This is a genomic window from Pseudomonas sp. P5_B3 (assembly GCF_056400405.1).
This window is the reverse complement of the sequence record NZ_JBFULI010000032.1, coordinates 1-57,671: the sequence shown is the minus strand read 5'-3', so window position 1 is coordinate 57,671 and position 57,671 is coordinate 1. Positions and strand designations below refer to the sequence as shown.

44 protein-coding genes and 4 tRNA genes (1 of these 48 running past the window's edge) are annotated in these 57,671 nt (G+C 60.6%); 32 read left to right on the top strand and 16 right to left on the bottom strand.

Annotated features, from left to right (window positions below; genetic code table 11):
* The 6 genes from ccoO (AC1DRN_RS19020) to ccoN (AC1DRN_RS18995) form a co-directional block, all read right to left on the bottom strand.
* Nucleotides 1-79, bottom strand: the beginning of a protein-coding gene (gene ccoO, locus AC1DRN_RS19020) for a cytochrome-c oxidase, cbb3-type subunit II (RefSeq protein WP_010456412.1). 530 nt of this gene lie to the left of the window's left edge; the window shows 79 of its 609 coding nt (coding positions 1-79); its start codon is at nt 77-79; its stop codon lies beyond the left edge, outside the window.
* Entirely contained in the window at nt 79-1,521 is a 1,443-nt protein-coding gene (gene ccoN / locus AC1DRN_RS19015) for a cytochrome-c oxidase, cbb3-type subunit I (protein ID WP_223462352.1), read from the bottom strand. The genes ccoO (AC1DRN_RS19020) and ccoN (AC1DRN_RS19015) overlap by 1 nt, the downstream gene beginning before the upstream one ends.
* 483 nt (nt 1,522-2,004) lie before the next feature.
* On the bottom strand, nt 2,005-2,958 hold the full coding sequence (gene ccoP / locus AC1DRN_RS19010) for a cytochrome-c oxidase, cbb3-type subunit III (RefSeq protein WP_223462351.1): 954 nt from the start codon (nt 2,956-2,958) through the stop codon (nt 2,005-2,007).
* Nucleotides 2,955-3,149, bottom strand: a complete 195-nt coding sequence (locus tag AC1DRN_RS19005) for a cbb3-type cytochrome oxidase subunit 3 (RefSeq protein ID WP_150671820.1) — start codon at nt 3,147-3,149, stop codon at nt 2,955-2,957. The genes ccoP and AC1DRN_RS19005 overlap by 4 nt, the downstream gene beginning before the upstream one ends.
* Before the next feature lie 3 nt (nt 3,150-3,152).
* A complete protein-coding gene (ccoO, locus tag AC1DRN_RS19000; protein WP_008020035.1) occupies nt 3,153-3,761 on the bottom strand; it encodes a cytochrome-c oxidase, cbb3-type subunit II in 609 nt (202 codons plus the stop codon).
* Nucleotides 3,762-3,771: 10 nt separating this feature from the next.
* On the bottom strand, nt 3,772-5,196 hold the full coding sequence (gene ccoN, locus AC1DRN_RS18995) for a cytochrome-c oxidase, cbb3-type subunit I (RefSeq protein WP_477786772.1): 1,425 nt from the start codon (nt 5,194-5,196) through the stop codon (nt 3,772-3,774).
* Between the two features lie 94 nt (nt 5,197-5,290).
* On the opposite strand from ccoN (AC1DRN_RS18995), the gene AC1DRN_RS18990 reads away from it, so the two are divergent.
* From AC1DRN_RS18990 to AC1DRN_RS18920, 15 genes are all read left to right on the top strand, one after another.
* Nucleotides 5,291-5,968 (top strand): alpha/beta family hydrolase, encoded by a 678-nt coding sequence (locus AC1DRN_RS18990; RefSeq protein ID WP_223462349.1) that lies wholly within the window; start codon nt 5,291-5,293, stop codon nt 5,966-5,968.
* Nucleotides 5,969-6,171: 203 nt separating this feature from the next.
* Nucleotides 6,172-7,356 (top strand): acyl-CoA dehydrogenase family protein, encoded by a 1,185-nt coding sequence (locus AC1DRN_RS18985; RefSeq protein ID WP_223462348.1) that lies wholly within the window; start codon nt 6,172-6,174, stop codon nt 7,354-7,356.
* Nucleotides 7,357-7,480: 124 nt separating this feature from the next.
* Complete coding sequence (locus AC1DRN_RS18980; RefSeq protein ID WP_223462347.1) at nt 7,481-8,602, top strand: LLM class flavin-dependent oxidoreductase; 1,122 nt, start codon at nt 7,481-7,483, stop codon at nt 8,600-8,602.
* Between the two features lie 717 nt (nt 8,603-9,319).
* A complete protein-coding gene (locus tag AC1DRN_RS18975) occupies nt 9,320-9,679 on the top strand; it encodes a DUF6124 family protein (protein WP_223462346.1) in 360 nt (119 codons plus the stop codon).
* A 259-nt stretch (nt 9,680-9,938) separates the two neighbouring features.
* Entirely contained in the window at nt 9,939-10,835 is an 897-nt protein-coding gene (locus AC1DRN_RS18970) for a VOC family protein (protein ID WP_223462345.1), read from the top strand.
* A gap of 11 nt (nt 10,836-10,846) precedes the next feature.
* Entirely contained in the window at nt 10,847-11,728 is an 882-nt protein-coding gene (locus tag AC1DRN_RS18965) for a CoA transferase subunit A (protein WP_223462344.1), read from the top strand.
* A gap of 11 nt (nt 11,729-11,739) precedes the next feature.
* Nucleotides 11,740-12,528 carry a CoA-transferase subunit beta gene (locus AC1DRN_RS18960; RefSeq protein WP_223462343.1) on the top strand — a complete coding sequence of 263 codons (789 nt, stop codon included), beginning with the start codon at nt 11,740-11,742 and terminating at the stop codon, nt 12,526-12,528.
* 23 nt (nt 12,529-12,551) lie between these two features.
* Entirely contained in the window at nt 12,552-13,424 is an 873-nt protein-coding gene (locus AC1DRN_RS18955) for an enoyl-CoA hydratase (RefSeq protein WP_223462342.1), read from the top strand.
* Nucleotides 13,425-13,426: 2 nt separating this feature from the next.
* Nucleotides 13,427-14,494 carry an NAD(P)H-dependent flavin oxidoreductase gene (locus AC1DRN_RS18950; protein WP_223462341.1) on the top strand — a complete coding sequence of 356 codons (1,068 nt, stop codon included), beginning with the start codon at nt 13,427-13,429 and terminating at the stop codon, nt 14,492-14,494.
* A gap of 29 nt (nt 14,495-14,523) precedes the next feature.
* Nucleotides 14,524-15,279 carry an enoyl-CoA hydratase family protein gene (locus tag AC1DRN_RS18945; RefSeq protein WP_477786771.1) on the top strand — a complete coding sequence of 252 codons (756 nt, stop codon included), beginning with the start codon at nt 14,524-14,526 and terminating at the stop codon, nt 15,277-15,279.
* Between the two features lie 10 nt (nt 15,280-15,289).
* Nucleotides 15,290-16,456, top strand: a complete 1,167-nt coding sequence (locus AC1DRN_RS18940; protein WP_223462365.1) for an acyl-CoA dehydrogenase family protein — start codon at nt 15,290-15,292, stop codon at nt 16,454-16,456.
* 10 nt (nt 16,457-16,466) lie between these two features.
* Nucleotides 16,467-17,522 (top strand): acyl-CoA dehydrogenase family protein, encoded by a 1,056-nt coding sequence (locus AC1DRN_RS18935; protein WP_223462339.1) that lies wholly within the window; start codon nt 16,467-16,469, stop codon nt 17,520-17,522.
* A 158-nt stretch (nt 17,523-17,680) separates the two neighbouring features.
* The gene (locus AC1DRN_RS18930) at nt 17,681-18,829 is read left to right on the top strand and encodes an acetyl-CoA C-acetyltransferase (RefSeq protein WP_223462338.1); all 1,149 of its coding nucleotides are present in this window, start codon (nt 17,681-17,683) and stop codon (nt 18,827-18,829) included.
* A gap of 150 nt (nt 18,830-18,979) precedes the next feature.
* Nucleotides 18,980-19,855, top strand: coding sequence for an SDR family oxidoreductase (locus tag AC1DRN_RS18925; RefSeq protein ID WP_223462337.1), 876 nt, complete (start codon nt 18,980-18,982; stop codon nt 19,853-19,855).
* A 198-nt stretch (nt 19,856-20,053) separates the two neighbouring features.
* Nucleotides 20,054-20,563 carry a DUF1993 domain-containing protein gene (locus AC1DRN_RS18920; protein ID WP_223462336.1) on the top strand — a complete coding sequence of 170 codons (510 nt, stop codon included), beginning with the start codon at nt 20,054-20,056 and terminating at the stop codon, nt 20,561-20,563.
* A 189-nt stretch (nt 20,564-20,752) separates the two neighbouring features.
* Here AC1DRN_RS18920 and sstT read toward each other — a convergent pair whose 3' ends face one another.
* Complete coding sequence (gene sstT, locus AC1DRN_RS18915; RefSeq protein ID WP_223462335.1) at nt 20,753-21,985, bottom strand: serine/threonine transporter SstT; 1,233 nt, start codon at nt 21,983-21,985, stop codon at nt 20,753-20,755.
* Between the two features lie 387 nt (nt 21,986-22,372).
* On the opposite strand from sstT, the gene AC1DRN_RS18910 reads away from it, so the two are divergent.
* Nucleotides 22,373-23,533, top strand: coding sequence for an MFS transporter (locus AC1DRN_RS18910; protein WP_223462334.1), 1,161 nt, complete (start codon nt 22,373-22,375; stop codon nt 23,531-23,533).
* Here the strand turns inward: AC1DRN_RS18910 and nhaR are convergent.
* The gene (nhaR, locus tag AC1DRN_RS18905; RefSeq protein ID WP_223462333.1) at nt 23,520-24,419 is read right to left on the bottom strand and encodes a transcriptional activator NhaR; all 900 of its coding nucleotides are present in this window, start codon (nt 24,417-24,419) and stop codon (nt 23,520-23,522) included. The genes AC1DRN_RS18910 and nhaR overlap by 14 nt on opposite strands.
* Before the next feature lie 135 nt (nt 24,420-24,554).
* On the opposite strand from nhaR, the gene AC1DRN_RS18900 reads away from it, so the two are divergent.
* The gene (locus AC1DRN_RS18900; protein WP_223462332.1) at nt 24,555-24,797 is read left to right on the top strand and encodes a hypothetical protein; all 243 of its coding nucleotides are present in this window, start codon (nt 24,555-24,557) and stop codon (nt 24,795-24,797) included.
* Nucleotides 24,798-24,826: 29 nt separating this feature from the next.
* Nucleotides 24,827-25,576, top strand: a complete 750-nt coding sequence (locus AC1DRN_RS18895; protein WP_223462331.1) for a TerC family protein — start codon at nt 24,827-24,829, stop codon at nt 25,574-25,576.
* Nucleotides 25,577-25,641: 65 nt separating this feature from the next.
* Here the strand turns inward: AC1DRN_RS18895 and AC1DRN_RS18890 are convergent, their stop codons facing one another.
* Nucleotides 25,642-25,809 carry a hypothetical protein gene (locus AC1DRN_RS18890; RefSeq protein WP_223462330.1) on the bottom strand — a complete coding sequence of 56 codons (168 nt, stop codon included), beginning with the start codon at nt 25,807-25,809 and terminating at the stop codon, nt 25,642-25,644.
* A gap of 179 nt (nt 25,810-25,988) precedes the next feature.
* Here AC1DRN_RS18890 and AC1DRN_RS18885 point away from each other — a divergent pair, with 179 nt between their 5' ends.
* Together AC1DRN_RS18885 and AC1DRN_RS18880 are read left to right on the top strand one after the other, a co-directional pair.
* Nucleotides 25,989-26,720 carry a peptidase C39 family protein gene (locus AC1DRN_RS18885; protein ID WP_223462329.1) on the top strand — a complete coding sequence of 244 codons (732 nt, stop codon included), beginning with the start codon at nt 25,989-25,991 and terminating at the stop codon, nt 26,718-26,720.
* 95 nt (nt 26,721-26,815) lie between these two features.
* Complete coding sequence (locus tag AC1DRN_RS18880; RefSeq protein ID WP_218430404.1) at nt 26,816-27,022, top strand: DUF6021 family protein; 207 nt, start codon at nt 26,816-26,818, stop codon at nt 27,020-27,022.
* 238 nt (nt 27,023-27,260) lie between these two features.
* Here AC1DRN_RS18880 and pbpG read toward each other — a convergent pair whose 3' ends face one another.
* A complete protein-coding gene (gene pbpG / locus AC1DRN_RS18875; protein ID WP_223462328.1) occupies nt 27,261-28,199 on the bottom strand; it encodes a D-alanyl-D-alanine endopeptidase in 939 nt (312 codons plus the stop codon).
* A 236-nt stretch (nt 28,200-28,435) separates the two neighbouring features.
* Entirely contained in the window at nt 28,436-29,290 is an 855-nt protein-coding gene (folD, locus tag AC1DRN_RS18870; protein WP_008001570.1) for a bifunctional methylenetetrahydrofolate dehydrogenase/methenyltetrahydrofolate cyclohydrolase FolD, read from the bottom strand.
* Between the two features lie 274 nt (nt 29,291-29,564).
* Here folD and AC1DRN_RS18865 point away from each other — a divergent pair.
* From AC1DRN_RS18865 to AC1DRN_RS18815, 11 genes are all read left to right on the top strand, one after another.
* Nucleotides 29,565-29,641: transfer RNA gene (locus tag AC1DRN_RS18865), tRNA-Arg, on the top strand.
* 32 nt (nt 29,642-29,673) lie between these two features.
* Nucleotides 29,674-29,749: transfer RNA gene (locus AC1DRN_RS18860), tRNA-His, on the top strand.
* A 57-nt stretch (nt 29,750-29,806) separates the two neighbouring features.
* Nucleotides 29,807-29,891, top strand: a tRNA-Leu gene (locus AC1DRN_RS18855).
* Nucleotides 29,892-29,969: 78 nt separating this feature from the next.
* Nucleotides 29,970-30,045: transfer RNA gene (locus tag AC1DRN_RS18850), tRNA-His, on the top strand.
* Nucleotides 30,046-30,431: 386 nt separating this feature from the next.
* Nucleotides 30,432-31,742, top strand: coding sequence for a trigger factor (gene tig / locus AC1DRN_RS18845; protein ID WP_223462327.1), 1,311 nt, complete (start codon nt 30,432-30,434; stop codon nt 31,740-31,742).
* A gap of 93 nt (nt 31,743-31,835) precedes the next feature.
* Nucleotides 31,836-32,471, top strand: coding sequence for an ATP-dependent Clp endopeptidase proteolytic subunit ClpP (clpP, locus tag AC1DRN_RS18840; protein ID WP_108219131.1), 636 nt, complete (start codon nt 31,836-31,838; stop codon nt 32,469-32,471).
* A 112-nt stretch (nt 32,472-32,583) separates the two neighbouring features.
* Nucleotides 32,584-33,867: an ATP-dependent Clp protease ATP-binding subunit ClpX gene (gene clpX / locus AC1DRN_RS18835; RefSeq protein WP_007982210.1), complete on the top strand. Its 1,284-nt coding sequence runs from the start codon at nt 32,584-32,586 to the stop codon at nt 33,865-33,867.
* A gap of 228 nt (nt 33,868-34,095) precedes the next feature.
* Complete coding sequence (gene lon, locus AC1DRN_RS18830) at nt 34,096-36,492, top strand: endopeptidase La (protein ID WP_104447853.1); 2,397 nt, start codon at nt 34,096-34,098, stop codon at nt 36,490-36,492.
* A gap of 149 nt (nt 36,493-36,641) precedes the next feature.
* Nucleotides 36,642-36,914 carry an HU family DNA-binding protein gene (locus tag AC1DRN_RS18825; RefSeq protein ID WP_002552737.1) on the top strand — a complete coding sequence of 91 codons (273 nt, stop codon included), beginning with the start codon at nt 36,642-36,644 and terminating at the stop codon, nt 36,912-36,914.
* A gap of 233 nt (nt 36,915-37,147) precedes the next feature.
* Nucleotides 37,148-39,019, top strand: coding sequence for a SurA N-terminal domain-containing protein (locus AC1DRN_RS18820; RefSeq protein ID WP_223462326.1), 1,872 nt, complete (start codon nt 37,148-37,150; stop codon nt 39,017-39,019).
* A gap of 203 nt (nt 39,020-39,222) precedes the next feature.
* Nucleotides 39,223-40,035: a DUF2242 domain-containing protein gene (locus tag AC1DRN_RS18815; protein WP_223462325.1), complete on the top strand. Its 813-nt coding sequence runs from the start codon at nt 39,223-39,225 to the stop codon at nt 40,033-40,035.
* A gap of 343 nt (nt 40,036-40,378) precedes the next feature.
* On the opposite strand, the gene AC1DRN_RS18810 is transcribed toward AC1DRN_RS18815, so the two are convergent.
* From AC1DRN_RS18810 to AC1DRN_RS18790, 5 genes are all read right to left on the bottom strand, one after another.
* A complete protein-coding gene (locus tag AC1DRN_RS18810) occupies nt 40,379-41,419 on the bottom strand; it encodes an AraC family transcriptional regulator (protein ID WP_223462324.1) in 1,041 nt (346 codons plus the stop codon).
* A 3-nt stretch (nt 41,420-41,422) separates the two neighbouring features.
* The gene (locus tag AC1DRN_RS18805; protein WP_223462323.1) at nt 41,423-42,553 is read right to left on the bottom strand and encodes a carbon-nitrogen hydrolase family protein; all 1,131 of its coding nucleotides are present in this window, start codon (nt 42,551-42,553) and stop codon (nt 41,423-41,425) included.
* Nucleotides 42,554-42,784: 231 nt separating this feature from the next.
* Nucleotides 42,785-44,113 (bottom strand): TolC family outer membrane protein, encoded by a 1,329-nt coding sequence (locus AC1DRN_RS18800; RefSeq protein WP_223462322.1) that lies wholly within the window; start codon nt 44,111-44,113, stop codon nt 42,785-42,787.
* A 1-nt stretch (nt 44,114) separates the two neighbouring features.
* On the bottom strand, nt 44,115-45,455 hold the full coding sequence (locus AC1DRN_RS18795; protein ID WP_223462321.1) for an HlyD family type I secretion periplasmic adaptor subunit: 1,341 nt from the start codon (nt 45,453-45,455) through the stop codon (nt 44,115-44,117).
* A 6-nt stretch (nt 45,456-45,461) separates the two neighbouring features.
* A complete protein-coding gene (locus AC1DRN_RS18790) occupies nt 45,462-47,198 on the bottom strand; it encodes a type I secretion system permease/ATPase (protein WP_223462320.1) in 1,737 nt (578 codons plus the stop codon).
* A gap of 671 nt (nt 47,199-47,869) precedes the next feature.
* Here AC1DRN_RS18790 and AC1DRN_RS18785 point away from each other — a divergent pair.
* Nucleotides 47,870-57,671 (top strand): peroxidase family protein (locus AC1DRN_RS18785; protein WP_477786770.1); only part of this gene is annotated, 9,802 nt, incomplete at its 3' end.

Sequence of the window (57,671 nt, the reverse complement as noted above, 5' to 3'; positions counted from 1 at the left end):
TCAGGCCGCCGACGCTGACGGCGATGACCATGAAGAAGGCCAGCAGGCCAATATTCTTCTCGACTGCTTCATGCTTCATCAGTGAGCTCCAACTACGGCAATCTTGGCGGCGGCTTCGGCTTCAGCCGGGTTCGAGGCGCGTACGGTGCGGAACACGTTGTAGGCCATGAACAGCATGCCGGTGGCGAAGAACGCACCGCCCAGGGCGCGAACGATGAAGCCAGGGTGGCTGGCTTGCAGCGCTTCGACGAACGAGTAGGTGAGGGTGCCGTCGTCGTTGATGGCACGCCACATCAGGCCCTGGGTGATGCCGTTGACCCACATCGAGGCGATGTACAGAACGGTACCGATGGTCGCGAGCCAGAAGTGGGTGTTGATCAGGGCGGTGCTGTGCATCTGCGCACGACCGAACAGTTTCGGGATCATGTGGTAGATGGCGCCGATCGAGATCATCGCAACCCAGCCCAAGGCGCCTGCGTGTACGTGGCCGATGGTCCAGTCGGTGTAGTGCGACAGCGAATTGACGGTCTTGATGGCCATCATCGGGCCTTCGAAGGTCGACATGCCGTAGAACGCCAGGGAGACGACCAGGAAGCGCAGGATCGGGTCGGTGCGCAGCTTATGCCAGGCGCCCGACAGGGTCATCATGCCGTTGATCATGCCGCCCCAGCTCGGCGCGAGCAGGATGATCGACATCGCCATGCCCAGGGACTGAGCCCAGTCCGGTAGCGCGGTGTAGTGCAAGTGGTGCGGACCTGCCCAGATGTACAGGGTGATCAGCGCCCAGAAGTGCACGATCGACAGGCGATAGGAGTAGATCGGACGCTCGGCCTGTTTCGGCACGAAGTAGTACATCATGCCCAGGAAGCCGGTGGTCAGGAAGAAGCCCACGGCGTTGTGGCCGTACCACCACTGGATCATCGCGTCCGTCGCGCCCGAGTAGGCCGAGTACGACTTGAACAGGCTGACCGGCAGCGACATGTGGTTGACGATGTGCAGCATCGCGGTCACGACGATGAACGCGCCGTAGAACCAGTTACCCACATAGATGTGCTTGGTCTTGCGCTTGACGATGGTGCCGAAGAACACCAGACCGTAGGTGACCCAGACAATGGCCAGCAGAATAGCCAGGGGCCATTCCAGTTCCGCGTATTCCTTGGTGGTGGTGAAACCCATCGGCAAGGTAATGATCGCGCCGACGATCACCGCTTGCCATCCCCAGAAGGTAAAGGCGGCGAGGCTGTCGGAAATCAGTCGCGTTTGGCAGGTTCGCTGCACGACGTAATAAGAAGTGGCAAACAGTGCACATCCACCGAAGGCAAAAATCACCAGGTTTGTGTGCAACGGGCGCAGGCGTCCAAAGCTCGTCCATGGCAGACCGAAGTTCAACTCCGGCCAGACCAGTTGCGAGGCAATGAAGACACCGAGCCCCATGCCAAGGATCCCCCAGACCACCGTCATGATGGCGAACTGRCGGACTACCTTATAGTTATAAGCAGTCGGACTGATTGCTGTGCTCATTCTAAGGTTCCACGGTTTGGGTGTTTTATTAGGATTAAAAATCGGCCGCAAGTATGGAGAAAGCAAGGGGTCATTGCAACGCGCCATGACCTGGGTCAATGCTTTCAAAAGCTGATTCTGCGGCCTTTCCATGCGCCGCGTAAGGACAAAATTGCCCGTGGGCAAAACGTCCCGGCGGACTGATCAGGCGAGGGGGTCAGGTCGGATGTAACGGGGTGTGTTCAAACGCAACGTTTGGCTGACCGAAGGCAATTGGCGCGACAGCCGGTATCTACCAGCCTTTGCGGCCTGTCATCGGGCAGATTCGTCGAACACATCGTTCAGGGTCGACCTGGAACCGGCAGCGGCCAGTCCGCATCGGGGGAAGCTTAGACCCGAATCCCGGGATCCGAAAGAAAGAGTCAAAGAGGGTGCGACAATGCGTCGCAAAGGGGGCAGGGAACCGCCGCATCCGGGAGAATGCGGCAGCAGAGCGGTCGGGATTTATTTGCGGTTGTCTACAGCCTGTAAGTGCTCGGTATTCAAGTCGTGGGACAGGCTGTACACATATGCGGCCAGCAGTTGCACCTTATCGTTGCCGAGCAGTTCGGCCTGCGCCGGCATATGGCCCTGGCGACCATGCCGAATCGTCTGTTCAAGCTGCGTCAGGCTGGTGCCGTAGATGAAACCGGCCGGGTGCGTGAGGTTCGGCGCGCCCATGGCTTCAGTGCCCTGGCCGTTCGTTCCGTGACAGGCGACGCAGGTGGTGCTGAACGCTTGTTGTCCGGCCTGCAGGTCGGCTTTGCTGCCTTCCGGCAACGGCAGGCCGGCCAGATCATGGCGCACATAAGCGGCGACGTTCTTCACACCTGCTTCACCCAGAACTTCTCCCCAGGCCGGCATCATCGCCATCCGGCCACCCGTGATGGTGGTCTTGATCGCTTCGGCCGCGCCGCCCCAGCGCCAGTCGCTGTCGGTCAGGTTGGGGAAGCCGAACGCGCCCTTGGCGTCCGAGCCGTGGCACACCGAGCAGTTGGAGGCAAACAGGCGGCCGCCCATTTTCAATGCCTGTGGGTCCTTGGCCACTTCTTCCACGGGCATTGCCGCAAACTTCGCGAAGATCGGCCCGAACTTCCCGTCAGCCTTGGCCATTTCCTTTTCCCATTCGTGCACGCCGGTCCAGCCGTTCTCATAGCCGGGGAGAACGCCTTTCCAGTTGCCCAGGCCCGGATAAAGGATCAGGTAGCCGATGGCAAACACCAGCGTGCCGGCGAACAGCATGAACCACCATTGCGGCAACGGGTTGTCGTATTCCTCGATGCCGTCGAAGCTGTGCCCCATGGTCTGGTCGACACTGCCCTTGGTTTCACCCTTGCGGGTGCCGATCAGCAGCCAGGTCAGGCCGATCAGGCTGCCGATGGTCAGTACGCAGATCCACGTACTCCAGAAGGTGGTCATGGCCGGGTACTCCTTGTTGCTGATTCTTCAGTGATGTCGGGTTGTGGCTCGTCAGCGAACGGCAGCAGGCGCGCTTCGGCGAATTCCGGGCCGCGCTTGCCGTTGAACACCCATAGCGTCAGGCCGACGAAGGCCACGAACACCACGACCGTGCCCAGGCCGCGGATCATTCCAGTGCTCAGTTCAAACATTGCTCACCTCTTGCTCTTGATCGCAGTGCCGAGCACTTGCAGGTAGGCGACCAGCGCATCCATCTCGCTCTTGCCTTTGAGCGAAGCGACGGCGCCGGTAATGTCCTCGTCGGTGTACGGCACGCCGAGGGTACGCATGGCCTTGATCTTGGTTTCGGTATGACTGCTGTCGAGCTGATTGGCCACCAGCCACGGGTAGGCCGGCATCTTCGACTCGGGCACGACGTTGCGCGGGTTGTACAAGTGCGCGCGGTGCCAGTCATCGGAGTAACGCGCACCGACTCGCGCCAGGTCCGGCCCGGTGCGTTTCGAACCCCACAGGAACGGGTGATCCCAGACGCTTTCGCCGGCCACCGAATAGTGGCCGTAGCGTTCGGTCTCGGCGCGGAACGGGCGGATCATCTGCGAGTGACAACCGACGCAGCCTTCGCGGATATAGATGTCGCGACCTTCCAGTTGCAGCGCGGTGTAGGGCTTCATGCCTTCCACCGGTTTGTTGGTCACGTCCTGGAAGAACAACGGGACGATCTGGGTCAGGCCACCGATGCTCACGGCCAGGATCATCAGCAGCAGTAACAGGCCGACGTTTTTCTCGATAGTTTCGTGTTTCATGGCGGACTCCTCAGGCCATCTGCGCGGCAGCGGCGACTTCGGCAGGCTGCGAGGCCCGCACGGTGCGCCAGGTGTTGTAGGCCATCAGGAACATGCCGCTGAGGAAGATCGCGCCACCCACCAGCCGCACGACGAAGCCAGGGTGGCTGGCCACCAGGGTTTCGACGAAGGAGTAAGTCAGCGTGCCGTCCTCGTTCACCGCACGCCACATCAGGCCCTGGGCGATGCCGTTGACCCACATCGAGGCGATGTACAGAACCGTGCCGATGGTGGCGAGCCAGAAGTGCGCGTTGATCAGGCCGATGCTGTGCATCTGCTCGCGTCCGAAGACTTTCGGGATCATGTGGTACAGCGCGCCAATGGAAATCATCGCCACCCAGCCCAGGGCGCCTGCGTGTACGTGGCCGATGGTCCAGTCGGTGTAGTGGGAGAGGGCGTTGACCGTCTTGATCGCCATCATCGGCCCTTCGAAGGTCGACATGCCGTAGAACGCCAGCGACACCACGAGGAAGCGCAGGATCGGGTCGCTGCGCAACTTATGCCAGGCACCCGACAGGGTCATCATGCCGTTGATCATCCCGCCCCAGCTCGGTGCCAGCAGGATCAGCGACATCACCATGCCCAGCGACTGCGCCCAGTCCGGCAGCGCGGTGTAGTGCAAGTGGTGGGGACCTGCCCAGATGTACAGGGTGATCAGCGCCCAGAAGTGCACGATCGACAAGCGATAGGAATACACCGGGCGCTCGGCCTGTTTCGGCACGAAGTAGTACATCATCCCGAGGAAACCGGCGGTGAGGAAAAAGCCCACGGCGTTGTGCCCGTACCACCATTGCACCATCGCATCGGTGGCGCCGGAGTACAGCGAATAGGACTTGGTGAAGCTGACCGGCAATTCCATGTTGTTGACGATGTGCAGGATTGCCACGGTGATGATGAACGCACCGAAGAACCAGTTACCGAYATAAATATGCTTGGTCTTGCGCTGCATGATCGTGCCGAAGAACACGATGGCGTAGGCGACCCAGACGATGGTGATCAGGATGTCGATCGGCCATTCCAGTTCCGCGTATTCCTTGGAGCTGGTGTAGCCCAGCGGCAGGCTGATGGCCGCGAGCAGAATCACAAGCTGCCAGCCCCAGAAGCAGAAGGCGGCGATTTTCGGTGCAAACAGCCGTGTCTGGCAGGTGCGTTGCACCGAGTACAACGAACTGGCGAACAGCGCGCAGCCGCCGAAGGCGAAGATCACCGCGTTGGTGTGCAGCGGGCGCAAGCGGCCGAAGCTGGTCCACGGCAAATTGAAGTTGAGTTCGGGCCAGACCAACTGGGCAGCGAGAAAAACCCCGAGCCCCATGCCGACGATGCCCCACACCACCGTCATAATGGCGAATTGGCGGACCACCTTGTAGTTGTAGGCGGTACTGATAGAAGTGTTCATGGTTCCCCATCCACGGTTCAGCCGAAGTGAGCGCGCAGCGCAAGGCAGTGCACCCTTCGGCCGGAGTTATAGGCAGACTGAAAGCGAGGCAAGCATGGACAAAGGGCACAAGGCCGGTATTGACGGGGATCAATGGGCGCAGTGCGTGCAGGATCATGGATGGTTGTGGAATGCCGCCGCTGGCAAGGCTGCGGCGACGCTGATCCTCGCCCATGGCGCTGGCGCACCGATGGACAGCGACTGGATGAGCGACATGGCTGCACGCCTCAAAGCTCAAGGCGTCAACGTGTTGCGCTTCGAATTTCCCTATATGGCGCAGCGGCGCATCGACGGCGGTAAACGCCCGCCGAACCCCGCGCCGAAACTGCTGGAATGCTGGCGCGAGGTGTATGCCCAGGTGCGACGCCATGTCACTGGGCCGCTGGCCATCGGCGGCAAGTCCATGGGCGGGCGCATGGCCAGCCTGCTGGCCGATGAGTTGGGGGCGGATGCCCTGGTGTGCCTGGGTTATCCATTCTATGCGGTGGGCAAGCCGGAGAAACCACGGGTCGAACATCTGGCCGGGTTGAAGACTCGGACCTTGATCGTCCAGGGCGAGCGCGATGCGTTGGGCAACCGGGAGGCGGTCGAGGGTTATGCGCTATCGCCGGGTATCGAAGTGTTCTGGCTGGTGGCGGGGGATCATGACTTGAAGCCGTTGAAGGCTTCGGGGTTTAGCCATGAGCAGCATTTGGCGGCTGCGGCGCAGAAAGTGGTCGCATTTCTTCAGTGAGATGAGTGGCGTCTGGGCCTGCCTCTTCGCGGGCTTGCCCGCGAAGGCGGCCTGTCAGGCAAAGCAATTCTCCCATCCCACATGGTCCGTTTGAGGGATGTCCCCTCTGTTCTCCATTGTTTGAATGCAAGGGTAGGGGCGCTACACCCGCCCCGTTGCACGCGCGCCCCGGCGGATGGGGTGAACAAAGGAGAACAATAAAAATGCTCAACCAAGACCTGATTCGCCAGCGTCTGAGCCAACGTGCCCGCGAGTTGGTGCCGATCCTGCGTGAACGCGCCCTGAATGCCGCGCAAGCCGGCCAGTTGCCTGAAGAAACCCTGAAGGATTTCCACGACGCCGGGTTCTTTCGCATCCTGCAACCGGCCCGTTGGGAAGGCTATGAGCTGGAGCCCAAGGATTTCTTCGACGTGCAGATGACCCTTGCCGAGGGCTGCATGTCTTCGGCCTGGGTACTTGGCGTGGTTGCGATCCACAACTGGCAACTGGCGCTGTTCGACGACCGCGCGGCCCAGGATGTCTGGGGAAGCGACTCCAGCGTGCTGATCTCCTCTTCCTATATGCCGGTGGGCAAGGTCGAGCGGGTTGATGGTGGCTTCAAGTTGAGCGGCCGCTGGGGCTTTTCTTCCGGCAGCAAGCATTGCGAATGGGCGTTCCTCGGTGCGCTGGTGCCGCCGGCAGAGGCGGGCGGGGCGCCGGATTACCGGACGTTCCTGGTGCCGCGCAGCGACTACCGGATTCTCGACAACTGGAACGTCATGGGCCTGGAAGCCACCGGCTCCCACGACATCCAGGTGGAAAACGCCTTCGTTCCCGAGTACCGCACCCATCGAGCGTTCGACGGTTTCATGCAGAACAGTCCGGGCAACGCGGTGAACACCGCACCGTTGTTCCGCCTGCCGTTCGGGCAGATTTTTGTGCGTGCCGTTTCGTCGTCCGCCATCGGTGCCCTGCAAGGCGCGGTGGATCTGTTTGCCGAGCACAACCGCGCCCGGGTCGGGGTCAATGACGGTCGCAAGATGGTCCAGGACCCGGCCGCGCAATCGGCGCTGGCCAACGCCATGGTCTGCGTCGACGAGTGCAAGACCGTGCTGCATCGCAACTTCGCCCTGATGCTGGAGCGCGCGCAGAAGGGCGAACCATTGAGCATGCCCGAGCGGGTGAAGATGCGTTATGACTCGGCGCTGGTGGCCGACAAGTGCGCCAAGGCAGCCGGCGAGCTGATGTTCAACAGCGGTGCTTCGACGATCTTCCGCAGCCATCCGATCAACCGTGCATTCCGCGACATCCACACCGGTCGCGCCCACGTCGCCAACAGCCCGGCCAAGTACGCCTGGAACCTGGGTGGCGTGAGCATGGGGCAGGACAGCAGCGACTTTTTCCTCTGACGCTTCCCTACAAATCGGCTAGTCCGTTTGCGTGATTCGAGCGCCCCGTCGATGCACGAGCATTGACGGTAAGGCGAAGGTCTACGGCGCCGACTGCGCATCCAAATAAGCACAAGGATCAACCATGAAATTTTCCCTGATTTACGAAGCCCAGACGGTGGACTCCAGCCGTGAAGGCGACCGCAAGATTTTCGAAGACACCGTCGAACAGGCCGTGCTGGCCGACAAGCTCGGCTTCGACACCTTCTGGTGCGTGGAACATACCGCGCTGAGCAACTACTCGCACATGTCCGCGCCGGAAACCATGTTGGCGTTCGTTGCCGGTAAAACCGAGCGAATCGGCATCGGTCACGGCGTGGTCTGCCTGCCGCCGGCAATGAACCACCCGGTGAAGGTCGCCGAGCGCATCGCCACCCTCGACCTGCTGTCGAAGGGCCGTGTGCACTTCGGCGTGGGCAAGGGCGGCACCCAGCAGGAAGCAGGCACCTTCGGCTACGACCTGGCGACCTTGCAGCCGCAGATCGACGAGATGATGTACCTGATCCCGAAAATGTTCGTGCAGGACGAGATCGAGCACAACGGCGACTTCGTGCAGATCCCCAAGCGCCCGATCCATCCAAAGCCTTACCAGGATCCGCACCCGCCGATGTACCTGGCGTGCACCAACACCGAGTCGCTGAAAAACGCTGGCGGCCGTGGCATGGGTGCACTGGTGCTGGGCTTCGGTGGCCCGGAAGAGATCGCCAAGAAGGTCGAGATGTATCACACGGCCTACGACAATCGGGATGAGAAGAAGCAGGTCGGTTTCCGCCCTAACCGCCACATCGCCGCGCTGTGCCCGGCCATTGTGCTGGATGACAACGAAGAAGCGCGCCGCATCGGTATTCGTGGCCAACGCTACTTCATGGAGTCCCTGGGCTACTGGTACGGCGGCGGCGAGCGTCCGGACCCGGAGAAGTGGAAAGACGACACCTTCGTCGACGGCAACGGCCAGAGCGTTATCAAGTCGCGCTTCGCCTCCGAAGAAGTCAGCGTCGACTTCTCCGACCCGACCATGGCCATGATGAACCCGAACCACGCCTACGGCACCGTCGAGGATTGCATAGGCTACGTGCAACGCCTGATCGATGCCGGCGCCGACGAAATCCTGTTCATCTGCCAGATGGGCACCGTGCCGCAATGGGCACAGCTGGAGACCCTGAAGAACATTGGCGAGAAGGTGATTCCGCATTTCCGCAAGGGTTGAAAGTTGACGCTAAAGGCGTGAACACCGCATCCCCCCTGTGGGAGCGAGCTTGCTCGCGATAGCGGTCTTACATTCAGCATCGATGTTGACTGGTATGGCCCCATCGCGAGCAAGCTCGCTCCCACAGTTGATCGCATTTCAGGCCTGACATGGACGTCAGGCCAACTTTCCAACGGGTCCCCAAGGCCCGTTTTTTTATGCCTGCCGAATAAAGATTGAACACCGCATACCCCTTGTAGGAGCGAGCCTGCTCGCGATAAACCGGAGAACGCCGCGGGGTGTCAGGCTTTCTGCGTTATCGTTGACGACCATCGCGAGCATGCTCGCTCCTACAGGTTATTGCGCTAGTTCGCGCCACCGATTTGGCCTTTGAATAGAGCCTGTTTAACGGCTGTCAGCGTTACTTGATGAAAGCTACAACGCCTTGCGTCGTTGCCTACAGGTACGCCAGAATCCGCCGGCTTGTGCGCCTTGGACACCCTCGGTAACTTGATTCGCGTCACTGACTCCCAGTGATCGGGTTTAGTAGCCCGTGGCTTAATCCGAGACGTACGACGCATCAATCAGGTTATGTGCCTGTATTTTGATGGTGGCTGTACGTAGGGCGCCCTTGGGCGCGCCGGCTTCTTGGATTCCCCGGTCTACTAACCTGCGTACAGCTGCCACCCCTTCTTTTAGTAGAGAAGTGGTTTCCAGCCCACATCAGGAATCCACACTATGTTCAAGGTCACACCCAATCCGCCGGACACCGATCCAGCATCCCCATACGAACCCGATTCAAAAAAACTCAACGAGGCCGCCGAGCGTGCCCTCGCTTACCACTTCCCCTCGACAGCCGACATCAAAGCCACTCCTCGAACAATCAGCACACTGTTTACCGTCGACCCTGAGGCCACGACCGAAACCCTGGTGGTTTATCTGGTCGAGACGCTGGCCTCGGTCGATGTGATGGTGCATCAACTGGTCAACCATCTGGAAGGTTCGTCACGCAACGTCCTGCTAGGCATTTCAAACAGCGTGATGCTGGCGGAGATCACCGCAAACCGCGTGCTGGATCAAATCGAACCACCTGCATAAACCCGCAACACCACATCCCCCCTGTAGGAGTGAGCCTGCTCGCGATAGCGGTCCTACATTCAATATCAATGTTGACTGTAAGGCCCTCATCGCGAGCAGGCTCACTCCTACAGTTTTTAATGCGTGTACCCCGTCATTTCCGCTAGTCCCATTGGACGATGTTGCCCCTCCCCGAACCCGTTTGAATAGGCCCTACATAAAGTCTCCCCCGGCAATCGCCGAAGGGCGGCACCGCCTGAGAAAAACGAGGAGTGCATCCATGGATATCCGCGGTCTGGGTTACGTCACCCTGTTATCCAGCGACCTGGCGCAATGGCGCCATTACGCAAGCCAGGTGCTGGGCATGATGGTCATCGGCAACGTTGACGACGGCCACCTGTACCTGAAGATGGACGAGCGCCACCACCGCATCCTGGTGCAGAAGAACGCCGAGAACGGCTTCGGTGCCTGTGGCTGGGAGGTGGCCGGCAAGGCGGCGCTGGAACAGGCGGTCAGCGAGCTGCAGCAAGCCGACGTGCAAGTGACCCGTGGCACCGCGGCCGAAGCGGAGCTGCGCAAGGTCCAGGAGCTGGTGCACTTCAGCGACCCGGATGGCAATCGCCACGAACTGTTCTGGGGGCCGTTGCAGGACTTCGCCCGTTTTGTCTCGCCGGTGGGCGTCAAAGGTTTCGTTACCAATGACCTCGGCATGGGCCACGTCGTCCTGCCAGCACCCGCCTTCGAACGCTGCCGCGACTTCTACGAAGAGGTGATGGGTTTTGGCCTGTCGGACCTGATGAAAGTCCGCTTCACCCCGGACCCGGCCGAGCCGCAGAAGCGCATCCACTTCCTGCACTGCAACAACGGCCGCCACCACTCGTTGGCGATTTTCGAGTGCCCGATGCCCCACGGTTGCGTGCACATGATGGTCGAGGTCAACGCGCTGGACGAAGTCGGTCGCGCCCTAGACCGCGTGCACGCCAACGGCGTGAAGCTGTCAGCCACCCTCGGCCAGCACACCAACGACCAGATGATTTCTTTCTATATCAAGACCCCGTCCGGGTTTGACCTGGAGTACGGCTGTGATGGCCTGGTGGTCGACTGGGATCGCCACACGCCGTTCGAAAGCACCGTGGTCAGCCACTGGGGCCACGACTTCAGTGTCGGTCGCCAATGAGGAACAAGACGATGGACAAGCAAAAGACCACCGCCGAGATCGTCGGCCAACTGCGTGACGGCATGACCATCGGTATCGGTGGCTGGGGGCCGAGGCGCAAGCCGATGGCGCTGGTGCGCGAGATTCTGCGCTCGGACCTCAAGGAGCTGACTGTAGTTGCATACGGGGGGGCGGACGTCGGCATGCTCTGCGCGGCCGGCAAGATCAAGAAGCTGGTGTTCGCCTTCGTGTCCCTGGATTTCATTCCGCTGGAACCGTACTTCCGCAAGGCGCGCCAGGAAGCGGCGCTGGAAGTGATGGAGATCGACGAAGGCATGCTGCTGCTCGGCCTGCGCGCCGCAGCGATGAACGTGCCATTCATTCCAACCGCCGTGGGCCTGGGCACTGACGTGCTGCGCCATAACCGCCAGATCAAGTTGATTGCCTCGCCCTATGCCGATGGCAAGGACTGGGTCGCCATGCCGGCGCTCAAGCTCGACGCGGCGCTGGTCCACGTTGACCGCGCCGACAAACGCGGCGTGTGCCAGATCAGCGGTCCGGATCACTACATGGACGACCTGTTCGTGCGCGCTGCGACCCACAGCTACGTGACCTGCGATGAACTGGTCGACAGCGAGTATTTCCATCAGGACAGCGCCCACGCCCATCAAGTGTTCTGGGAACGCAACCTGACCACCGCCGTGGCCCACGTGCCGGGCGGGGCGCATCCGTCTTCCTGCGCGCCGCTGTACGGTTTCGACGTCGCGCATTTCAAGGCCTACAACGCCACGGTCCAGGCGGTCGATGGCTGGCAGGGCTACTTGCGCGACTACGTCGACTGCACCCACGAACAGTATCTGGAAAAGGTCGGCGGCCTGGCTGCGATCCGTGAACTGCCGTTGCCGATTTTCTAAGGAGCCTTTCGATGAGCACTACTGATTACAGCCTCGCCGAGTTGATGATCTGCGCGGCCTCCGAAGCCTGGCGCGAAGACGGCGAAGTATTGGCCTCCGGCATCGGCGTGATCCCGCGTCTGGCCGCTTCGCTGGCCATGTTGACCAGCAACCCGAACCTGCTGATGACCGACTCCGAAGCCTACATGGTCGCCGAGCCGGTGCCTTTGGGCGCACGCAAAGGCTATGAACCCAAGCGTGACAGCTGGATGGGGTTCTCGCGGATTTTCGACAACGTATGGGGCGGCAAGCGCCATGCGCTGGTCGGCCCGACCCAGATCGACCGTTACGGTCAGGCCAACATTTCCTGCATCGGCGACTACGCCAAACCCAAGGCGCAGATGCTCGGCGTGCGTGGTTTCCCCGGCAACTCGATCAGCCACGCCAACTCGTTCTGCGTGCCGAGCCATAACCGCCGGGTGTTCGTCGAAGGCGAGGTCGATATGGTCGCCTCGGTCGGCTACAACCCGGCCCGCCTGGCGCGCGGATGGTCGCTGGACGACATCGACATCCGCCTGATCATCACTGACCTCTGCGTGCTGGATTTCCAGGGCCCGCAGCGGCAGATGCGCATCCGTTCGCTGCACCCCGGCGTCACGGCGGCGCAAGTCCAGGACAGCACCGGCTTCGAGCTGCACGTGCCGGACGATTGCCCGACCACCGCCGCCCCGACGGTCGAGCAATTGCAGCTGATCCAGCGTCTGGACCCGCACAACCTGCGCTCCCTGCAACTCAAAGACAACCCGCCAGGCCAACGCTGAGCAGCGCGTTGCGGAGACAAGTGATGGCTGAAGATAACGATAACAATCAGGCCGAGGTGGTGCTCTACGAAGTGCGCGGCGCGGTGGCCCTGGTCACCATGAACCGCCCCGAGTTCCACAACGCGCAGAACTCGCAGATGACCTATGCGCTGGACGCGGCGTTTCGCCGGGCCTGCGATGACGATGAAGTGAAGGTCATTGTGCTGCGTGGCGCCGGCAAGCATTTCTCCGCCGGGCATGACATCGGCACCCCGGGCCGCGACGTCGACAAGACCTTCGACCGCGCCAGCCTGTGGTACGACCATGTGAACAAACCGGGCGGCGAGTTTCTCTATGCCCGGGAGCAGGAAGTCTATCTGGGCATGTGCCGCCGTTGGCGCGAAATGCCCAAGCCGACCATCGCCATGGTCCAGGGCGCGTGCATTGCCGGTGGGCTGATGCTGGCTTGGGTCTGCGACCTGATCGTCGCCAGCGAGGATGCGTATTTCGCCGATCCGGTGGTGCGCATGGGCATTCCAGGGGTCGAGTATTTCGCCCACGTGCATGAACTCAATCCGCGCATCGCCAAGGAGTTCCTGTTCCTCGGCGAGCGCATGCCGGCGCCACGGGCCTATCAGATGGGCATGCTCAATCGGGTGGTGGCTCGCGACGAGCTGGAGCAGCAGACCCTCGACATCGCCGGGCGCATCGCGCAGATGCCGCGCCTGGGCCTGCAACTGAGCAAGCAAGCGGTGAACAATGCCGAAGACCTGATGGGCAAGCGCGCAACCATGGACATGGTGTTCGGCCTGCATCACTTCGCCCATGCCCACAATGAACTGGTGTCCGGCGACCGCCTCGGCGGCTACGACGCCAAGGCCATGGCCAGTTCCCAGCGCAAAACGGGCGAGGCGTGAACATGGCGATCTCGTTGAATACCCGTTTAACACAACTGCTCGGTTGCCGTTACCCGATCATCCAGACCGCCATGGGCTGGGTCGCCGACCCGAAACTGGTGGCGGCCACGGGCAATGCCGGTGGTTTCGGTTTTCTCGCCGGGGCGACCATCGAACCGCAGCAAATGGAAGCGGCGATTATCGAAACCCGGCGCCTGACCGATCAGCCGTTCGGGGTGAATTTCCATATGTACCAGGCCAATGCCGGCGAGATCGTCGAGCTGGTGTTGCGCCACAAAGTCCGGGCGGTCAGCTACAGCCGTTCGCCGGGCAAGCAAATGATCAGCCGCCTGAAGGATGCCGGCGTGGTGTGCATTCCCACGGTGGGCGCGCTCAAGCATGCGCAGAAAGCCGTGGAAATGGGCGCCGATGCGGTGACCGTGCAGGGCGGCGAGGGCGGGGGACACACCGGTTCCGTTCCTACTTCGATGCTGCTTGATCAGGTGGTCAACGCGGTGTCGGTGCCCGTGGTGGCGGCCGGCGGATTCAAGGACGGCAAGGGTCTGGTGTCGGCTTTGGCCTACGGTGCCGAAGGCATCGCCATGGGCACGCGTTTCCTGATGTGTGCCGACAGCCCGGTGCCCCAGGCGACCCTGGCCCGTTACCTGGCGGTCAAGGACCCGGCGGCGATCATCATCAGCCGCGCCATCGACGGCATGCCGCAACGGATGATCCGCAACGAATTGCTCAACCAGCTGGAAAGCAGCGGCGGTCTCAAGCGCCTGTTGCTGGCGTTGCAGAGTGGCCTGGCGTACCGCCGCCACACCGGCATGAGCCTGACGCAACTGCTGACCAGCGCGCTGAAGATGCGCGGCAGCGGTGAGCTGACCGCCGCGCAAAGCATCATGGCCGCCAACGCGCCGATGGTGATCCAGAAAGCCATGGTCGACGGGCAACCGGCGGCGGGCGTCTTGCCCGCCGGGCAGATCGCCGCATCCATCGACAGCTTGCCCAGCTGCGCCCAATTGATTGAACAGATCGTCCGCGACGCCGAAGCGCGCCTGGGCGAACTGTGCCGCCGTGTGTCGTAAGGGGCCATGCATTGTGAAGGAAGGAAACCATGAAACCATTTAGCGTCAGCATCGAACACGGCATTGCCGAACTGGTCTTCAACCGACCACCGGTCAACGCCTTCAATTGCCAAGGCTGGGCCGATATTGCCAGCGAGATCGAGGGCCTGGGCCACAACAGCGATGTGCGGGTGATCGTGATCCGTGCCGAAGGGCGCGGCTTCTGTGCCGGAGTCGATATCAAGGAACTGGCGGCCGACGGCAACCTGATCGTCGCGGTGAACAAGGGCAACTACGACAGCTTCAAGGCGATCCACCGTAACCCGAAACCGGTGATCGTGGCCGTGCACGGCTTTGTGCTGGGCGGCGGCATCGGTATCTGCGGCGCCGCCGACATCATCGTCGCGTCCGAGTGCGCCACCTTCGGCGTGCCGGAAGTGGATCGCGGGGCCATGGGTGGTGGCGCGCATTTGCAGCGCCTGTTCCCGGTGCAGAAAGTCCGCCACATGTACTTCACCGGCGAGGCCATCGACGCCGCCGAGGCTTACCGCCTGGGCGYGGTGGAGCGGGTGGTCAAGCGCGAAGACTTGCGCGAAGCCGCGTTGCAGATCGCCCGCACCATCGCCGCCAAGAGCCCCGGCATGATCAGCCTCGCCAAGGAAGCGCTGAGCGGCATCGAAGACGGCAATCTGGAAGACAAATACCGCTGGGAGCAGGGCTTCACCCTCGAAGCCTACCGCTCACTGGACTCTCAGGAAGCACGCGACTCGTTCGTCGAGAAACGCGATGCCCGATTCAACGGCTGAAGGCATATCCATGGACCTGACCTATACCCCGGCCCAGCAGGCCTTTCGTGCCGAGGCACGGACCTGGCTGGCGGCCAATGTACCGAGTGAACCGCTGCAATCGTTCGACACAGAACTTGGCTTTGCCCAGCACCGTGCCTGGGAAGCCAAACTCAATGAAGGCCGTTGGGGCATGGTCACATGGCCGACCGAACTCGGCGGCCGTGGCTGCGACCTGATCGAGTGGCTGATTTTCGAAGAGGAATACTACCGTTCCGGGGCGCCGGCGCGGGTCAACCAGAACGGCATCTTTCTGCTCGGCCCGACCCTGATGGAGTACGGCAGCGCAGAGCAGAAGGCGCGATTCCTGCCGCGCATGGCCACCGGTGAAGACATCTGGGCCCAGGCCTGGTCCGAGCCGGGCGCCGGTTCCGACATGGCGGCGATTCGCTCCAAGGCTGAACGGGTTGGCGACCATTACGTGATCAACGGCCAGAAAACCTGGTCGACCCGCGCGGTGTGGGCTGATTGGGCGTTCGGTATTTTCCGTACCGACGCGCAGTCCCAGCGTCATCACGGCCTGACCTTCATCCTGCTGCCGCTGGACACGCCGGGTATCACCGTACGGCCGATCCCGCAGCTCAACGGTTTGCCAGGTTTTGCCGAGATCTTCTTCGACGACGTCAAGGTGCCGGTGGAAAACGCCCTCGGTGGCGAAGGCATGGGCTGGCACGTGGCGATGTCCACCGCCGGTTTCGAGCGCGGCTTGTTGCTGCGTTCACCGGCGCGCTTCCAGGAAACCGCCAAGCGTCTGGTGCAGCTGTATCTGGCCAATCGTGAACACGCCGACCGCGACCCGGCCATCGGCGAAGCGGTGATGCGCGCCTGGCTGGATGCCGAGGCCTACACCCTGAGCACCTACATGACCGCCTCGCAACTGGTACAGGGCGGCAAGATCGGGCCGGAATCGTCGACCAACAAGATCTTCTGGTCGGAACTCGACCAGCGCATGCACGACACCGCCATGAGCATTCTCGGAATGCGTGGCGAGCTGCTGCCCGATGCCCCGGCCGCCGGTGACGTCGGCCATTGGCTGGAAGGCTTCCTGTTTGCCCAGGCCGGGCCGATTTACGCCGGCACCAACGAGATCCAGCGCAACATCATTGCCGAACGCATGCTCGGCATGCCGCGTGCCTGAGGAATAGACCATGGACTTTAGTTTCAGCCGCGACCAACTGCTGTTTCAGGACAACGTCCGCAGCTTCCTGATCAACGAAGTCACCCCGGAACGCATTCGCGAACTGTGGCAGAGCGACAGCGGGCGCAGTGAGCGACTCTGGGCGCAGCTGGTGGAACTGGGCCTGACCGCCTTGACCGTGCCCGAGGCGCAGGACGGCATGGGCATGAATGAGCTGGATTTCGTGCTGATTGCCCAGGAGTGCGGTTATGCCGGGCTGCCAGAACCGCTGGTGGACACCATGCTGGTCGGCGTGCCGCTGCTCGCCACCCTGGATGAGCAACACGCGCCACTCAAACAAAAATGGTTGTCGCGGGTTGCCGAGGGCCGAGCGCGTCTCGCGGTTTCCGAGCCGGGTAATCCGCTGGTCAGCGATGCCCATGTCGCCGATCTGCTGTTGCTGGCCCATGGCGACGAAGTGCATGCAGTGGAGCGTGATGCCGTGCGCCTGACCCGCAACGAGTCGGTCGATCCGAGCCGTCAGCTGTTCCAGGTCGAGTGGACGCCAACTCCCGCCACCTGCGTCGCCAGCGGTGAGCAGGGCCGACGCCTGTGGGCGGCCGCCTTCAATCGTGGCGCCCTCGCCAGTGCCGCGCAATTGCTTGGGCTGGCCAAACGCATGGTCGACCTGGCGGTGGACTACACCTTCGAGCGCAAGCAGTTCGGCAAGCCGGTGGGTTCGTTCCAGGCGGTCAAGCATTTGATGGCCAACGTCGCGGTACAGATCGAGTTCGCCAAAGGCCCGCTGTACCGCGCCGCTTACGCGCTGGCCGAGCAGCAACCGGGGCAAGACGTGCTGGTATCCCACGCCAAACTGGCAACGGCGGAAGCGGCCATGCTCGCCGCGAAGAACACCATCCAGGCCCACGGCGCCATGGGTTACACCTGGGAAGTCGACTTGCATCTGTTCATGAAGCGCGCCTGGGCTCTGGACAAGGTCTGGGGCGATCGCGGCCATCACAAAGGACGGATTCGCGCTGCGCTGTTCGGCGGCAACCCCGCGCTGGGTGCGGGCAGTACGTTCTAACTCATCAGTAAGGGTGACTACATCCCTGTGGGAGCGAGCTTGCTCGCGATGAGGCCGGCACATCCAACATTGATGTCAGCTGACGCACCGCCATCGCGAGCAAGCTCGCTCCCACAGGTTATCGGCGCCTGATTTTAATATTTTCACCGAGGTACACCATGCCGGAAGCCTACATTGTCGACGCCCTGCGTACGCCCACCGGGCGGCGCAAGGGTGGTCTGAGCCAGATCCACGCCGCCGACCTGGGCGCCCACGTATTGCGCGCACTGGTCGAGCGCAATGCCATTCCCGACGAGGATTACGACGACGTGATCTTCGGCTGTGTCGACACCATCGGACCGCTGGCCGGGGACATTGCCCGCACCAGTTGGCTGGCGGCCGGTCTGTCGCAAGCGGTGCCGGGCACCACCATCGATCGCCAGTGCGGTTCGTCCCAGCAAGCGGTGCACTTCGCCGCCCAGGCGGTGATGAGCGGCACTCAGGACGTGGTCGTCGCCGGTGGCGTGCAGACCATGACCCAGATCCCGATTTCCTCGGCGATGATCGCCGCCGAACCCTTGGGCTTCACCGATCCGTTCAGCGGTTCCGAAGGCTGGGTGCGGCGCTATGGCGCGCAACCACCGACGCAGTTCCGTTCGGCGCAGATGATCGCGGAAAAATGGGACCTGTCCCGGGCGCAGCTTGAAGCCTATTCGCTTGAGTCCCATCGACGTGCCTTGCAGGCCATCGAGCAAGGCCGCTTCAACCGCGAGATCGTGCCACTGGCCGGCGTGATGCATGACGAAACGCCGCGCCAGACCAGCCTGGAAAAAATGGCCGAGCTGGAATTCCTGTTCGGCTGTGACCGGGTGACCGCTGCGGTGTCGAGCCAGACCTGTGACGCGGCCAGCGCGATGCTGATCGTCTCGGAAGCGGCGCTAAAGCGTTACGGCCTGACACCCCGTGCGCGTATCCATCACCTGAGCGTGCGCGCCGAAGACCCGATCTGGATGCTCACCGCGCCGATCCCGGCCACGGCCTACGCGCTCAAACGCGCGGGCATGAAGCTCGAAGACATCGACCGCGTGGAGATCAACGAAGCCTTCGCGTCGGTGGCCATGGCCTGGTTGAAAGAGACGGGCTACCCCCATGAACAGACCAACGTCAACGGCGGCGCGATTGCCCTCGGCCATCCGCTGGGCGCCACCGGCACCCGCTTGATGTGCACCTTGCTGCATGAACTGGAGCGCAGCGGCGGACGCTTCGGCATGCAGACGATGTGCGAAGGCGGTGGTCAGGCCAACGTGACCATCATCGAACGTTTGTAAACCAGGATGCACACCGATCCTGTAGGAGCGAGCCTGCTCGCGAAGACGTAGTGTCAGCTACATCAATGTTGGCTGACCCACCGCTATCGCGAGCAGGCTCGCTCCTACAGGGATTGTGTCGACCAGTGATGAATTTGGAGGATGTAGAACATGAAAATCTGTGAAAACCGTGTGGTGATCATCACCGGTGCCGGCGGTGGCCTGGGCCGCGCCTACGCGCTGGCCTTCGCCGCTGAAGGCGCGAAAGTGCTGGTCAACGACATCAACCGCGAAGCGGCGCTGGCCGTGGTCGGCGAAATCCTCGGCCAGGGCGGCAGCGCCGTGGCCAATAGCGACGACATCACCCGCTATGACTCGGCGGGGCTGATCGTGCGTCAGGCCATCGAAACCTTCGGCGACCTGAACGTGGTGGTCAACAACGCCGGCATCTGCCGCGACCGCATGTTCGCCAGCCTCAGCGAAGCCGATTGGGACGCCGTGGTAGCCGTGCACCTGAAGGGCCACTTCTGCATTTCCAGCCACGCCGTGAAGTATTGGCGTGAGCAGGTCAAGGGCGGCGCCAGGGTCGATGCGCGGATCATCAACACCAGTTCCGGCGCCGGTTTGCAGGGCTCCATTGGCCAGTCCAACTACGCGGCGGCCAAGGGCGGTATTGCCTCGCTGACGCTGGTGCAGGCGGCGGAACTGGGCCGCTACGGGATCACCGCCAACGCCCTGGCGCCGGCCGCGCGCACCGGTATGACCGAGCAAGTGTTCGCCGACACCATGAAAAAGCCTGAAGAAGGCTTCGATTATTTTGCCCCGGAAAACGTCGCGCCGCTGGTGGTGTGGCTCGGTTCCGAGGCTTCCGCCGAGGTGACCGGGCAGATGTTCGAAGTCGAGGGCGGCAAATTGTCGATCGCCGACGGCTGGCGCCGTGGTCCGCAACTGGATCGCCAGGGCCGCTGGGCAGTCGGCGAAATGGGCGATGCCGTCGCGCAGCTGGTGGTTCAGGCCGTTCCGGCGGCCAAAGTGTACGGCAGCTGAAAAAGACCGGTCTCGGGAGGGCTGTGCATGGCTATAATCGGCCCCTGATGCCGATCACCTGTAGGAGCGAGCCTGCTCGCGAAGAACTCAAGCGCAACGCGTTCATCCAGACAGGGCGCGTTTTCGTTAACGTCCATCGCGAGCAGGCTCGCTCCTACAGATGCAAATGACCCACGTTCCCTCCAGACGAGACCTGCCATGACCATTTCCCTGTACGACGCTTCCGTGCCTGTTTTCCAGCAAATGCTCAACGCCCTGAGTGATGTACTGAAAAAGGCCGAGGCTCACGCCACCGAGAAAAACATCGACCCTAACGCCTTCCTGCAAGCGCGCCTGTTCCCGGACATGTTCCCGCTGGTGCGTCAGGTGCAGATCGCCGTTGATTTCAGCAAGGGCGTTACCGGTCGCCTGGCCGAAGTCGAATTGCCGAAGTACGACGACACTGAAACCACCTTCGCCGAACTGCAAGCGTTGATCGCCAAGGCTCTGGCCTTCATCGGCAGCATTACGCCTGCGCAGATCAACGGCAAGGAAGGCATCGAGATCGTGACCCGTCCGGGCACGCCTAAAGAGAAGCGCTTCAGCGGCCAGTCCTACCTGCTGACCTACGGCCTGCCGCAGTTCTTCTTCCACGTCACCACCACTTACGCACTGCTGCGCCACAACGGCGTGGAAGTGGGCAAGCGTGACTACATGGGCGCGTTCTAAACAGTTCAGGTACAAAAAAGCCCGCCAAGGTTTGCGCCTTGGCGGGCTTTTTCGTTGTTGAGCATTCTTCATCTACACCGCTTGACCTGTGGGAGCGAGCTTGCTCGCGATRGCGGTATAACTTTCAACATTTATGTTGACTGACCCACCGCYATCGCGAGCAAGCTCGCTCCCACAGGGTCCGCAGTGTTATGCCAATCGCTGTACTTTTTCTTCTTCACCCAGGCAAGCCGCCGCGGTGAACAGCACATCGGTGGACGAGTTCAGCGCGGTTTCCGCCGAGTCCTGCAATACGCCGATGATGAAACCGACCGCTACCACCTGCATGGCGATTTCGCTCGGGATGCCGAACAGGCTGCACGCCAGCGGAATCAGCAACAGCGAACCACCCGCCACGCCCGAAGCACCGCAGGCGCAGATCGCTGCGACGACGCTCAGCAGGATCGCGGTGGGAATGTCCACGGCGATGCCGAGGGTGTGCACGGCCGCCAGGGTCAGTACGGTGATGGTGATCGCAGCACCCGCCATGTTGATGGTCGCGCCCAGCGGGATCGATACCGAGTAGGTGTCTTCGTGCAGGCCCAGACGCTTGCTCAACTCCAGGTTGACCGGAATGTTCGCCGCCGAGCTACGGGTGAAGAACGCCGTGATGCCGCTCTCACGCAGGCAGGTCAGGACCAGCGGGTACGGGTTGCGCCGCAGTTTCCAGAACACGATGAGCGGGTTCATCACCAGTGCCACGAACAGCATGCAGCCCAGCAGCACGGCCAGCAGGTGCGCGTAGCCGATCAAGGCGCCGAAGCCGGAGGTGGCCAGGGTCGATGCCACCAGACCGAAGATGCCCAGCGGGGCGAAGCTGATCACCAGGCGCACGATCACCGTCACGCCGTTGGACAGGTCGCCCAGCACTTCACGAGTGGTATCGCCGGCATGACGAATGGCAATGCCCATGCCGATGGCCCACGCCAGAATGCCGATGAAATTGGCGTTCATCAGCGCGCTGACCGGATTATCGACCACGCTCAGCAACAGGCTTTGCAACACTTCGCCAATCCCGCCTGGCGCTGTGACCGCGACGTCCTGGGTCGACAGCACCAGGCTCGACGGGAACGTTATGCTGGCAACCACCGCGACCACGGCCGCAGCGAAAGTGCCCAGCAGATACAGGAACAGAATCGGCCGGATGTGGGTTTCCTGGCCGTGCTTGTGGTTGGCAATCGATGCCATGACCAGCACGAACACCAGAATCGGCGCGACGGCTTTGAGCGCCGAGACAAACACTTTGCCGATGAACGCCGTGGACTTCGCCAGGTCGGGGGCAACCAGCGCCAGGGCAATACCGGCGATCAGGCCGATCACGATCTGTGTGACCAGGCTCAGGCGTTTAAGGCGTTGCAATAGAGAAGGGGATGAAGCAGTCATAAAACGGCATCTCTGATTTTTTATAAGTGCGAGGTTTCGCCGCGCTTGCAGCAACGAACAGGGCAGGCCGCAGGCAGGAAACCGAGAAGGAAACACAGGGTGTAGAACGCCGCAATCCTTGTGGGAGCGAGCTCGCTCCCACAGGTTTGCCCCTTAAATGATCGGCTTTGATCACAGGGTGTACATTTTTCAGGGCGCGGACTTTATCACAGCGCAGGCACGATCTTTCAGACCTGTGACGAACTGCCACCCTGGCATTCAACGAGATAGGCAGGTTCGTGCAACCGGGTTCGGAAACACTCTGTTAAGATTCGCCATCCTCATTTTCATGTCTGCCAGTGGGCCTCCGGGCTATCGCTGGTGTCGTCGTTTTTTCTGGAGTTCTGCATGCTGTTGCCCATTCTTCTGTTGTCTGCAGCCGGTTTTACGGTGCTGACCACGGAGTTCATCATCGTCGGCCTGTTGCCGGCCATCGCCCGGGATCTGGACGTCAGCATCCCGCAAGCGGGTTTGCTGGTGACGTTGTTCGCCTTCACCGTGGCCGTGTTCGGGCCGTTCTTGACGGCGTACTTCGCCCGTTTCGAACGGCGTAAGCTGTTTATCTCGGTGCTGATCATGTTCGGTCTGGCCAACACGCTGGCGGCGCTGGCGCCGAACATCTGGGTGATGGCGTTCGCCCGTTTGATCCCGGCGCTGGGGCTGCCGGTGTTCTGGGCCTTGGCCAGCGAGACGGCGGTGGACATCGTCGGGCCGGATTACGCCGGTCGCGCCATCGCCAAGATCGGCTTCGGCATTGTTTGCGCCACGGTGTTCGGCATTCCGGTGGGCACGCTGATTTCCGATGCGTTCGGCTGGCGCAGTGCCTTCGCGATTCTGGCGGTCATCGCCTTTGCCAAGGCGTTGCTGCTGTTTATCTATCTGCCGAAGACCAACTTGCACCAGCATCAGGTGAGCTTCCGCTCGCAGTTCAAGATCCTGCGCAGCCCGCTGATGCTCGGTCACGTGCTGCTGTCGGTGATTGTGTTCAGCGGTATGTTCACCGCCTACACCTATCTGGCGGACATTCTTGAACGTCTGGCCGGCTTCAACGGCACGGTGGTCGGCTGGTGCCTGATGGGCTTCGGCGCGGTCGGGCTGATCGGCAACTCCCTGGGCGGCCGGGCGGTGGACCGCCATCCGCTGATGGCGTCGATGATGTTCTGCGCGTTCATGATTGCCGGCCTGGTGGCGCTGGTGCCGAACATTCACTCGCCGCTCGGTCTGGCGGCGGCGATGGGCATCTGGGGCGTGACCCAGGCGGCGTTGTTCCTGGTCAGCCATGTGCGTCTGATGAAGGCCGCGCCCGAAGCGCCGGCGTTTGCCGCGTCGCTGAACATCGCCGGGGCCAACCTCGGTATCGGTCTGGGCGCGATGATCGGTGGTCGGGTGATCGACAGCGTTGGCCTGCAAGGCCTTGGCTTTGCCGCCGCTGCTTTCATTCTGGCGTCGATCCTGCTGGCCATCGCCCTGATGACCTTCAAGCCGCGCGAAGAGGTCACAGCGCTGTAAACAGCTCGCGTCGGGCACCTTCGGTAATGGCGACAATGCCGGGGTGCTTGACCTTGCGTTCCACTGAGATGGCATAGAACGACTCGCTCACCGCGTCGGTCTGGCCGATCACTTCCACGCCATATTGGCGTTGCACTTCATCGGCAATCACGCTCGGACCGATGAAGATCCCGCTGCCGGATTGGCCGAAGGCCTGCATCAGGGCGCTATCGTCGAACTCACCGACAATTTTTGGCTGGATCTGCTGCTCGGCGAACCAGCGTTGCAAACGGCTGCGCACCACGGTTTCCGGGCCGGGAATCAGCAGCGGCGCACCGTGCAGATTGCGCGGGAAGTCCCGGCCGTATCGTGCCGCCAGCTCAGGGGTGGCGAAAAAGCTGATCCCGCACTCACCGAGTTTCTGGCTGTAGCCCTTGATGTCCAGGTGCGACGGCATAGGGCTGTCGGAGATCACCAGGTCCAGACGCTGGATCGCCAGGTCGGCCAACAAACGTTCAAGCTTGTCTTCGCGACAAGTGATGCGCAGCGGTTCGCTCAGCTCCATGGTCGGTGCGATCAGGCGATAGACGATGGACTTGGGCACCACGTCGGCCACACCGACGCGAAACAGGATCTGCTGTTCATTGGGTTGTGCCCGCAGCATCAGTTCCAGTTCACCACCCAGCTGAAACATTTGTTCGGCGTAGGGCAGGGCCTGGCGGCCGGCCTCGGTCAGTTCGAGTTGCCGTCCAACGCGCCGAAACAACTCGATACCAAAGGTCTGTTCCAGTAACGAAATCTGCCCGCTGATGGTTTGTGGCGTGAGATTGAGCTGCTCGCAGGCGCGCACGATGCTGCCGGTCTTGGCCACCACCCAGAAGTAATGCAATTGCCGATAGTTGAGCATGGCGATCTACAGTTCGTAAAAATCGAATTATAACCGCTGAAAATACGAATTTTCCTGAAGTATTCACTTCCCTAGAATGCATCGCTATCAACGGGCCATCGTTTAGGTCCCGTTCGTTCTATCGAGGAAGGCATCATGAAGCTGAAAACCACGGCACTGTTGATTACGTCTTTACTGGTACTGGCCGGTTGCGACCAGGCCGAGAAAAGCGCGCAACAGTTGATGGGCAAGGCCGCCGAAAGCGCCAAACAGGCAATTGACGATACCCACAAGGCCGCCGAGCAAGCACTCAGTGACGCCACCAGCGGGTTGATCAGCAAAAAAGAATCATCGGAAAAAGAATCGGAAAAAACCGAATCTTCCTCCCAGGAAATCTAAACCGTATTACAACGAGTCAGGACTGACCCATGGACTACCTTTTACAACTTGCCGCCAGCCCCACCGCCTGGGTTGCCCTGGCCACCCTGGTGGTGATGGAAATCGTGCTCGGCATCGATAACCTGATCTTCATTTCGATCCTGACCAACAAACTGCCTGAGCAGCACCGGCAGAAGGCTCGGCGCATCGGTATCGGCATGGCGCTGATCCTGAGACTGGGTCTGTTGAGCACCATCGCGTTCATCGTCCAGTTGACCGCTCCGGTGATCGAGGTGCTCGGCCATGCGCTCTCCTGGAAGGACATGATCCTGATCGCCGGTGGCCTGTTTCTGTTGTGGAAGGCAACCACGGAGATCCATCACAGCATGGACCCGGCACCGGAAGATCCGAAGTCGGCAACCTCGACCGTGACCCTGGGCTTTGCGGCGGCGATCGGTCAGATTCTGATGCTGGACATGGTTTTTTCCATCGACAGCATCATCACCGCTGTCGGCATGACCGAGCACTTGCCGATCATGATCATTGCGGTGGTGGTGTCGGTACTGGTGATGTTGCTGGCGGCTGATCCGCTGGCCAGGTTCATCAACGACAACCCGACGGTGGTGATGCTGGCCCTGGGCTTCCTGATCATGATCGGCATGACGCTGATCGCCGAAGGCTTCGGCGCCCACGTACCGAAAGGCTACGTCTATGCGGCCATGGCATTCTCGGCTTCGATCGAGGCGTTGAACATGATGTCCCGCCGGGCCAGGCAGAAGCGGGTAGTCACTGAGGCTTGACCCACGCTAAAAGAAACGGCCGCCTGAACTCCATGGAGTGCAGGCGGCCGTTTTTGTTTGGCTTGTCAGTGAGCGTTGGCGTGTTGGCTCGGTGTCTTGTCCGTTTCCGGCGCAGGAACTCGCTGAACAGGGTGATGGTGGCGGCGAGTAATGCGCAGCACGCCCCACAGCATGGCGGCGGCTACCGCCAGCCAACCGCCAATCAACATCACAATGATCATGGTCAGGCTCATCTGTGCCTCCTCTTTGCCCTTCTGTGGGCACACGCGCTTCGCTGTCGTCCCTTCAGGGAACAGTCTAGCCGTTGCTGTATTTCAGGCTATTGAGCGAAAGTCGGCAGTCACCAACCAGTTCGCTCTATCGAATGCACGCGACTACCGTTTAAAGCTATACCGTAGCGGCGCGGCGACCTATGATCGACGACCCAGCCGGGAATGGGATTGCCTGGCGTCTGAACCTGAACAAGAGAGGGATGATGGTGCGGGTATTTTCTCGAATTTTGTCGGCCATGCTCATAGCCGGTTGCGTGGCAAGCCTGGCGGGCTGTGCCGGGAGTGTTGCACCCGAGATCAAGCGTTTGCCGGAGCGTGTCGAGCTCAGCGGCCGATTCTACCGGGGCGATGCGTATCAAAGCGGACCGCAGGTGCTGGCCAGCATGCTGTCCCAACAGGGCATCGTGATTACCCCGGGGTTACTCGACAAACCCTTGCATCTGCCGGGGGGCGAAGTCCAGTTGCAACAGAACATGCAGAACCTTGCCCGCGAGTACGGGATGGTGGTTTATCCCCTCGACAGCAACCTGCCGGCCTTGTTGACGCAAGTCGCCGCCGGTTATCCGGTGATGGTGCGCTTCACGGAAGGTTCGGCCATGTGGGCCGAACCGCGCTACGCCATTCTTGCCGGTTACAACCGCCAGAAGCAGACGGTCCTGCTGCGCGCCGGGATGAATCGCAGCGAACTGATGAGCTTCAGCTCCTTCGAGTCGGCGTTCAAGGACGCCGGCGGTTGGGCCGTGCTGATCCAGAAACCGACGCAGATCCCGGCCCAGGTCGATCAACAGCGTTGGCTCAAGGCCGCCAACGATCTGGCTCAGGCCGGTCAGGAACAGGCCGCCGCCAGGGCGAAAAAAGCCCTGGCCCCCTAAGTCCGTTTGTCATCCGGCGGGCACCTTCGCCCATCGTCAGGTTCTGATTCTTGAGGGCCCGGAACATTATTCCGGGCCGAGATCAGGAGGTGCCCATGGTTCAATCCACAACGCCCGTCGGTCCGCACTCATCTGAACATTCGTCTGGTAATGAGCTGGGTTTCGATCCCGACTCCCCGGACCTTGCCGATCCACAGGTCGACCCGATCGGGCCTGCCAAGGCACCGAGGGACGTGAAACCGGGCGACAACCCCAAGGCTCCGGCCAAACCCTATGATCCGCTGGGTAATCTGAAGCCCTAGGAGTGACTGGCGAAAAAAAGCCCCGATCGATCGTAATACTGTTCATTTAAGGATTCTGTAGGAGCGAGCTTGCTCCGGGCGGCGATCCGACGATGGACTCAAGAGCGCCGCGTTTAGCCAGAAAGCACGCGTCATCATTGGCGACCATCGCGAGCGAGCTCGCTCCTACAGAGGATCAATTTTGCTTAACTGAACAGCATTGCCGATCGATCGGGGTTTTCTGTGCGTTGCCATTACGTTACTTCGACGCTTCAACCACGCCGCTCTGCCGCTGCTTGAGGTTCTTGTCTGCCTTGTACTGCAAGGCTACGGAAGGCACGTCCGCGCTCCTTCCGCTCTCTACCCAATTACGCATGCGCGTGGCATCGGCAAAATGGGTGTACTTGCCATAGGCGTCAAGGATCACCAAGGCCACCGGGCGGTTACTCATTCGGGTCACCAGCACCAGGCAGTGACCTGCTTCGTTGGTGAAACCGGTTTTTGTCAGCTGGATGTCCCAGTCCGGCTTGCGGATCAAATGATCGGTGTTGCGGAAACCCAGGCTGTAGTTGGGTTTACGGAACGAGACGGTTTTTTCCTTGGTCGTGCTCAGCTCGGTCAGAAGCGGGTACTTGTGCGCGGCGATCAACAGCTTGCTCAGGTCGCGAGCGGTCGACACATTGCGCGGGGAGAGACCGGTCGGCTCGACGAAGTGTGTGTTGGTCATGCCCAGTGCCCGGGCCTTAGCGTTCATTGCAGCAATGAACGCGGCATAGCCGCCCGGATAGTGGTGCGCCAGAGTCGCGGCGGCACGGTTTTCCGAGGACATCAGGGCAATCAGCAGCATTTCCCGGCGCGGCAGTTCGCTCCGGAGCTTGACCCGGGAGAACACGCCTTTCATTTCCGGTGTGTCGCTGATGTTGACGTCGATGTATTCGTCCATGTTCTGCCGAGATTCAACCACGACCAGACCAGTCATCAACTTGCTGACGGAAGCGATCGGTACCACCACGTCAGGATTGCTGGCATAGATGACTTTGTTGGTCTGCATGTCCAGCAGCAGGGAGCTGCCGGAAGCGAGCTTGAGTGTCTTCGTCTCTCGCGGCGCTGCGGTGGTCTCGTCAGCGCTGGCGATTGGCGTGAGGAAAGTCCCTGTAACTGCAAAAAATAGGCTCAGGATGGAAAGACGGATTTTCACGCTGGCAGACTCATAAAGGATGTTGATAAGCCGTTTTGTAACGGGCTGTTTCCTGAAAAGCGCGACATTCTGGAGTATGGCTGAATAACTGTCGATGGTTGTTCAAGTAACAGGTGAAAGTCCTGAGAACATGAAAAAAAAATCATTTTCCGGCGGATGGTCGGTGTATTTCGCGGGCAAAAAAAACCCCGCCAGGGCGGGGTTCCTTGTCACGCTGTCAGCGTCCGCGTTGAAACTCAGCTGTGCAGGGTTTCAGCCGCGTACAGGGTGTTCTCCAGCAGGCAGGCACGAGTCATCGGGCCTACGCCGCCCGGTACCGGAGTGATCCAGCCGGCGCGGGGCAGGGCGGTTTCGTAGATCACGTCACCGACCAGCTTGCCGTCGTCCTGACGGTTGATGCCGACATCGATCACGATCGCGCCCTCCTTGATCCATTCACCCTTGACCAGGCCCGGCTTGCCGGCGGCCACGACGACCAGGTCCGCACGGCCGACATGGCCGGCCAGGTCCTTGGTAAAACGGTGGGTGACCGTCACGGTGCAACCGGCCAGCAGCAGTTCCATGGCCATCGGGCGACCAACGATATTGGACGCACCGACGACCACGGCATTCATCCCGTAGAGATCGACCCCGGTGCTTTCCAGCAGGGTCATGATGCCTTTGGGGGTGCAGGGGCGCAGCAGCGGGATGCGCTGGGCCAGGCGACCGACGTTATAAGGATGGAATCCGTCGACGTCTTTATCCGGACGAATGCGCTCCAGCAATCTGGAGGCGTCCAGGTGTTCGGGAAGCGGAAGCTGGAGCAGAACGCCGTCGATTGCAGGATCGTCGTTCAGGCGATCGATCAGTTCGGTCAGCGCTTCTTGAGTGGTTTCGGAAGGCAGGTCATAAGCTTGGGATAGAAAGCCGACCTCTTCACAGTCTTTACGCTTGTGCGAGACATAAACCTGAGAGGCAGGATCGCTGCCGACCAGGATCACCGCAAGCCCGGGCGTGCGCAGGCCTTGCTGGCGACGCTCGGTGACACGTTGGGCGATCTGCTGGCGCAGGCTGGCGGCGATCGATTTGCCGTCGATTAGTTGTGCAGTCATTGCGCGTGATTAACCATCGAGAGGGGAAAAAAAGAGAACGCATTCTCGCATGTCATGCGGTGAGGGCAAAGGCGCTTGGTCTGCAAATTCCCCTAACTCCTTTAATTAAATGAATTTTTTTTAAAAAGGATTTGACGATCTTCGGGGGGCTCTATACTATTCGTCGCACTTGTCGGGCACAGCCTAGCACTGGTTAAGAAGGTTGAGCGGGATTTTGGTTCTGCGAGACTGGAAAGCACTTAGTTTGTAGTCCTCCAAGGGTACAGCTAACAAGGCGCCCGTAGCTCAGCTGGATAGAGCATCCGCCTTCTAAGCGGATGGTCGCAGGTTCGAGTCCTGCCGGGTGCGCCATTAGGCAGCTTTGGCACAAGTAACGCGATATGGTGGGCGTAGCTCAGTTGGTAGAGCACGGGATTGTGACTCCCGTTGTCGTGGGTTCGATCCCCATCGTCCACCCCATATTTCGAAAAGGCGCCAGATTAACAGTCTGGCGCCTTTGCTTTAAAGGCTTCATCCGCGGATGTGGTGGAATTGGTAGACACACTGGATTTAGGTTCCAGCGCCGCGAGGCGTAAGAGTTCGAGTCTCTTCATCCGCACCAATTAAAGCTTCACTCAGGTCGTTGGCCTGGCTGGGGCTTGATAAAGAAGTTTGTTTGGCTTCTTTAACAGGCAATATGGTGGGCGTAGCTCAGTTGGTAGAGCACGGGATTGTGACTCCCGTTGTCGTGGGTTCGATCCCCATCGTCCACCCCATATTTCGAAAGGCGCCAGATTGAAAAGTCTGGCGCCTTTTTTGTTTCGGTGGCCGCAGGTTCCGGGCTGCAGGGGCAGGGCGTTTCGTCGTATTTATGTTTCTCGATGATGCTGTCCTGTCCGCCGGCCTTGCTTGCGAGATCGGCTGTCAGGGAGGTGATTGGCGATCTCTTCTATATATAGAAGGGTCGGCGCAGAGCCCTGGCGTGATTGGTTGTATTTGCCATCGGGGCGAGGTGCATTCGTGCATTCGCACCTATAAATTGCCTGCTGTGTTTTTACCCGTTTTCAGTAGGGTGACTTCTTGAGTTTGACCCACTAGAATGCATGCCCTTGATTCTGGGGTCGGAAACGGCCGGCTAACGTCTGTGCAACGAGGAATATCCATGCAAGTTTCTGTTGAAAATACTACTGCTCTTGAGCGCCGCATGAGCGTCACCGTGCCGGCTGAGCGCATCGAGAGCCAGGTCAACAAGCGTCTGCAGCAGACCGCCCAAAAGGCCAAGATTGCTGGCTTCCGTCCAGGCAAAGTGCCGATGAGCGAAATCAAGCGCCGTTTCGGTGCCGACGCTCGCCAGGAAGCTGTAGGCGACGTGATCCAGTCTTCCTTCTACGAAGCTGTGGTTGAGCAGAAGCTGAACCCGGCTGGCCAGCCTTCGATCGAGCCTAAGTCCCTGGAAGCGGGCAAGGACCTGGAATACGTTGCCGTATTCGAAGTGTTCCCTGAGTTCACCGTTGCCGGCTTCGAAGGTATCACCGTCGAGCGCCTGAGCGCTGACGTGGCTGATGCCGATCTGGACAAAATGCTGGAAATCCTGCGCAAGCAGAACACCCGTTTCGAAGTGGCCGATCGCGCTGCCCAGAACGAAGACCAGCTGAACATCGATTTCGTCGGCAAAGTCGACGGTGAAGTGTTCGCTGGCGGTTCCGCCAAGGGTACTCAGCTGGTTCTGGGTTCCGGCCGCATGATCCCTGGTTTCGAAGATGGCCTGGTTGGCGCTAAAGCCGGTGAAGAACGCGTTCTGAACCTGACTTTCCCAGAGGACTATCAGAACCTGGACCTGGCTGGCAAAACCGCCGAGTTCACCGTGACCGTCAACACCGTTTCCGAGCCAAAGCTGCCAGAACTGACCGAAGAGTTCTTCGCTCAATTCGGCATCAAGGAAACCGGTCTGGATGGCTTCCGTGCCGAAGTTCGCAAGAACATGGAGCGCGAGCTGCGTCAGGCGATCAAATCCAAGGTCAAGAATCAGGTAATGGACGGTCTGCTGGCCACCAACCCGATCGAAGTGCCAAAGGCTCTGCTGTCCAACGAAGTTGACCGTCTGCGTGTGCAGGCTGTCCAGCAGTTCGGCGGCAACATCAAGCCTGACCAACTGCCGGCCGAGCTGTTCGAAGAGCAAGCCAAGCGCCGCGTAGTGCTGGGCCTGATCGTGGCTGAAGTGGTCAAGCAATTCGACCTGAAGCCTGACGAAACCCGCGTTCGCGAGATGATTCAGGAAATGGCTTCGGCCTACCAGGAGCCTGAGCAGGTTGTGTCCTGGTACTACAAAAACGACCAGCAACTGAACGAAGTTCGTTCTGTTGTGCTGGAAGAGCAAGTTGTGGATACTGTTCTGCAGAAAGCTAGCGTGACCGACAAATCGGTCTCTTACGAAGAAGCGGTCAAGCCGGTAGAAGCACCACAAGCCGACTGATCACTTTTGCGGTAAGAAGCAAACACCATAAGCCAGCCTTCGTGCTGGCTTATGCGTATTCAAGACATAACTATTTGGGAGTGACTGCAGAGCATGTTCCGTAATTCGTATATTCAGCAGAACTCTGATATCCAGGCCGCAGGCGGTCTGGTCCCGATGGTTGTCGAGCAGTCCGCTCGTGGCGAGCGCGCCTACGACATCTACTCGCGACTGCTCAAGGAGCGAGTGATCTTTCTGGTTGGCCCGGTAGAGGACTACATGGCCAACCTGATCTGTGCGCAACTGCTGTTCCTTGAAGCGGAAAACCCGGACAAGGACATCCATCTCTATATCAACTCCCCGGGCGGTTCGGTGACGGCAGGGATGTCGATCTACGACACCATGCAGTTCATCAAGCCCAACGTGGCGACCACCTGTATCGGTCAGGCGTGCAGCATGGGCGCGTTTCTGCTGACGGCCGGTGCCGCTGGCAAGCGTTACTGCCTGCCGAACTCGCGTGTGATGATTCACCAGCCATTGGGCGGTTTCCAGGGTCAGGCGTCGGATATCGAAATCCATGCCAAGGAAATCCTCTTTATTCGTGAGCGTCTCAACACGCTGATGGCCCTGCATAGCGGGCGCACTCTTGAAGAAATCGAGCGCGATACCAACCGCGACAATTTCATGAGTGCAGAAGCCGCGCGTGAGTACGGGTTGATCGATGAAGTGATTACCCAGCGCCCTGCCTGAAATAAGCAGCTCAAAATAGGGTTGGTCGGCGGGTCCGATCACCAGCGGGCTTGAAAAAGCCCGCAATAGCCTTCATCTTGTGTTGCAAGCCTATCGGATTTGGATCGAACGAATGACTGACACCCGCAACGGCGAGGACAACGGCAAGCTGCTCTATTGCTCCTTCTGTGGCAAAAGCCAGCATGAAGTACGCAAATTGATTGCCGGCCCCTCGGTCTTTATCTGCGACGAGTGCGTCGACCTGTGCAATGACATCATCCGCGAGGAGGTGCAGGAAGCACAGGCCGAAAGCAGCGCGCATAAATTGCCTTCGCCTAAAGAAATCAGCGGCATCCTTGATCAGTATGTGATTGGTCAGGAGCGTGCGAAAAAGGTTCTGGCCGTAGCGGTGTACAACCACTACAAGCGCCTGAATCAGCGTGACAAAAAGAATGACGACGTCGAACTCGGCAAGAGCAACATCCTGCTGATCGGCCCGACAGGCTCGGGTAAAACCCTGCTTGCCGAAACACTGGCCCGCTTGCTGAACGTTCCGTTCACCATCGCTGATGCAACCACCCTCACCGAGGCGGGTTACGTGGGTGAAGATGTCGAGAACATCATTCAGAAGCTGCTGCAGAAATGCGATTACGACGTGGAAAAAGCCCAGATGGGCATTGTCTACATCGATGAAATCGACAAGATTTCGCGCAAGTCTGACAACCCGTCGATCACCCGGGACGTTTCCGGTGAAGGCGTGCAGCAGGCCCTGCTCAAGTTGATCGAAGGCACGGTCGCTTCCGTTCCGCCTCAAGGTGGTCGCAAGCATCCGCAGCAGGAATTCCTTCAGGTCGACACCCGTAACATCCTGTTCATTTGCGGTGGTGCGTTCTCCGGTCTGGAAAAGGTTATTCAAAACCGTTCCACCAAGGGCGGCATCGGCTTCAACGCAGAAGTGCGCAGCAAGGAAGAAGGCAAGAAAGTCGGTGAGTCCCTGCGTGAAGTCGAGCCTGACGATCTGGTCAAGTTCGGTCTGATCCCGGAATTCGTCGGTCGTCTGCCGGTACTTGCCACGCTGGACGAGCTTGACGAGGCTGCGTTGATGCAGATTCTCACCGAGCCGAAAAATGCTTTGACCAAGCAGTATGCCAAGCTGTTCGAGATGGAAGGCGTTGATCTGGAATTCCGTTCCGACGCACTGAAATCGGTCGCCAAGCGTGCCCTGGAGCGTAAAACCGGTGCCCGTGGCCTGCGTTCGATTCTCGAAGGTGTATTGCTCGACACTATGTATGAAATCCCCTCGCAATCGGAGGTGAGTAAAGTAGTGATCGATGAAAGCGTGATAGAAGGCAAGTCCAAGCCACTGTATATCTACGAAAACAGTGAGCCGACCGCCAAGGCCGCGCCGGACGCTTAAGCGTCACGCAGCTTGAATAAAGAAGGGGCCTTCGGGCCCCTTTGCTATTGTGGGAGTGACAGCCGATCCGGTTTTCTGGCGTGTCTTGGCCATCTCGCGCGCTACCGCCAGCTGCAATCGTTCAAGTGGTTCTTTTATCCGCTTGTTTTTTTCCAAGGCAGACCCCATCTTGGTTTCAAGTTTACTTCCATCTGTTTACGGCCTTACGGCCGCCGTAGAGGCGAAATCATGAAGACAACCATCGAATTGCCTCTCCTGCCATTGCGTGATGTCGTGGTTTATCCGCACATGGTTATCCCGCTGTTCGTGGGGCGCGAGAAATCCATCGAAGCCCTCGAGGCTGCGATGACGGGTGACAAGCAGATTCTTCTGCTGGCCCAGAGAAACCCGGCTGACGACGATCCCGGTGAAGATGCCCTGTATCGCGTAGGTACAATTGCCACCGTTCTGCAGCTGCTGAAGCTGCCTGACGGTACGGTCAAGGTTCTGGTCGAGGGTGAGCAGCGGGGCGCCGTTGAGCGCTTCAGCGAAGTGGACGGCCACTGCCGTGCCGAAGTCTCCCTGATCGACGAAGTCGACGCGCCAGAGCGCGAGTCGGAAGTATTCGTACGCAGTCTGCTATCCCAGTTCGAGCAATATGTGCAGCTGGGCAAGAAAGTCCCGGCTGAAGTCCTGTCATCGCTCAACAGCATCGATGAACCAGGCCGCCTGGTGGATACCATGGCCGCGCACATGGCCCTGAAGATCGAACAGAAGCAGGAAATCCTCGAGATCATCGATTTGTCGGCCCGGGTCGAACACGTTCTGGCGTTGCTGGATGCGGAGATCGATCTGCTGCAAGTCGAAAAGCGCATTCGTGGTCGTGTCAAAAAGCAAATGGAGCGCAGCCAGCGTGAGTACTACCTGAATGAGCAGATGAAGGCCATTCAGAAAGAGCTCGGCGACAGCGACGAAGGTCACAACGAAGTCGAAGAGCTGAAAAAGCGTATCGATGCCGCCGGCCTGCCAAAAGACGCGCTGGCCAAGGCCACGGCCGAACTGAACAAGCTCAAGCAGATGTCGCCAATGTCCGCGGAAGCGACCGTGGTGCGTTCGTACATCGACTGGCTGGTTCAGGTGCCGTGGAAGGCCCAGAGCAAAGTGCGCCTGGATCTGGCGCGTGCAGAAGACATTCTGGATGCCGACCACTATGGCCTGGAAGAAGTCAAAGAGCGCATCCTCGAATACCTCGCCGTGCAAAAACGCGTGAAGAAAATTCGTGGTCCGGTGTTGTGCCTGGTCGGTCCTCCCGGGGTAGGTAAAACGTCCCTGGCGGAGTCGATTGCTCACGCCACCAACCGCAAATTCGTGCGCATGGCCCTCGGTGGCGTGCGTGATGAGGCGGAAATTCGTGGTCATCGCCGTACTTACATCGGTTCGATGCCAGGAAGATTGATTCAAAAGATGACAAAAGTGGGTGTCCGCAATCCGCTGTTCCTGCTCGATGAAATCGACAAAATGGGCAGCGACATGCGTGGCGATCCGGCATCGGCGTTGCTGGAAGTGCTCGATCCGGAGCAGAACCACAACTTCAACGATCACTATCTGGAAGTCGATTACGACCTTTCCGATGTGATGTTCCTGTGCACCTCGAACTCGATGAATATCCCGCCGGCGCTGCTGGACCGGATGGAAGTGATCCGTCTGCCGGGCTACACCGAAGACGAGAAGATCAACATCGCCGTCAAATATCTTTCGCCAAAGCAGATCACGGCCAACGGCTTGAAGAAAGGCGAGCTGGAGTTTGATGCAGAAGCGATCCGCGACATCATCCGCTATTACACCCGTGAAGCCGGTGTGCGTGGGCTTGAGCGCCAGATTGCCAAGGTTTGCCGCAAGGCCGTCAAGGAGCATGCTCTGGAAAAACGTTTCTCGGTGAAGGTTACCGCAGACATGCTGGAGCACTTCCTGGGCGTGCGCAAATTCCGCTACGGCCTGGCCGAGCAACAGGATCAGATCGGTCAGGTGACCGGGCTGGCGTGGACTCAGGTCGGTGGCGAATTGCTGACCATCGAAGCCGCGGTCGTGCCGGGCAAGGGCCAGTTGATCAAGACCGGTTCCCTGGGTGATGTGATGGTCGAGTCGATCACCGCGGCCTTGACCGTTGTTCGCAGCCGGGCGAAGAGCCTGGGCATTCCCCTGGACTTCCATGAGAAGCGCGACACGCACATCCATATGCCAGAAGGGGCGACCCCGAAAGACGGTCCTAGCGCCGGTGTGGGCATGTGCACGGCCCTGGTTTCGGCATTGACCGGCATTCCGGTGCGCGCGGATGTTGCCATGACCGGCGAAATCACGTTGCGTGGCCAGGTGCTGGCCATTGGCGGCTTGAAAGAAAAACTGCTGGCTGCCCATCGTGGCGGAATCAAGACCGTGATCATTCCTGAAGAGAATGTCCGCGATCTCAAAGAGATTCCGGACAATATCAAGCAGGATCTACAGATTAAACCGGTTAAATGGATTGACGAGGTCCTGCAAATTGCGTTGCAATACGCGCCGGAGCCCTTGCCGGACGTGGCTCCGGAGATAGTCGCGAAGGATGAGAAACGCGACGCAGATTCTAAGGAAAGAATTAGCACGCATTAGTACGTATTTGCCTGGGGGGCTTTCTTGACAGCTTTTTAGAGCCCTTGTTATAAAGCGGCTCTTAAGTGTCTGTAGGCCATTCAGCACTCGTTTTTGCTTTCACCAAAAAAACTTAGAATCATACTCAAATAGATATAAGGGGACTTAGAGTGAACAAGTCGGAACTGATTGATGCTATCGCTGCATCCGCTGATATCCCGAAAGCTGCTGCTGGCCGTGCGCTGGACGCTGTAATCGAATCCGTCACTGGCGCTCTCAAGGCTGGCGACTCTGTTGTTCTGGTTGGTTTCGGTACTTTCTCCGTAACTGATCGTCCAGCTCGCATTGGTCGTAACCCACAGACCGGTAAGACGCTGGAAATCGCGGCAGCCAAAAAACCAGGTTTCAAAGCCGGTAAAGCACTGAAAGAAGCTGTCAACTAAGTTCGATTCAGGTTTTTACCCATCCGGGTCGGGGTCATGCCTGACTTGGCAGCGGAGCGGCAGTCCTGACTGCAGGTCGCCGGTTCAAGACACCGAGGGTCGCCAGTTCGAGCCCTCGATCCGCTCCGCCAGTTACGAGAAGGCGCATCCTCGGATGCGCCTTTCTTCTATCCGGACTCTACCCACGCTCCACGGTTGCCTAATTTTGAAGTTCAACCGTTTCTGGGGGACGCATGCTGCAGAATATCAGGGACAATTCACAAGGCTGGATTGCCAAGACTATTATCGGGGTCATCGTTGTTCTGATGGCTTTGACCGGTTTCGACGCCATTTTCAAGGCCACGTCGCACAGTAATGATGCGGCCAAGGTCAATGGCGATGAAATCAGCCAGAACGAGCTGAGCCAGGCGGTCGATATGCAACGCCGCCAGCTCATGCAACAGCTGGGCAAGGATTTCGATGCATCCTTGCTGGATGAAAAAATGTTGCGCGAATCGGCGCTCAAGGGCCTGATCGATCGCAAACTGCTGCTGCAAGGCGCAGAAAACTCGAAATTCGCTTTCTCCGAAGCGGCGCTTGATCAGGTCATCCTGCAAACACCAGAGTTTCAGGTTGATGGCAAATTCAGCACCGATCGTTTCGACCAGGTGATTCGCCAACTCGGCTATAGCCGCATGCAATTCCGCCAGATGCTGGCTCAGGAAATGCTGATTGGTCAGCTGCGTGCCGGCCTGGCCGGTAGCGGTTTCGTGACCGATGCACAGGTGCTGGCGTTTGCCCGTCTGGAAAAACAGACCCGCGATTTCGCCTCCCTGAACATCAAGGCCGACCCGGCGGCTGTGAAGCTGACCGACGATGAGGTCAAGGCCTATTACGATGAACACGCCAAGGAGTTCATGACGCCGGATCAGGTGGTCATCGATTACCTCGAGCTGAAGAAAGCTTCCTTCTTCGATCAGGTCAGCGTCAACGACCAAGACCTGCAAGCGGCCTATCAGAAAGAAATCGCGAACCTGTCCGAGCAACGCCGGGCTGCGCACATTCTGATTGAAGTGAACGACAAGACTACCGAGGCGCAAGCCAAGGCGAAGATCGAAGAGATCCAGGCCCGTCTGGCCAAGGGCGAGAAATTCGAGGCGCTGGCCAAGGAATTCTCCCAGGATCCGGGGTCTGCGAACAACGGCGGTGACCTGGGTTATGCCGGTCCTGGCGTCTACGACCCGGCGTTCGAAAAAGCCCTGTATTCGTTGACCCAGGACCAGGTGTCGGGCCCGGTTCGCACCGACTTCGGTTTCCACCTGATCAAGCTGTTGGGGGTGGAAGCTCCAGAAGTGCCAACGTTCGCCAGCCTGAAAGACAAGCTGACCCATGCTCTGAAGACCCAGCAGGTCGAGCAGCGTTTCGTCGAAGCGAGCAAGCAACTGGAAGACGCCTCGTTCGAAGCGTCCGATCTGGCTCAGCCAGCACAGGACCTGAAACTGACCGTGCAGACGTCCAAGCCGTTCGGCCGTGAAGGCGGTGAGGGTATTGCGGCTAACCGTGCCGTGGTCACTGCGGCGTTCAGCCCGGAAGTCCTGGATGAGGGCGCGAACAGCACCGCCATCGAGCTCGATCCGGAAACCGTGGTCGTGTTGCGTGCCAAGGAACACCTGAAACCTTCGCAATTGCCACTGGAAAGCGTTTCTGCCGCGATCCGTGTGCAATTGGCCAAGGAGCACGCCAGCGCCGAGGCCAAGACCAAGGCTGAGGCCCTGATTGCCAACCTGCGCGATGGCAAGACCCCGCTGGATCAGGCGATCGATGGCCAGGCCTGGAAAGTCACCAAAGCGGCGACCCGCGCTCAGGAGGGGGTTGACCCTGCGGTGCTGCAAGCGCTGTTCCGCATGGCCAAGCCTGCGGCCAAGGACAAACCGACCTTCACCAGCGTGACGCTGGCGGATGGCAGCCTGATGATCGTGCGCCTCAATGGCGTAAACGAAGCAGCGGCGCCGACCGAAGAAGAGAAAGCACAGTATCGTCGCTACCTCGCTTCCCGCATCGGCCAGCAAGACTTTGCGGCTTATCGCAAGCAGCTGGAAAGCCAGGCGGACATCAAGCGTTACTGATGCCTGACCAGGTTTAGCGCTGCACAGGAGACCCCGGCCGAAAAGCCGGGGTCTTTTTATTTGGCCGTACGTCATTTGCCGTGGTGACTTTTCCGTAAAACCGGGGTCAATCAGCCTGTAATCGTTTTAAGACACGATCGATGCTCCGCTAAGCATCGATCTGTTGCACAATATGCCCCGAACCGTTTTTCTCAGGATGTTCAATGTTTAAATCACTTCCCATGCGGGTTGTCGGGCTGGCAGCCATGCTTGCCGCTGTGGCCGGTTGTTCATCGAACAAGGCCGCCATCTACGAGCATGAGAACTTCGACGACTCCGGAACCTTTTCCCGCAACTATCCGGTGACCGATACCCAGAGCTGTGAAGCTGCCCGTCGTGCCTTGCTCAGCCAGGGTTACATCATCACCAGCAACGATTCGAAACTGGTCAGCGGTCACAAGAGCTTCCAGCAGACCGGCGAGAACCACATGGAGATCAGCTTCAGTGTGGTCTGTACCGATGACGGCAGCGAAGGGCACCACGCCACCGTATTCGCCAACGCCCTGCAGGATCGTTATGCGCTGAAGAAGACCAACAACTCCGCCAGTCTCGGTGTAGGTGTGCTGGGCTCGGTGTCGATGCCGATCGGCTCCTCCGATGACTCTATGGTCAAGGTCGCCAGCGAAACCGTATCGTCTGCCAAGTTCTACGAGCGTTTCTTCGCACTGGTCGAGCTGTTCCTGCCGCCAGAAGCGAAAAAGGCTGCGCACATCACCGAAAAGCCGAAAACCGATCTGGGCATGCCTGAAGCCAAGGCTGCACCTGGTATAGAGCCAGCAGTGCCTGCACCTGCACCCGTTGAAGCGCTGCCCGTGTCCTCCGAGCCGGTTACCCCGCCTCCTGAGGCAGCGCCGATCACGCCGACCGAGAGTGTAGCGCCGGCACCGTCCCCGGAAATCGTCACGCCACCGTCAAATCCGAGTGACTTGCCGCCGCCGAGCGAACCCATTCCGGCGATGCCTGTCCGCGGCCAGTGAGGGTGACACCACAGGATCGGATCAAATGAGCCGATCCTGTGGCCCGCCAAAAGATTGACCCGCATCAAGCAAGTCCGCTGTTCTGCGGCCTCCCGCGAAAAAAACCGTGATAAATTCCTGACCAGCTGCTACGTTTTATTCGGTAGCGACAGAGTGTCGTGTCCGCGTCATTTTTCTTTCACGCGGGCACTTTATGCTCAAGGAATGGGTCATTTATTCAGACGTTTTTCACTACGGGTTGGGAGATTAAAAAATGGACGATTATCAAGAAGAGCTGCTCGAGTACCAGGCTTTCGAACTGGACCCACTGGAGCCGGCGGAAGACGCTACCGAGTTGTAGGCATCAGGCGGATTGGCGATGGCTGCGGCGAAATTCGCCGGGCGTCTGCCCGTTCCAGCGTTTGAAAGCGCGTTGAAACGCTTCGGCTGAGGCAAAGCCCAGCAGGTAGGCGATCTCTCCGAACGCCAGTTCGGTGTCGCGTATATAAGTCATGGCCAGGTCGCGGCGGGTGTCGTTGAGAATCGCACGAAATTGTGTACCTTCATCGGCGAGCTTGCGGCGCAAGGTCCAGGTGGGCAGCTTCAGGCGTGCCGCCACCTCTTGCAGGTCGGGCTCCCGGCCACCGTTGAGCAAGGGTCCCAGCAGCGCGATGATGCGTTCACGCAGGCTGCGGGTGCGTGTCAGTTGTTCCAGCTCCCGCTCACACAATTGCAGCAAGTGCCGCCAGGTACTCGGGCAATGCTCCGGGTTGCGCTGTGCGAGGCTGGAAAGGCTCAAGCGCAGTTGATTATGTTCGCTGCCAAACACAATCGGACAGTCACCCAAAACGTCATAGGCCGCGCGGTAACCGGGCTCCTCGAATTCGATCTCGATACGTTCGGCGCGCAGCGGGGAAGGGCTGACACTGGATAATTGCTGCAACCAGCCAGCGATGATCGAATCCACCACGAAACGGTTGTAAGCGTTGTAGGGGCTGATCGAATAGAAACGTAGCCAGGCGCCCTGGGCGTCTTCGTGAAAGCTTGATTGGCCCCGATAATTCGAACCATACAAGGCTTCGAATCGAATCAGGCAGCGCGCAGCTTCACGTACGGTCGGCGCCTGCGCCGCAGTGACGCCAGCGAGGCCGGCCTGGCTCAGGCGACTGAGCTGGCCCATGCGCAAGCCAAGGGCCGGGTTGTCGGCCAGCTGAATGGCGCTGTGGCCCAGGCGCATGTAGCGCGGTATCGATAGCCGGGCACCGGCTTCGCTCAGGCGCGCTGCATCGAGGCCGTATTGATCGAGCAGTGGCTGCGGATCGATACCATGGCTGCGCACGGCATCGGCCAGGCTATGAACAAAGCCCACCGACAGATCGCCGAGGCGCATTGGCTGCGGTTTCATGGCTTACAACCAGAGGTTCAGCAAACGCGCACCCTGGGCGTTGCCGTCGGCAAAGTGCTGGCCGTTGCTGCTGAGGAAACTCTGCCCGGTGCTGCCCTGATCCCAGAACTGACCCCGCAGGAACACACTCATGCCAGCGACAGCCTGACTGGCCGGTGCCTGGGTCGTGAGGGTCAGGCGCTGCCAGGCCTGGCCTTCACTGACTTCTCCAGGCTTCAAGTTGACCGATGCCGGTTCCGGCGATCCCCTGTAGCCGTGCCACGGTTGATCCCAGGTGCCACGGCCGGCGACAAAGGCCGGTACTGCAACCAGCTGTGCGCTTTGGTCGTTGAGCTTGAGGTAGTTTTCCGGGTACCAGCTGTCGTGGCCGATCAATACGCCCAGCCTTCCTGCTGGGGTATCAACGACGTTGAGTGAGTGGTCGCCGTTCGCCTTGATTCCGTTCTGTACTGCGAAGAGCGGGTGCATCTGGCGTTGGGGCTGGCCGATCGGCACGCCTTCGCTGTTGAACACCACGCTGCTGTTGTACAGCGCGCCGCGGCCGATTCTCAAGGTGCCGTCGATGATGCTCGGTTCGGGCAGCACGATGGAGCCCGCCACCAGCGTCACGTGGAACTCCCTGGCCAGCCCTCCGAACAATGCCTGGTAGTCCCTGGCCATTGCCTTGGCTTTCATGCGCAGGTGGGCATCGTCCAGACGGTTGCCACCCTCGGCGCTGATCAACGCCTTGGCGAACTTCAGGGGATTGCTCACCGCCAGCCAGTTCATGGCCTCCTTGAGAGTACTGGCCTGATACAGCTCATCCTTCTCGCCGCTGACCATCAGCCAGGTACCGATGTGTTCCGGCAACACGACGACGGTCTTGCCGTTCAACAAGCCCTGGTCCCGGGCTGCCTGCAGATAGGCCGCGAGCTTGCGGTGCAGGCGCTCGGGACTTTGATAATCGGTAGGAAACAGTTCGGGCTGGATGCCCAGCAGATTGCCACGATCCGCAGGCGTACCCTGGTCGACTGCCAGGTTGATCCGCAGGTCCGAAAGGTAATGACCCACCGGCCGGTCCGCGGCCCACATCGCATAGGTCGTGAGGGCGGCGAGCAACGCCATGGAGAATGTCAGGTACAAAAGTTTGCGCATGGGGACACAGTTTACAGTCTGGAGCCGGGCGTGGCTTTTGATTTGGAACTGGATCGAGCATAAAGGGAATCAAGGACTTAGTGGGCACGTTTCAACGTTGACTGTTTTTTCGCCGGCGGCTGCCTGTCTGCGCCGAGATGGAGCAATGAAGGGGCGGGTTAAAGGTAGGTGAGTTGACAGAGGTGAACGCCGGTCAGCCATCATTTGGCTCGACCGGTCGGCGGCTGAGCGTTATTTGGTGACCAGCAGTTCCGGGCCGAGGTAGTCGTTGATCTGGTTGATATCGTCGTCGCCCAGGCTGCCCACCGATGAGGCCAGGCGCAGGCGCGACATCAAATAGCGCAACTTGGCGTCGAACAGATCGTGGCGCGCAACGAAGAGCAGCTCTTCGGCATTGAGGACGTCCGAGTTGGTGCTGGTGCCACCCTCTTTGAAGCCCTTGCGTGACGATGCCAGCGAGCGTTCGTTGGACGCTACGGCCGTCTCCAGCGCGCGAATACGTTTGGCGCCGCTCAGTATGCCTTGATACTCACGGGTGGTTTCGGTGATGACTTCCTGTCGCGCGGCGTCGAGTTCGTCCATGGCCTTATCGCTATTGGCACTGGCCTGGCGTGTAAACGCGCTGACGCCGCCACCGCTGTATATCGGGATATTGACTTCCAGCCCGATCGAGCCGTAGTGGTTGCGTTGATTCAACTCGGAGAGTGATTGGCTCTCACCCGCGGTGTAGCCGGCAATGAAATCCAGTGTTGGCCAGTGGCCGGCACTGGCACGCTTCACTTCTTCTGCCGCGAGGTCGCTGCTATAACGGCGCGCATGGATCAGCGGGCTATCGGTCTGGGCTTTGACCAGCCAGTCCTGCAGGTTGCTCGGTAGCAGCGGTGGTGTATCGAAGCTCGGGCGCAAGGTGGTCAGCGACTCGGGAGTTTCACCGATATATTCCTCGAGCTTGCGACGCGCGTTGACCAGGTTGTCTTGCGCTTCAATCAGCTCGGCGTCGGCGAGGTCGCGGCGAGCGGTCGACTCATCGATGTCGGTGATGGTGCCGGCTCCCAGTTCCTTGCGCCGCTTCGCCGAAGCGACTTGTTCTTCGAAGGCGTTCAGTTTGGACTTGGCCAAGACGATGGTTTCGCTGGCCAGGAGCACATCGAAATAGCTTTCGGCCAGGCGCACTGCGGCGTCCTGGGTCTTGGCATCGAACACCGCGACGCTGTAGTCGGCACGCTGCTGACCCTGGCGGTATTCGGACATCTTCTGTTTGTTGAACAGCGGCTGGCGCAGGCGCACGTTGGCGCCCTTGGAGTCGTAGTGGAGATCTCTGTCGACGCCACTCTGGCTTTGGGAGCCATTGACCTTGTTGTGGTAGCCCGAGGCATTGATTTGCGGTAGCAGGCCGGCCTTGCCAATGGCGCGGTTTTCCTCGCCAGCCTCTTTTTCATGCACGGAGGCCTGGTAGATAGGGCCTTGGAACTGCAACAGATCCCAGGCTTGCTTGAGGTCCATTGCGTCGGCCGGCAAGGCCAACCCTAGCAGGCAGAAAAACAGGCAATGACGTTCCATCTCATTGTTCCTTGAATGAGCTGTCCACACGATCGAGCATTGGTTTAAGAAGATAGCTGATCATGTTGCGCTCGCCAGTCTTGATGGTGACGCTGGCGGGCATGCCGGGGCGAATRTGATTGCTGCCAAGCAGTCCCATGCCATCGGGCGTGACTTCCACCTGGGCCAGATAGAACGGTTGCTTGCTTTCCTCGTCCATCAGGCGGTCGGCAGAGATGGTCTTCACGCGGCCGGGGATGTTGGGCGTCTTGGCATGGTTGAAGGCAGGGAAGGAAATGTCCACGGGCAGGCCGGGGACCATCTTGTCGATGGCCTGTACGGGAATCATCGCGTCGACCTGCAGCGGTTCGTTGACCGGGACGATTTCCATGATCTTGAAGCCGGGTTGAATGATCCCGCCGACGGTGGCAATGCTCAGGCCCTGGACCATGCCATCGATCGGCGACCGAATCACCGTGTGGGTCACTTCATAGTCGAGCGAGCGCAAGCGGTCGGCCAGGGTGGTGTTTTCCTTGGCGGTATCAGTCAGCTGCGATTCGACTTCCTTCAGGTAATCGTGCTGGCGCTGCAGGATGCGCAGCTTGATTTCGGTGGTCTGGCTACGCACCCGGGCGATGTTGTTGAGGTTTTCGGCCTGGCCGGCGGAGAGGTCGGCATTGCTGCGTTCCAGCTCAAGYAGGTGATTGCGCGGCACATAGCCTTCGGCCGTCAGCACGCGGGTACCTTGCAGTTCCTGGTTGAGGAAGCTGATCTGCGAGGCGCGGGCACTATAGACCTGTTGCAGGCCCTTGAGCTGCACCGCCGACGCTGCCAGGTTTTCCTGCAGGATGCTGATTTCGCCAGCGAGTCCAGCACGGCGGGTGTCCAGCAGGCGCTGTTGCAGGTCCATGGCGGCCTCCAGGCGGTGATCACCCTTGAAGCGCGTGAGCAACTCGGGATCGAAGTTCACCACAGCGCGGCCGTCACGTTCCGCTTCCAGGCGGTTCTCCACGGTCTTGCTGACGATGTACTGGGCGCTGACTGCACCTTCTTCGGCAACGGCACGCAACGAGTCGAGGCGGACCACCTCCTGACCTTTTGTCACTAAATCGCCTTCGCGAACGAGAATGGCTTCCACGGTACCGCCGCTCAGATGCTGCACGGCTTTGCGATTGTTGGTGACCTTGACCGTGCCTGTCGCTACCACGCCGGCATCCAGCGGCGCCAGCCAGGACCACAGGAGGAAGCCGCCGAAGCCGGCGAGCACCAGCCACACGCCCCATCGCGCGGGCCTGCCGACGTCCAGATCTACCATGCTCCTGGTATCGGCTTTGATTATCTCGGTGTGTTGGCTCATTTGCATGATCGGTCACTCCCGCGCTTTGACGGAGGCCAGAGGGGTCGACGCGCCAGCAGGCATCACACTGGCCTTGCGCAGCGCTGCGAATACTTCATCGCGCGTGCCGAGCATCTGCACGCCGCCGTCGCGCAGCATCAGCACCTTGTCGACGGCGCAGAGTACGTTGGGACGGTGGGAAATCAGGATGACGGTGGCGCCACGGCCCTTGAGTTCGGCCAGGGCATCGACCAAGGCCTTTTCGCCGACGTCGTCGAGGTTGGCGTTCGGCTCATCCAGCACGATCAGATTGGGCTCGCCATACAACGCCCGGGCCAAGGCGATGCGCTGCTTCTGGCCGCCGGAAAGCGGGCTGCCATCGGTGCCCAGACGGGTGTCATAACCTTGCGGAAAACGCAGGATCATCTCGTGCACGCCGGTGATCTTGGCGGCGCGGATGACCGCTTCGCTGTCCACTTCGCCAAAGCGCGCAATATTGTCAGCGATGTTGCCCTCGAACAGCTCCACGTCCTGTGGCAGGTAGCCGAGCCAGGGGCCAAGTTCGCCCTTGTTCCAGTTGAATATATCCGCGCCGTCCAGGCGCACTTTGCCGGCCTGCGCCGGCCAGACGCCAACCAGCAGGCGGGCGAGGGTGGATTTGCCCGAGGCCGATGGACCGATAATGCCAAGGCTTTCGCCGGGGACAAGGCTGAAGCCCACGCCGCGCAGAATCGTGTTGTTGGTACCGGGGGCACCGGCATACACATTCTCCACCGCCAGCATGCCCTGCGGCCGCTGCAGCGACATGCTCGGTGGCCGGCGTGGATAATCATGCAGCATCTCGTTGAGCCGGCCCCAGGCCGAACGGCAGCCGAGCAGTTGTTTCCATGATGCGATGACCTGTTCCACCGGGCCCAGTGCGCGGCCGGTGAGAATCGAGCAGGCAATCATCATCCCTGGGGTGATCTTGCCCTCGATCGCCAGCAGCGCGCCGGCGCCGAGGATCAGCGACTGCAAGGTGATCCGCACGAAGCGCCCGGTGCTGCTGATCAAGGCGGCGCGGTCGGAGGCCATCGTCTGCATTTCCAGAATGCGCAAATGGCTTTGGAACCAGCGCTTGCTGATCGACGGCAGCATGCCCATGGCCTCGATGACCTCGGCATTGCGCAGGTTGTTGTTGGCGTACAGGGCGGAGGACATGGCGGCCTGATTGGCTTCGGCCAGCGGCTTCTGCGTCGCCTTCTCGGTGAGATAAGCCAGCCCCATCAGAATCAGCGAGCCGATCAGGGTGAGCAGTCCGAGCAGCGGGTGGATCAGGTAGGCGACCAGCAGGTAGATCGGCGTCCACGGTGCATCGAAGAAAGCGAACAGGGAATTGCCGGTGACGAACTGACGAACCTGGGCGAGATCTTGCAGGGCCTGGGCCGGATTACCTCCGGCGCGGCTCAGGTTGCGCTCGAATGCCGCGGTGAAAATGCGCTGGTTGAGGTCCATGTCGAGGCAGTTGCCGACCCGGATCAGCACGCGGGTGCGGACCATTTCCAGTGTCGACATCAGCAAGAACAGACCTACCACCAGCACAGTCAACATCGCCAGCGTCGTGACGTTGCGACTGACCAGGGCTCGATCATAGACCTGCAGCATATAAACGGCTGGCGTCAACATCATGACGTTTATGACGCCGCTGAACGCTGCCAGCGAGTAAAAACTGCGGCGCATGCGAAAGAGCGCGTCGGCCAGTTCGGAACGGATGCTCGACTGCTTGGGCATGTTGGTCCTCCCACTTCGAAAAGCCGGTTGCCCTTGTGGCGCAACAGCTAACGGTAAATGTAGTTCCGTAAACAGCTTCTTATGGACACGCAGGCTGGTCGCTCTATGGATGGCGAGTCTTGCGAAATCGCTGCGTTGCTCCCTTATGCAGCAGCGTAGGTGGCGGCGAAACAGTTCGAAATAACATTTTGCTCTATACCTGCGCTCAACTTTCTATATGTCTTTTAAAAACAGCTAGTTGAGGCTCCTAACACCAGTCGTCTGCTTTATCGACGTAATATTGACAAAGATTTGCTATGGAACTTTAGTCTTAGTTATCGGGGGTCCGCCCGCTGAAGTTTGCCATCGCTTTGGCAATGCAAGGCACGGTGGTTCTCCCGAGAGGAGCCGAATCATGTCGTTCATTTCGTTCTTTTGCAGAGGAAAGGGACTGTCAAGGACGTTCGCCTTCACTTCCAGATTCCATGGCCCGCCCAAGGCTCGAATTCGCTCTGCCTGATCACCCGGCGAGCAATTCATTTCGCGAATTCCAGGCGTGTATCCCGGGTCCCGGGTAACGCCAGCTCTCGCTAAAAAACATAACCAACACACTGCGCAAGCCAGCACTTGACTTGGCGCGGGAGGACTTTCTCGTCCCGTGCCTTTACCCAGACATATCGAGGGCAATCCAAATGGCCAATTTCAACAAGTCGGACCTGGAGTTCATTCTCCAGCAGATTTTCATCGCGGAAGCAAACTCGGCCGGTCAGTCGCTTGTCGATCTGATACCGAGCCCGGAATTTGCTTTCGGTCTGCGTACGGTCGACGGGATGTTTAATAACCTGAGACTGGGTCAGGGCGAGTTCGGCGCAGCCGACAACTTTTTTCCGCGCTTGACCACTCCAGTCTTCCGCCCGGCTGAGGCGGGCACCTCTTACACCCAGACCAGCGGCCTGGTGATCGACTCGCAGCCACGCACCATCAGCAACCTGATCGTCAACGATACCGCCACCAACCCGGCGGCGGTCGCGGCCACGTTCGATCCCGGTCTGGATGGCATCCTCGGCACGGTTGACGATGTCTTGAAGGCCGGTGCGCAGGTCGTTACTGGAACCCGTACCGACGGCACGACGTTCCAGACCTTTTTCATGCCTAACGTGGCGCCGGACGCGGGCCTGTCCGCGCCGTTCAACTCGTGGATGACCTTCTTCGGTCAGTTCTTCGACCACGGCCTCGACCTGGTGACCAAGGGCGGCAGCGGCACGGTGTTCATCCCGTTGCAGCCGGACGATCCGCTGTTTGTTCCGGGTAGCCCGACCAACTTCATGGTGTTGACGCGGGCCACCAACCTGCCCGGGCCCGATGGCATCCTGGGCACCGCCGACGACATCCACGAGGCTTCAAACACCACCACGCCGTTCGTCGACCAGAACCAGACCTACAGCTCGCATCCCTCGCACCAGGTGTTCCTGCGCGCCTACGAACTCGATGCCGCCGGCAAGCCGGTGGCGACCGGCGAGCTGATCACCAATCGTGACCTGGGCGCCGATGGCCTGTTCGGCACTGCCGACGACGTCCAAATCGGCGGGATGGCCACCTGGAAAGTGGTGAAGGCGCAGGCGCGCGACATTCTTGGCATTAATCTCGACGATCTCGACGTCCTCGACCTGCCGCTGTTGGCGACCGACCCCTACGGCAACTTCATTCGGGGGGCGAACGGCTTTGCGCAGATAGTGACCGCGACCGGCTTGCTCGAGGGCAATCCGCTGGCGCCGATTGACGCATCGCTGGCGATCCGCACCGGTCATCAGTTCCTCATCGACATCGCGCACAATGCCAGCCCGGTGGACAGCCAAACCGGTGCGCCACTGACGGCCGATGCCGACCTCGTTGCCGGCGGCCCGCTGGCCGCAGGCTTCTACGACAACGAGCTGCTCGACGCGCACTACATCGCCGGCGATGGCCGGGTCAACGAGAACATCGGCCTGACCACCGTCCACTCCATCTTCCACTCGGAGCACAACCGGCTGGTCCAGCAGACCAAGGACACGATCCTCGCCTCAACGGCCGCCGGCGACCTGACGTTCCTGAACCAGTGGCTGCTGACGCCAGTCACGGCTGTTCCTGCTGATCTGACGACCTTGAACTGGAACGGTGAGCGCCTGTTCCAGGCGGCCAAGTTCGGCACCGAGATGCAGTATCAGCACCTGGTGTTCGAAGAGTTCGCGCGTACCATTCAACCGCAAGTCGACGCCTTCCTGGACTTCGATGACACGATCAATCCGTCGATCGTCGCCGAGTTCGCGCACACGGTCTTTCGCTTCGGCCACTCGATGCTGACCGAGACAATCGACCGGCTGGACCCCAACTTCGTCTCCAGCGAGATCGGCCTGATCCAGGCCTTCCTCAACCCGCTGGCGTTTGCGACCAGCGGCCCGACCCCGGAGCAGGCGGCTGGCGCCATCGTCCGCGGCTTGACGCGCCAGGTCGGCAACGAGATCGATGAGTTCGTCACCGAAGCGGTGCGCAACAACTTGCTGGGCCTGCCGCTCGACCTGCCCGCCCTCAATATCGCGCGCGGCCGCGATGCCGGCATCCCGTCCTTGAACGCGGCGCGCCGTGAATTCTACGCCGGCACCGGCGACAGCCAACTGAAGCCCTACACCAGCTGGGCCGATTTGGCGCAACACCTGAAGCACCCGGAATCGCTGATCAACTTCATCGCCGCCTACGGCACGCACGCCTCCATTACCAGCGCCACCACGCTCGACGCGAAACGCGTAGCGGCCACGCTCCTGGTGTTGGGCGGCGTCGGTGAGCCGGTGGATCGCCTGGACTTCCTCCACAGCACCGGTGTCTGGGCGAACAACGCCGGGGCGGACGGTATTCCGAACACCGCAGACGACTTTACCATCTCCGGCGTTGATGACATCGACTTCTGGGTCGGCGGCCTGGCCGAGGAAAAAATGCCGTTCGGCGGCATGCTCGGCTCGACCTTCAACTTCGTCTTCGAGGACCAGCTCGAGAAGCTGCAGAACGGCGACCGGCTCTACTACCTGCACCGCACCCAGGGACTCAACTTCCTGAGCGAGCTCGAGAACAACTCGTTCGCCAAGATGGTGATGCTCAACACCGACGCGACCCATCTCCCGGCCCTCATGTTCTCGAGCCCGACCTTTACCCTTGAGGTCGACCCGACCAGGCAGTTCAACCGGAGCGTGATTGCCGGTCCGGACGGCATACTGGGCACCGTCGACGACCTGCCCGGCAATGCCGATCCCACTGGCGGCATCATCATCAACGGCGTCGTGATCACGCCGCTGGTCATCCGCGACAACCCCAACACGGTCGGTCCCGATACCAACTACCTGCAGTACACCGGCGAAGACCATGTGGTACTCGGCGGCACGGCCGGCAATGACATTCTCGTCGCTGGCGACGGCGACGACACGCTCTGGGGCGACGCCGGCAATGATCGCCTCGAAGGCGGCTATGGCAACGACGAGATCGAGGGTGGCGATGGCGATGACATCATCACCGACATGGGCGGCGACGACGTCATCCACGGAGAGGCCGGCAACGACGTCATCCACGGCGGCAACGGCATCAATATCATCCTCGGCGGCGCCGGCAACGATTTCATCGTCACCGGCGAGGACTTTTCAGAGGTCTTCGCTGGCGCCGGCAATGACTTCATGCTCGGCAGCCGGCTGAACGCACAAATGATGGGCGGCGATGGCGACGACTGGATCGAGGTCGGGACCCAGGACGGCGCCCCCGGCGACAATTTCACCGGTAACCTGCCACCGGTTTTGCTGGCAAAGTTGACCGACGGCAACGACGTCTTCAGCGGTGACGGCGGCTTCGATGAAATGATCGGTGAAGGCGGCGATGACATCTTCATCGGCAGTGAGGGCCCGGACAAGATGTTGGGCATGTCCGGTTTCGACTGGGCCACCTACAAGGATGATCATTACGGCGTGACTGTGGACATGAGCCGCATCGCCTTCGAGCAATCGGCCCTGTCGCCTTCAGTTGCAGGCGTGCATACCAAGTTCCCCCAGGTGGAAGGACTGTCGGGGTCGGCGTTCAGCGACATGCTGACCGGCGATGATGCCGACGCGCTCGCGATCGCCGCTGCCGGTGTCCAAGGCAGCGTGCTCACCAATATTGACCTTGTCAACGGTCTGCGGGCGTTTCTTGGCGCGGCTGCAGCCGGCCCGGACGGAATCCTGGGCACGGTAGACGATCAGTTCGGCGCGGGCAACATCCTCCTCGGCGGTGATAGCAGCGACATCATCGAAGGTCGCGGCGGTGACGACCTGATCGACGGCGACATGTGGCTGAATGTGCGCATCAGCGTGCGCCAGAACCTTGACGGAACCGGGCCGGAGATCGCCACCTTCGACAGCATGGAGCCCATGATCCCGTTCATGCTCGATGGTACCTTCAACCCCGGTCAGCTGGTCATCGTCCGCGAGATCCTGACTGCTGCCCCCGCCTTTGACACGGCCTTGTTCACCGGTAACCGGCTCGACTATACCGTCACCACCGTGGGCGGAGTGACCACCGTGGCCGACAGCGTCGTCGGTCGCGACGGCACCGACCGCCTGACCAATATGGAGCGGCTGCAGTTCAACGATCAGTCGCTCACCCTGCCAGGCGGGGTCGGGCTCAACAACGACCCGGTGGGCTTGCTGACCATACTCGATGCTGCCAGCAACACCCCGGACGCTACGCCGACCACGGGTCAGTTGCTGAGGGTGTCGGCTGCCGACGTGACTGATGCGGACAACATCGCTACCGGCGGTGCGATTGCCGGACCGATCGCCTTCTACTGGCAGTTTGAAGCAGTCCCGGGTACGGGCGTCTTTCAGGACATCACCCGTCTTGCGGACGGGGGCGCAGCATTGGCGCACATAACCGGGCCGACCTTCAGGGTGACCCCGGATCTCGCCGGGCTGGAGTTGCGCGTCAGGGCCGTCTATAAGGATGAAAATGGCGTGCTCGAGACGGCGTTCTCTGCTCCAACCGCAGCGGTCGTAGCCGGCGTTGCTCCGCCACCGGCAGCCCCGCTGCCGGTCGAGACTCCGGTCGCCAGCACCGGTGTGCACTATATCCGGGCCGATCTGCAGTTCATTCTCGATCAGATTCAGATCGCGGAAAGGAATGCGGCCGGTGAGGATCTCCTCGGCATGCTGCCAAATGCACGGGTGCCTTTGGGCCTGCGCACGGTCGACGGGTCGTTCAACAACCTGGTGGTGGCTCAGAACGAGTTCGGTGCAGCCGACACGATCTTCCCGCGACTGGTTCCGGCGCAGTTCGATACGGCGGAGGCGGGCACCACTTACGCCCAGACCAGCGGCCTGGTGAACGACTCGCAGCCGCGCACCATCAGCAATTTGGTCGCCGACAACACCGCCACCAACCCGGCGGCGGTCGCGGCCACGTTCGATCCCGGTCTGGATGGCATCCTCGGCACGGTTGACGATGTCTTGAAGGACGGTGCGCAGGTGGTTACTGGAACCCGTACTGACGGCACGACGTTCCAGACCTTTTTCATGCCTAACGTGGCGCCGGACGCAGGCCTGTCCGCGCCGTTCAATACCTGGATGACCTTCTTCGGTCAGTTCTTCGACCACGGTCTCGACCTGGTGACCAAGGGCGGCAGCGGCACGGTGTTCATTCCGCTGCAGCCGGACGATCCGCTGTTCGTTCCGGGCAGCCCGACCAACTTCATGGTGTTGACGCGGGCCACCAACCAGCCCGGGCCCGATGGCATCCTCGGCACCGCCGACGACATCCACGAGGCTTCAAACACCACCACGCCGTTCGTCGACCAGAACCAGACCTATACCTCGCATCCCTCGCACCAGGTGTTCCTGCGCGCCTACGAGTTCAATGCCGCCGGCGCGCCGGTGGCGACCGGCAAGCTGATCACCAATCGTGACCTGGGCGCCGATGGCGTGTTCGGCACAGCCGACGACGTCGAAATCGGCGGGATGGCCACCTGGAAAGTGGTCAAGGCGCAAGCTCATGACCTGCTCGGGATCAACCTCACCGATGCCGACTTCGACAACGTGCCGCTGCTCGCCACCGATGCCTACGGCAATTTCATCAAGGGCCCGAACGGCTTCCCGATGGTCATGATGACGGGCCCGGATGGTATTCCTGATACCGCCGATGATGTGCTCGTCGAGGGAGATCCGGCGGCGCCGATCAGCCTGGTCAATGCCGTGCGCACCGGCCACCAGTTCCTCATCGATATCGCCCACACCGCCGTTCCGGTGGACAGCCAGACCGGCGCGCCACTGACGGCTGATGCCGACCTCGTTGCCGGCGGCCCGGTGGCCGCAGGCTTCTACGACAACGAACTGCTCGACGCGCACTACATCGCCGGCGACGGCCGGGTCAACGAGAACATTGGCCTGACCACCGTCCACTCCATCTTCCACTCGGAGCACAACCGTCTGGTCCAGCACACCAAGGATGTGGCCATCGCCTCCAACGATGTCAACTTCCTGAACCAGTGGCTGATGCCCGATGCCCAATTGTTGGTGTTGCCAACAACCGCGGCTGAGATCGCTGCCCTGCACTGGAACGGAGAGCGCCTGTTCCAGGCGGCGAAATTCGGTACCGAGATGCAGTACCAGCACCTGGTGTTCGAAGAGTTCGCGCGTACCATTCAGCCGAACATCGATCCCTTCCTTGGCGAACACCAGAATTATCAAACCGAGATCGACCCGGCGATCGTCGCCGAGTTCGCGCACGCGGTCTATCGCCTCGGCCACTCGATGCTGGTCGAGACCATCGACCGGCTAGACCCCAACTTCGTCTCAAGCGAGGTCGGCCTGATTCAGGCCTTCCTCAATCCGCTGGCGTTTGCGGCCAGCGGCCCGACGCCTGCGCAGGCGGCCGGTGCCATCGTCCGCGGCGTGACGCGCCAGGTCGGTAACGAGATCGATGAGTTCGTCACCGAAGCGGTGCGCAACAACTTGCTGGGCCTGCCGCTCGACCTGCCCGCCCTCAACATCGCGCGCGGCCGTGATACCGGGCTTCCGACCCTGAATGAGGCGCGTCGTGAGTTCTACACCGCGACCGGCGACAGCAACCTGAAGCCCTACATCAGCTGGGCCGATTTGGTGCAACACCTGAAGCACCCGGAATCGCTGATCAACTTCATCGCCGCCTATGGCACGCACGCCTCCATTACCAGCGCCACCACGCTCGACGGGAAGCGCGCCGCGGCCTCGCTCCTGGTGTTGGGCGGCGCCGGCGAGCCGGCGGACCGGCTGGACTTCCTCAATAGCACCGGCGCCTGGGCGAGTGGCCCGACCGGCGTCACCATTACCGGTCTGGACAACATCGACCTCTGGATCGGCGGCCTCGCCGAGGAAAAAATGCCGTTTGGCGGCATGCTCGGCTCGACCTTCAACTTCGTGTTCGAGACCCAGATGGAGAAGCTGCAGAACGCCGACCGCTTCTACTACCTGGAACGCAACGCGGGGCTTAACTTCGTCACCGAGTTGGAGAACAACTCGTTCGCGAGACTGGTGATGGCCAACACCGATGCGACCCACCTCCCGGCCGTCATGTTCTTGACTCCGGCCTTTACCCTCGAGGTCGACCCGACCAAGCAGTTCAACGAGAGCGTGATTGCCGGGCCGGATGGCATACTGGTCGACAATCCATTGACGCTAGTCAATGAGGCCGCCGACAACCTGCCCGGTAATACCGATCCTGTCGGCGGCAGCGCCCTGGTTCCGCTGGTGATTCGGGACAACCCCAACACGGTCGGTCCCGATACCAACTACCTGCAGTACACCGGCGAAGACCATGTGGTGCTCGGTGGCTCGGCCGCCAATGACATTCTCGTCTCTGGCGACGGCGACGACACGCTCTATGGCGACGGTGGCAATGACCGCCTCGAAGGTGGCTACGGCAACGACTTCATCGTCGGGGGCGACGGCGACGACATCATCAACGACATGGGCGGCGACGACACCATTCATGGCGGCGACGGTAACGACGTCATCCACAGTGGCAACGGCATCAATCTGAACCTCGGCGGCTTCGGCAAGGACTTCATCGTCACCGGTGAGGACTCCTCGGAGGTCTTCGGCGGCGCGGGCGACGACTTCATCATGGGCAGTGTCGCCGACGAACAACTGATGGGCAACGAAGGCGACGACTGGATCGAGAAGGGAACCGCCGATGGTGCTCCCGGCGATAATTTCGACCCGAACGGGCTCGACCTGATACGCGGTAACGACATCTTTATCGGCACCGGCGGGCCCGACAGATTCATGGCCGAAGGTGGCGACGACATCATGTTCGGTAACGGCGGCGCGGGGGACCGCTACCTGGGTGGCTCCGGTTACGACTGGGCCGGCTTCAAGGACGACCCGTTCGGCGTGTCMGTCGACCTGGGCCTCGCCGACAGCGTTATCGCGCCGCCACTGCCGGAGTTGGCCGCAACCGTGGCTCGGTTCCGTCAGGTGGAAGGTCTGACGGGATCGCACTTCAGCGACATCCTGCGTGGCGATGATGCCGATGCCACCGTGATCGCGGCTGCCGGTGCTCAGGGCAGCGTGCTCACCAACTTCGACCTGGTCAGCGGCTTGCGCTCGTTCGTCGGCACCGCAGCAGCCGGCCCGGACGGCATTGTGGGCACGGCAGACGATCAGTTCGGCGCCGGCAACATCGTCCTCGGCGGCGGCGGCAGCGATATCATCGAAGGCCATGGCGGCGATGACCTCATCGACGGCGACAAGTGGCTCAACGTGCGCATCAGTGTGCGGCAGAACATTGATGGCACAGGTCCGGAGATCGCAACGTTCGACAGCATGGTCCCGTTGGTGCCGCTCATGCTCAACGGTACTTACAACCCCGGCCAACTCGTCGCCGTCCGTGAGATCCTGACGGATGCGCCTGACCCCCTCAACCCTGGCCATTCCTTCGACACGGCCCTGTACACCGGCCTTCTGGCCGACTACACCATCATCGAGAACGTCGACGGCACGGTCACCGTGGCCGACAGCGTCGTCGGTCGGGACGGTACTGACAGGCTCAGCAATATCGAGCGGCTGCAGTTCGCCGATCAGTCGCAGGTTCTCGTCACTGGCTTGAATGCCGAGCCGGTGGGCTTGCTGAGGATCAGCGATGGCACGCCGGCCGTTGGCCAAGTGTTGACGGTGTTGGCCGACTCCGTCAGCGATGCGGACAATCTCACTGCAGGCGGTGCGATCACCGGTCCCGTCGCCTTCGTATGGCAGGTCGAAACGAACCCGGGCACCGGTATCTTCGACGACATTGGTATTGCGCTCGGAGGTGGACTCGGAACCGCGACCGGCTCGACCTTCACGGTGACCGCGGCTGAGCTGGGACTGGCACTACGCGTCAGGGCCATCTATCAGGACGGCCACGGCGTGCTGGAAAGCGTGTTCTCGACGCCGACCGCGCCAACTGCGCCGCTCGGCGGCAGCCCCGTCAACCTCCTGCCGGTTGGCTCTGTGCTGATCAGCGATACGACCCCGACGGAAGGCTTGGCCTTGACCGCCACGGATGCGTTCACCGACGCCAACGGAGTTGGGGTGGTCACGCATCAGTGGCAAGTAGGGGGTATCGGCGTGTCCTTCACGGACATTGCCGGCGCGACGGGCTCGACCTTCACGCCGACTCAGGCGCAGGTCGGATTGAGCCTTCGCGTTGTCGCGAGTTTCACCGATGGCCTCGGCACGCTGGAGCAGGTCTTCTCCGCGCCAACGACCGTGGTCGGCGATGTGATTGTCGGTACCGCCGGTGCCGACATATTGACCGGCACGGCAGGCGACGACGTGATCAGCGGAGGTGATGGCAACGACATCCTGAACGGCTTGGGCGGCAGCGACATCCTCAATGGTGATGCGGGCAATGACGTGCTCATCGGCGGTGTCGGTGCCGACACGATGGCCGGCGGTATTGGCAACGATATCTACGAAGTCACCGACGCTGGGGACGTGGTGACCGAGCTCGCCGGTGGCGGCATTGACGAGGTCTGGACCTCGCTCACGCGCTACACCCTGAGTGCCGACGTCGAGAATCTGTTTTTCGGCGGCAGCGGCAACTTCGCGGGCGGCGGCAACGTGCTCGACAACACGATCGTGGGCGGTGCGGGTAACGACATCCTCATCGGTGCCGCAGGTGCCGACATAATGGTCGGCGGTGGCGGCAACGATATCTACGAAGTCACCGACCTTGGGGACCAGGTGATCGAGGCCGCCGGTGGTGGTGGCGACACGGTCTGGACCTCGCTCGCGAGCTACTCCCTGGGTGCCGACGTCGAGAATCTGTTTTTCGGCGGCAGCGGCAACTTCGTGGGCAACGGTAACGAGCTGGCCAACACGATCGCGGGCGGAGCGGGCAACGACGTCCTCGTCGGTGGCGCAGGTGCCGACATGATGGTCGGCGGTGGCGGCAGCGATACCTATGAAGTCACCGACCTTGGGGACCAGG

Bases quoted from the DNA above. Each gene is read 5' to 3' on its own strand.
- ccoP (WP_223462351.1), bottom strand. From the start codon at position 2,958: ATGACCACCTTCTGGAGTACGTGGATCTGCGTACTGACCATCGGCAGC.
- AC1DRN_RS19005 (WP_150671820.1), bottom strand. From the start codon at position 3,149: ATGTTTGAACTGAGCACTGGAATGATCCGCGGCCTGGGCACGGTCGTG.
- ccoO (WP_008020035.1), bottom strand. From the start codon at position 3,761: ATGAAACACGAAACTATCGAGAAAAACGTCGGCCTGTTACTGCTGCTG.
- AC1DRN_RS18990 (WP_223462349.1), top strand. From the start codon at position 5,291: ATGGACAAAGGGCACAAGGCCGGTATTGACGGGGATCAATGGGCGCAG.
- AC1DRN_RS18985 (WP_223462348.1), top strand. From the start codon at position 6,172: ATGCTCAACCAAGACCTGATTCGCCAGCGTCTGAGCCAACGTGCCCGC.
- AC1DRN_RS18980 (WP_223462347.1), top strand. From the start codon at position 7,481: ATGAAATTTTCCCTGATTTACGAAGCCCAGACGGTGGACTCCAGCCGT.
- AC1DRN_RS18975 (WP_223462346.1), top strand. From the start codon at position 9,320: ATGTTCAAGGTCACACCCAATCCGCCGGACACCGATCCAGCATCCCCA.
- AC1DRN_RS18970 (WP_223462345.1), top strand. From the start codon at position 9,939: ATGGATATCCGCGGTCTGGGTTACGTCACCCTGTTATCCAGCGACCTG.
- AC1DRN_RS18965 (WP_223462344.1), top strand. From the start codon at position 10,847: ATGGACAAGCAAAAGACCACCGCCGAGATCGTCGGCCAACTGCGTGAC.
- AC1DRN_RS18960 (WP_223462343.1), top strand. From the start codon at position 11,740: ATGAGCACTACTGATTACAGCCTCGCCGAGTTGATGATCTGCGCGGCC.
- AC1DRN_RS18955 (WP_223462342.1), top strand. From the start codon at position 12,552: ATGGCTGAAGATAACGATAACAATCAGGCCGAGGTGGTGCTCTACGAA.
- AC1DRN_RS18950 (WP_223462341.1), top strand. From the start codon at position 13,427: ATGGCGATCTCGTTGAATACCCGTTTAACACAACTGCTCGGTTGCCGT.
- AC1DRN_RS18940 (WP_223462365.1), top strand. From the start codon at position 15,290: ATGGACCTGACCTATACCCCGGCCCAGCAGGCCTTTCGTGCCGAGGCA.
- AC1DRN_RS18935 (WP_223462339.1), top strand. From the start codon at position 16,467: ATGGACTTTAGTTTCAGCCGCGACCAACTGCTGTTTCAGGACAACGTC.
- AC1DRN_RS18930 (WP_223462338.1), top strand. From the start codon at position 17,681: ATGCCGGAAGCCTACATTGTCGACGCCCTGCGTACGCCCACCGGGCGG.
- AC1DRN_RS18925 (WP_223462337.1), top strand. From the start codon at position 18,980: ATGAAAATCTGTGAAAACCGTGTGGTGATCATCACCGGTGCCGGCGGT.
- AC1DRN_RS18920 (WP_223462336.1), top strand. From the start codon at position 20,054: ATGACCATTTCCCTGTACGACGCTTCCGTGCCTGTTTTCCAGCAAATG.
- sstT (WP_223462335.1), bottom strand. From the start codon at position 21,985: ATGACTGCTTCATCCCCTTCTCTATTGCAACGCCTTAAACGCCTGAGC.
- AC1DRN_RS18910 (WP_223462334.1), top strand. From the start codon at position 22,373: ATGCTGTTGCCCATTCTTCTGTTGTCTGCAGCCGGTTTTACGGTGCTG.
- nhaR (WP_223462333.1), bottom strand. From the start codon at position 24,419: ATGCTCAACTATCGGCAATTGCATTACTTCTGGGTGGTGGCCAAGACC.
- AC1DRN_RS18900 (WP_223462332.1), top strand. From the start codon at position 24,555: ATGAAGCTGAAAACCACGGCACTGTTGATTACGTCTTTACTGGTACTG.
- AC1DRN_RS18895 (WP_223462331.1), top strand. From the start codon at position 24,827: ATGGACTACCTTTTACAACTTGCCGCCAGCCCCACCGCCTGGGTTGCC.
- AC1DRN_RS18890 (WP_223462330.1), bottom strand. From the start codon at position 25,809: ATGAGCCTGACCATGATCATTGTGATGTTGATTGGCGGTTGGCTGGCG.
- AC1DRN_RS18885 (WP_223462329.1), top strand. From the start codon at position 25,989: ATGATCGACGACCCAGCCGGGAATGGGATTGCCTGGCGTCTGAACCTG.
- AC1DRN_RS18880 (WP_218430404.1), top strand. From the start codon at position 26,816: ATGGTTCAATCCACAACGCCCGTCGGTCCGCACTCATCTGAACATTCG.
- folD (WP_008001570.1), bottom strand. From the start codon at position 29,290: ATGACTGCACAACTAATCGACGGCAAATCGATCGCCGCCAGCCTGCGC.
- tig (WP_223462327.1), top strand. From the start codon at position 30,432: ATGCAAGTTTCTGTTGAAAATACTACTGCTCTTGAGCGCCGCATGAGC.
- clpP (WP_108219131.1), top strand. From the start codon at position 31,836: ATGTTCCGTAATTCGTATATTCAGCAGAACTCTGATATCCAGGCCGCA.
- clpX (WP_007982210.1), top strand. From the start codon at position 32,584: ATGACTGACACCCGCAACGGCGAGGACAACGGCAAGCTGCTCTATTGC.
- lon (WP_104447853.1), top strand. From the start codon at position 34,096: ATGAAGACAACCATCGAATTGCCTCTCCTGCCATTGCGTGATGTCGTG.
- AC1DRN_RS18820 (WP_223462326.1), top strand. From the start codon at position 37,148: ATGCTGCAGAATATCAGGGACAATTCACAAGGCTGGATTGCCAAGACT.
- AC1DRN_RS18815 (WP_223462325.1), top strand. From the start codon at position 39,223: ATGTTTAAATCACTTCCCATGCGGGTTGTCGGGCTGGCAGCCATGCTT.
- AC1DRN_RS18810 (WP_223462324.1), bottom strand. From the start codon at position 41,419: ATGAAACCGCAGCCAATGCGCCTCGGCGATCTGTCGGTGGGCTTTGTT.
- AC1DRN_RS18805 (WP_223462323.1), bottom strand. From the start codon at position 42,553: ATGCGCAAACTTTTGTACCTGACATTCTCCATGGCGTTGCTCGCCGCC.
- AC1DRN_RS18800 (WP_223462322.1), bottom strand. From the start codon at position 44,113: ATGGAACGTCATTGCCTGTTTTTCTGCCTGCTAGGGTTGGCCTTGCCG.
- AC1DRN_RS18790 (WP_223462320.1), bottom strand. From the start codon at position 47,198: ATGCCCAAGCAGTCGAGCATCCGTTCCGAACTGGCCGACGCGCTCTTT.